Raw genomic sequence first — 57,671 nt, 5'->3', positions numbered from 1 at the left:
GTCATCACCCCAGCGCCCCAGAACAAATGCCGGATTGTTTTCCAGCAGTTTTCGCGCATTAAGATCTTCCACAGTCGCCCATTCGTTGTCGGCTTTCATCCGGGAACCTTTGGCCCCGAGTTTGGGTTTCTTTGATTTCGCAGATGATGCCGGCTTCATGCGGTTCAGGAGGATGACAACCAGCGGAATGAACATCGGGACGATGAAACAGACAGCCCCTAACAAAGCCAGTTCATAGTCACCATTAAACAGCCCAAGGGCGATAACCATACCGCCAAGCGCCCATAGCAGAACCATGACGACCCGAAATAAGCCAGTCCCCATCTAATACTCCCCGAGAATGCGCTTGTACTGTGAAATGACGTCGGCTGGTTTATACCGATCTTTGGTTTCACAGTTTTATGTGTATTTTGTCCCAGAACCCACACAACCCATAATCAAAGATTGCACGGAATAATCAATTATACGCTTATACAATTTCGCATCGATTAAAGCACTGCGTCTTTGGGGGAATGACCCAGTTTTCAAAACTGTTCAAAACGACAACACCCCCACAGGCGGTCCGCCTGCGGGGGTGTTTGTCATGCTGAAAGACCATTTCTGATCGGATCAGGCCGAAACCGGTTCGGACCCTTCGTCAGAAGTAGCACCTTCTTCGTCATCACGCCCGGCTGCACGGCTGCGACCACGACGTGCCGTCGGATGGCGACCGCGAGTGCGCGCAGAACCGCTTGCCGCGCGGCGCGTTTTCTTTTCGCCATCTTCGCCCTGATCGCCGCTATCGGCATTTGCCGACGCGTCATCGCCAGATGCGTCTGCCGTTGCAGCTTCATCCGGGGCGGCATCATCGGATTTCCGAGGACGCCCACGACCCGTTCCCCGTGCATCCGAACGACGGGCACGCGGAGCGCGTTTTGGCTTGCCACCATCATCTTCTGACGTTTCAGCAGCATTTTTGTCTGCTTCTACCGGGGTGTTGTCATCAGCATTGTTTGACGCATTTTCTGCGTTTTCGCTGGTGTCACCCTGCTGGTCGTCGTTCTGATTTGACTGGGCGTCGTTGCGGTCATCACGACCACGGTTGTTACGCTGGCGATTGTTATCGCCGCGTTCTTCCCGACGCTGATTTTCCCATTCCTGGGCGGCCTGAAGGATGCGCTGATAATGCTCTGCGTGCTGATAATAGTTTTCAGCCAGCACAGGATCATCGGTGCAGTCTTTTGCCAGAGAAACGTATTTCTCATAGACCTGCTGGGCATTGCCGCGTACGCGGCCGTCCGGCCCATTGCTGTCAAAATTCTGGAATTTTGGATTTACTGGACGTTTATTAGACTGTTGCCGTCCGCGCGGACGTTTATTGTTATTTCTCATATCAACATGACTTTGGTGTTGAAGGACAATCCGGCGGCATCATCGGCCCCGGAACCACTCCGTCTGAAAAACATATTTCCCGCTAAACAGCGCCCATCACGGCATTAATACAAACCTGCCGGGAACCTTGAAAGGAACGGAGATTGCTGACTGTTTACAGGGGAACACGGCGCTTTCATAAGCGCGTCGGGCACCCGGCCCGTTCAATTCAACCTATATGGCTTGGCGCCTTATTCCAACTGTTTTTTTCACTCCCGGATGCTTTTTTTACATCACAGGCACGGATTTATCAGATTATGCACCGCCCGACCGAACAACGGGTTTTCTTTGCTGCGACGCAACGGACAATTCCATTCAGATCTTCCCGGTATTCAACCCCGACAAAACCGGCCTCGATCAGCAACTGGCCAACATCGTTTTCCTGACCGCGACCGATCTCGTAAATGACAAACCCGCCGGGCTTTGCCAGATCAAATGCAATTTTTGACAAGGCGCGGTATGCGGCCAGTCCATCGCCTTCATCGGTTAAGGCAAGACGGGGATCAAATTTCTGCACCTCTGGCGATAGCGTATTCATCTCGTCTGCGGTGATGTAGGGCGGGTTGGACATGACAAGATCAAACCCCTCAGCCCGATCTGCATCACCAAGTGCGCTATCCCAATCAGAAACACGAAATTCGACTTGATCTTCAAGCTCAAGCAAACGTGCGTTTTCCCTTGCGCAGGCCACGGCCCCTTCGCTTAGATCAAGTCCTATTCCAGTCGACCCGGGCAAATCACCAATCGCGGACAACAACAGGCAACCCGTGCCGGTACCGAAATCAACAATCCTTGGGGCGTCAGCATCCTCAAGAAAATCAATCGCCCATTCGACCAGTGTTTCGCTGTCCGGGCGCGGCTCCAACGTTTCGGGCGACAGCTTGAAAGTATGGCGCCAAAAATCACGCTCGCCCAGAATACGACCGATTGGCTCATGCCCGATGCGGCGCGCGATCATATCGCGGAACATCTCTGCCTTGTCTGTGGCAACACCATCTTCGGGCCACGCACTGATCCGACCGCCATCAACACCCGCAGCACGTGCCAGCAGAATGCGCGCATCCATCCGCGCGTTTTCAATACCCGCGTCCGTCAAGGCCGAAACGGCCTCGGCCATCAGGGCGCCAAGGGTTGATGACGTGTCAGAAGACATAATCAGCTTTCAATCTCGGCAAGCTTTTGCGCCTGCTCCTCGGCGATCAGCGCATCGATCATTTCATCAACCGCAGGACCACCGGCGATGAAATCATCCAGGCGATAAAGTGTCAGGTTAATGCGATGATCCGACACTCGCCCTTGCGGGAAGTTATAAGTGCGAATGCGCTCGGAACGATCCCCCGACCCGACCTGTGATTTACGGTCCGCCGCGCGTTCGCTGTCCTTGCTTTCGCGTTCCTGATCATAAAGACGCGACATCAGCATTTTCATCGCTTTTTCTTTGTTCTTGTGCTGCGACTTCGCTTCCTGGCTGGCCGCGACCACACCGGTTGGAATATGGGTAATACGCACGGCACTGTCGGTGGTGTTGACGTGCTGACCACCCGCCCCCTGGGAGCGATAGGTATCAATACGCAGATCCTTGGGATCGATCTTGATATCGACATCTTCGGCTTCCGGCAGCACGGCCACGGTTGCGGCGGATGTATGAATACGACCACCACCCTCCGTCACCGGCACACGTTGAACGCGATGCACGCCACTTTCAAATTTCAGGCGGGCAAACACGTCCGTTCCAGAAACGTTGACAATCACTTCCTTGAAACCGCCAAGGTCGTTTTCGCTGGCATCCATCTGTTCAAACTTCCAGCCACGGCCTTCGGCATAGCGCTGATACATACGATAAAGATCGGCAGCAAACAGGGCGGCTTCTTCGCCACCGGTGCCGGCGCGAATTTCAAGGATGGCGTTTTTGGTATCTGCACTGTCTTTGGGGATCAGCATCAGTTTCATCTGACGCTCTGCCTCGGGCAGCTTTTCCTGAATGTCGTATTTTTCAGCTTCGGCCATTTCGCGCATATCGCGATCACCATCCGCGTCCGCCAGAATTTCCTCGGCTTCCTTCAGGTCGTTCAAAAGCTTCTTATAGGCTTCAATCGCCTCGACCACCGGGGCCAGTTCGGCATGTTCGCGCGACAGCTTGGAAAAGCCTTCGCCGTCAAGCTCCCCGCTTGAAAGAAGCGCGTTGAGTTCGTCGAACCGGCGTGTAACGCCTTCGAGTTTCCCAAGGTCCAAACTCACTCTTTATTCTCCTGTTCAGGGTCGCTGGGCGCGTTATCGGTCCCATGCGGCTTGTCTTCAAGTTCAAACAGACGCGCCAACAGTTTCTGGGCCTTAACCCATTCCACGGTGCCTGCACCGTCTGTTGTCGTCGCCAAATCTTTCAATGCCTGTGTTGGCGCATGCAAAAGGCGATTGATCAAAAGCCGGGTCGCCTTTTCGGCATCACCCTGACTTTCACTGAGCGCATCAGCCCGCACAGCTTCGAACCGTTTACGCAGATCGGCAATCGCCGGAACAGCGGCGCGCTGTGCGCGATCACGGACAAAGTTGTCAAGCTCTGCCTCGATCAGCGCCCAGGCCTGATCGGCTTTTTCTTCGCGACCACCGCGCCCTTCTGCTGCAATCTTTTCCAGATCTTCGATCCGGTAAAAGAACACCTCGTCAATCTCGTCGACTTGCGGGTCAATGTCACCGGGTACTGCGGTATCAATCATCAGGACCGGGCGGAACCGACGGCGTTTGACCGCCGCCAAGGCACGATCCTTGTCGATCATGTAACGCCGCGATCCGCCAGCCGTCAGAACCAAATCTGCCTCGGCCATAAGGCGGTCAAGATCATCGATCTCAGACCAGTGACAATCCAGTCGCCTTGCAACCAGACGGGCACGCGCGGTCAGCCTGTCTGTTACCAGAATGCGGCCAATGCCACGTTCCGCAAGCGATGCAGCGATCAATTCGCCCATGTCGCCTGCGCCTGCGACAAGCAGCGTACAGTCGCCAAGATCACCATGCAGATCACGCGCAACCGATTGCGCCGCGGCGGCAATAGATACGGCCCCCTGACCGATCCCGGTCTGATTGCGGACCTTTTTGGCAATGCCATAGGCGGTCTGATAGACCAGTTCCAACTCACGCCCGACAAGGTTATGCCGTCTGGCAATGCGATGGGCGTCCTTGACCTGGCCAAAGACCTCCGGCTCGCCAATCACCAGACTATCGAGCGACGCCGAGACGGCAAACATATGGCGCAACGCATCCCGGCCAGACCGGATGTAAAGTTCGCTCGCGAGCTGGTCACGATCCAGATCGGCCCAAAGCGACATCAGATCAATCAGGCGTTCGCGCCCACGTTCAGCCTCTGACGCCAGCAGATGAATTTCGGTGCGATTGCAGGTCGAAACAACAACCGCCTGCCCGAGACGGGCTTGCTCGATTACAGCAAGAAATTGCGGCAACCGGGCTTCGTCGATGAACAGACGGTCACGGGTATCCTCGCTGGAGCGCCTATGATTGGTGCCGATCACCATCAGGCGATCCAGCGGCCAATCCCCGGCATCCTCATGCGAAATCCCGTCTGTCACACCATTCTCACTTCTTGCCGATCACATCAGCCAGTTGGTCGAGTGCCACTTCCTGTTGCTCGCCACTATCAAGGTCACGCAACTGGGCAACACCATTGGCCAGTTCATCATCGCCAAGGATCACCGCCAGTTTGGCGTTTGCCTTGTCGGCACGCTTCAGGCGCTTTTTCATATTACCTGAATAACCAAGCTCAACCGAGACGCCTGCTTCGCGCAGGGTCTGCGCAAGGGCACGACATTTGGCTTCGGCAGCATCGCCCATCGGAACAAGCGCCACCGGGCGCGCACCAGCCGGTGCTGCGCCAACCATCAGGGCCAGGCGTTCAACACCAGCTGCCCAGCCCACGCCGGCCGTCTGCGGACCACCCATGGTCGAAATCAGCCCGTCATATCGACCACCGGCCATAACCGTGCCCTGGGCACCAAGGGTGTTGGTGGTGAACTCGAAACAGGTGTGGCAGTAATAATCCAGACCACGCACCAGACGCGGGTTCAGTTCATAGCTGATGCCGATATCACCAAGCCCCTCTGTCAGGCCCTTGAAGAATTCCTTGGAATGTTCGTTGAGGTATTCGGCAAATAGTGGTGCATTGGCCACCAGTTCGCGGTCACCTTCATCCTTGGAATCAAGGATCCGCAGCGGGTTCTTTTCAAGCCGAGCCCGGCTGTCTTCGGACAGTTTGTCAAAGTGGCCCTTGAAGTAATCGACCAGCACATCGCGATATGCCGCACGACTTTCAGGATCACCAAGGGTGTTGAGTTCCAGCGTGATGCTGTCCCAAAGACCAAGCGCCTTGAGGATATGCGCGCCATAACCGATCATCTCGATATCGCCAGCAACCTGTTCGACGCCCAGCAGTTCCGCACCGATCTGGTGGAACTGACGCTGACGGCCTTTTTGCGGGCGTTCATAGCGGAACATCGGGCCATAATAGCTGACCTTGACCGGGGACATCTGCTGCATGCCATTGGAAATATAGGCACGCGCGATACCGGCCGTTCCTTCGGGACGCAGCGTGATCTGTTCGCCACCGCGATCTTCAAAGGTGTACATCTCCTTAGTCACGACATCGGATGTGTCGCCAAGGGTGCGGGCGAAGACCTCGGTAAATTCGAAGATCGGCGTGGTCATCCGATGGTAGCCATACAACTCGCCGATTTCGCGTGCGGTATTCGCGATGTAATCCTGCAGACGGTTCTGTTCCGGCAGAAGGTCGTGCGTGCCACGGACGGGTTGAAGCGATGCCACTTTGGGTCTCCGATCTAACTTGAATTCCAGATATTTGCGCGAAACATCAATGGGCGCAAACACATGCGAACATGAAAATAGCTTTCCGCCGGTGTGGCGGAAAGCCAAAATTAGTCAATACTGCCTAGCTATTCCGCCGCGGTTTTCTTGGCGGCTTCTTCGGCTTCGATCTTGGCCGCACGTTCTTCGACCAACTCAACGATATGGTCGACCATTTTTTCCGTGCTGACATTGTGATCCGGACGCCCGGAAATATACATCTTGTGGTTCCCACCACCGCCACCGGTCAGGCCGATATCGGTTTCACGCGCTTCGCCCGGACCATTAACGATACAGCCAATAATCGACAGCGAAATCGGGGTTGAAATATGCGCCAGACGTTCTTCAAGGGCGGCAACGGTTTCAACCACGTTAAAGCCCTGACGTGCACAGGACGGGCAGGAAATGATCTGAACACCACGGGTGCGAAGTCCAAGTGACTTCAGAATATCAAACCCGACATGGATTTCCTCGACCGGATCAGCCGACAGTGACACACGCAGGGTATCCCCAATCCCGGCCCACAGCAGGTTGCCCATGCCGATGGATGATTTCACCGTACCACCACGCAGGCCACCGGCCTCGGTAATGCCAAGATGCAGCGGATAGTCACAGGCCTCGGCAAGGCCGTAATAGGCCGCAACAGCAAGGAAGACATCGGACGCCTTGACCGAAATCTTGAATTCACGGAAATCCTGATCTTCAAGAACCTTGGCATGGTTCAGCGCGCTTTCGACCATCGCTTCCGGGCAGGGTTCGCCGTAGCGTTCGAGAAGTTCCTTTTCAAGCGACCCGGCATTCACGCCAATTCGCATCGAACATCCATGATCCTTGGCCGCCTTGACCACTTCACGCACGCGGTCGGTCGACCCGATATTGCCCGGGTTGATGCGCAGGCACGCAGCCCCCGCCTCGGCAGCCTCGATCGCGCGTTTGTAATGGAAATGGATGTCGGCAACGATCGGAACATGCACCTGCTTGATGATGTCTTTAAGCGCTGCCGTTGATTCCTGATCCGGACAGGACACACGAACGATATCCGCACCCGCCTCTTCCAGCCGATGGATCTGCGCAACTGTCGCGTTCACATCGGTGGTCAGGGTGTTGGTCATCGACTGCACCGAGATCGGTGCATCCCCGCCGACTTCCACGTCACCGACACGGATTTTGCGGCTTTGGCGGCGTTCAATATCGCGATATGGGCGGACGCTCATTTCCGGTTCCAAAATGTTTTAGATGTCTTGGGGGAGTATATAGCTTATCAAACGCGGATTAGAAACCGTTCGCTAACAGATTTTCCGCCAGATTTCGCATAGCTGTCACGAAAAAAGGCGACCCGTCTGGATCGCCTTTTGCAATTTGTCTGTTTTGATCGCCGCCTAGCCTGCGCCAAACCTATTGAACGGTTGGTTCCCCGGTCTGGGCAAGATCGCCGACATCAAGCGAGAAATCCGAAATCACTGCGCCATACTCGCCGACCGGCTGGGCTTCTGCACCATCGATGCTGTAGGTCAGCGCACCGGCATTACCGACTTCTAGTTTCAAACCGTCACGATTCGGAACCTTGTAGGTATCACCGGCCGTCAACATCCGGGTCAGAAGGACATTACCGTCTTCTTCGCGGATGCGGACCCAGCTGGTTTCCACCGCAGAGATGGTTACACGGCTATCAACATTGACCGCGCCAAAGACACGAGCACCACCGGCGTCATCTACGTCCGGTGCAGCCGGAACCGATGCAACTTCCGCAGCGGGGGCAGTTGGTGTTTCGGCGACCTGCTCTTCAACAGGTGCTTCTGCCACTTCGGCGACAACCGGTGCTTCTTGTGCCGGCTGTTCGGTGGCAGTCACCACTTCTTCAGCAACCGGCGTAGCTTCCGGAGTTGCTTCTGCAACGTCCTCGGCAAGGGCAGGTGCTTCGACCGATTCTGCCGGTGCTTCCGCGACTTCCGTCGCCGCTTCAGGTACAGCCTCTTCAACCGGGGCTTCGGAAATCGTTGTTTCCTCAACCGCCGCCTCTGGCGTAACCGCGCCTACGCTTTCCGGTGCGCTGGCAACTGATGCGACGGGCTCGGAAATAACTGCTGCCGGTGTTTCCACCTCAGCCTCAGCAGCCTGTGCGTCAGCCGCGTTCTCAAGCGTGCGCGGTTCAGCTTCTTCGGTTGCCGTGGTCGAATAGCTTGCAAGCCGTTCTGGCAACGGATCGACCAGGTCAGCAATGGTTTTGCCCTGGCTCGACAGATAGTACCAACCGCCATAGGCGCCCAGTCCCAACATGACTGCAATCAGAAGAACCGCACCACCCGGCACCCGGCTTTCCTGAACCGGTTTCGGGAAGGACAATTCACTACGCACTGCAGGTGCGTTGCTTTCTTCACGGAAGCGGCGCGCAATTTCCGCACCATCCAATCCGAGATGTTCAGCATATGCTTTTACGAAGCCAAGCCCATAGGGACCGTTCGGCAGAACCGAATAGTCGCTGCTTTCGATGGCTTCGATGTAAATTTTGCGAATACGAAGCATGCGGCAAACGTCTTCGACTGTTTGCCCCAAACCATTACGGGTCGCCTTAAGCAAGCTCCCGACTTCGGTGTCGCCACCGATCTGGTTATTCTCTGCGTCCATCACAACATCATTTGACGCATGATCCCCGGACAAAGGCCTGAAACGAAGGCGTCCACGGGTTTCATCATCCAAATGATCTTCCTTTCGCTTTTTGATCGCCAACTCCGCACCCCCACGTTACGATCTAGCAATAAAACTAGCAGATATCCCCACCAAAAGCGATTGTTTTTAAAGTTTTACACCATGATCTATTGCGAAAGCCTTAAGACGTGACCGCAGTGATCTGGTTGGATTATCCATTATCGTCAGAATATATCGCTCGACTTCAGACTTGCACATACTTCTGACCATTTCCTTTACAGGGCCGACAGAAGCTGGCGCCATCGACAAACGCTTGATTCCCAAACCGATAAGGGCCATCGCTTCGAGCGGCCGCCCCGCCATTTCGCCACAAATGGTAAGGCGTACGTTCCGTCCGTCACACAATGTCACCAATTGACGCATAAATGCAAACACGCTTGGCGACAAGGTATCATACCGGCCTTCAATACGCGGGTTCCCGCGATCCGCAGCAAACATGAACTGCAAAAGGTCATTGGTACCGACCGACAGGAAATCAACCCGGTCAAGCAGCGCCGGAGCCTGCCAGATCAGGGCAGGCACTTCAAGCATCGCCCCAACTTCGACCTTGCGCGGGACAAACCCGCGCGCGGCTTCACGTTTCAGCTGTTCATCAAGAACCGCCTTGGCCATGTCGAACTCGGCAACTTCGGCAATCATCGGGAACATGATGTACAAATCACGATCATGTCCGGCCCGGATCAGCGCACGAAGCTGATGAACCAGCACCGCCGGACGATCCAGCGTGATCCTAATCGATCGCCAGCCCATTGCCGGGTTCTCTTCTGTCATATCCTCCCAATAAGGCAGCAGTTTGTCACCGCCGACATCAAGAGTTCTGAACACCACCGGCCTGCCTTCGGCCTGCTCGAAAATGCGGTCATAAAGCCGGGTCTGGTCGGTAATATCGGGCATGGCAGAGCGCACCATGAACGGAATTTCCGTCCGGTACAGGCCAATGCCGTCCGCACCGCTTTCAATTACATGCGGCACATCAATCAGAAGTCCGGCATTCACATTCAGCGAAATATCTGCCCCGTCCGTCGTGCGGGCGGGCATATCACGCATCTGTGCGTAAAGGGCTTTTCGCTCGGCACGGGCGCGCAATGCGCCATCAATGACCGACCGGACATCCTCACTCGGGCGGACGAAAAGCTGGCTGTTATCTGAATCCACAATCAGTGGATCACCGGCCTCGACCTTATCAAGGACACCTTTGACCCCGCCCAGCACAGGAATATCAAGCGCACGCGCGACGATTGCCACGTGTGAAGTGTGCGATCCCTCTTCAAGAGCGAGGCCGCGCAAACGGGTATGGTCGTAATCAAGAAGCTCTGCCGGACCGATATTGCGCGCGACCAGAATGATGTCGTCAGGCAAATCACCAAAGGCCGGTGACTGATACTGCCCGGAAAGGTGCTGCAGCAACCGGTTGGCGAGATCCTCAAGATCATGCAGGCGTTCACGCAGATAGGGATCGGTCACCTGCGCCATGCGCGCACGGGTATCATCATGGACCTTCTGAACCGCTGCCTCGGCCGTAAGGCCGGTATGGACGGCTTCGGTGATCCGGTTAAGCCATCCGGTATCCTGGGCAATCATCCGGTAGGCTTCCAGGATATCCCCCGGATCATCACCTTCATTCATGCCATCAATGCCCGAAACGGCTTCAAGCATTTTATCCAGATGGTTTTGCAGGCCATGCATGGCCTCGCGCAGGCGCGAAAGCTCTTCTTCCGGATCGTCAGACACCATACGGTCAATGACGATGCGCGGCTCATGCAAAACAGCAAGGCCCTTGCCAATACCCGGTGCCAGACGTGCACCGCCCAGACGCAGTGGCAACAGCGCAATACCATCCGCCGGGATCAGTTCTTCGCGGCTGACGAGTTCACCAGCAGCCACCATCTCAGCCAATACCATGGCGACGTTTTCAAGCGCTTCCTGCTCATCCTCGGAATACTGGCGCTCGGTCCGGTTCTGCACTGCGAGCACACCAATGATGCGGCCGCCGCGCAGGATCGGCACACCGATCATGGAATGATAGATTTCCTCACCCGTTTCCGGGCGATAGGCAAAGTTCGGATGGCTTTGCGCGTCCTTTAGGTTCAAGGGCCGCGCATGTGCTGCAACAAAACCCACAATCCCCTCGCCGACGCGAAGACGGGTCAGGTGAACCGCCTCTTTGGACAGACCGCAGGTCGCAAACAGTTCAAGCACCTCGCCCGCACGCATGACATAGACCGAGCACACCTCTGCCACCATATCGGCAGCAATGATGGTCACGATCTGGCCAAGTCGTTCTTCGGCAGTCCCCGGTCCAGCCATGACGTCGCGGACGCGCTTTAAAAGGCGTCGCGGACCAGAGACTGCGGCGGACGGAATGCTCATGTGACTTAGCTGTCTCTCTTAACGAGGGATTGAACGGCCTGTTCGACCAACTCTTCGAGAATTTCGGAAACCGGTTGTTCTTTCTTTACCATACCAACCGACTGCCCGGCCATAACCGATCCGCTTTCGACGTCCCCGTCGATCACGGCACGGCGCAGCGCACCGGCCCAGAAATGCTCGATTTCAAGCTGGGCTTCGCCCTGATCAAGTTCGCCTGCGCGGAACTTCTCAATCACGGCACGCTGGGTATCGCGGAACTCTTCGGTACCCTTGTTGGCAAGGGCACGCACCGGAATAACCGGGAAGCGATCATCAAGCTGCACAGTGGTGACGGCATCGCGTGCACTTGCACGGATAAACGCCTTTTTGAAATCCGGATGGGCAATGCATTCTTCGGCGCAAACAAGACGTGTACCAATCTGAACACCCGATGCACCCTGTTCCAACAGACCGGTAATCGCTTCGCCGCGGCCAATACCGCCAGCGCAGAAGACAGGGATATCGGAAACATTCGGCAGGATTTCCTGCGCCAGAACCGTCAGAGAAACCGGACCGATATGACCACCGGCTTCGCTGCCTTCGATCACCAGTGCATCGGCACCCGAACGCGCCAGTTTCTTGGCAAGAACCAGTGCCGGGGCAAAGCAGACGACCTTGGCAAATTCCTTGGCCTTTTTGATCGAGGCGGATGACGGCAGACCACCGGCCAGAACCACATGACCAACGCTCTGTTCGCGACAGACGTCAATCAGCTCATCAAGCTGCGGGTGCATGGTGATCAGGTTGACGCCAAACGGCTTGCTGGTCATTTCCTTGGTGGCGGCGATTTCTGCCGACAGCAGATCCGGGGTCATCGACCCGCAGGCAATTACACCAAAACCACCCGCATTCGAGACCGCCGAAACAAGGTGACGCTCAGAAACCCAGGACATGGCGCCAGCCATGATGGCGTAATCGGTGCCGAGGAATTCCTTGCCAGATGCCCACAAATTTTCGAGGCGCGCCCGTGCGGCGTCAATTTTCGGATCACTCATATTGTCTGTACCCCAAAGCAGAAACGCAGGGAACCTGTGGTTCCCTGCCATTTCATCACAAAGGCCGAAACACATTGTTCCAGCTAGTATGTAGTATTACAGGTAATTTAACAGCGACTTAATCGTATAGGACAAGCCACACTGTTGAGTTTATTCAGCATCCAAACCGTATGCCGTGTGCAGGGCACGAACGGCAAGTTCGGTATATTCTTCGGCGATCAGCACGCTGACCTTGATTTCCGAAGTCGAGATGACCTGAATGTTGATGCCCTTCTCTGCAAGGGTTTCGAACATCTTGCGGGCAACACCCACGTGGGATCGCATGCCCACACCAATGATCGAGACCTTGGTGACATCAGAAGTGCTGAGCAGTTCCTGATAGGCGATCTGCTCTTTGTTCTTTTCGATCACCTGAAGCGCACGCTGGAATTCACCCCGCGGAACGGTAAAGGTCATGTCCGTACTTTTGCCGTCTTCAGACACATTCTGCACGATCATGTCGACATTGATATTCGCATCAGCCAGCGGGCTGAAGATTGAAGCGGCGATGCCAGGCTTGTCCGCAACTTTTACCAAGGTAATCTTGGCTTCATCACGGCTATAGGCAATTCCGCTGACGACTTCCTGTTCCACGATCTCGTCCTCGTCTACAACAAGTGTTCCTTCTGCTTCGCTAAAGGTAGAGCGGACCTGCACCCGGACGCGATGGTTCATCGCCATCTCGACAGAACGGGTTTGCAGAACCTTCGCACCCAGCGAAGCGAGTTCCAGCATTTCTTCGTAGGTAATTTTTTCGATCTTCTGCGCCTTGGGCACGATGCGCGGATCGGTGGTGTAAACACCTTCAACATCAGTGTAGATGTCACAACGATCCGCATTGAGTGCCGCAGCAAGGGCCACCGCTGACGTGTCCGAGCCACCACGACCAAGCGTGGTGATACGGTTATCAGGGGCGATCCCCTGGAAACCGGCAACACAAACGACTTCGCCACCATTCATGCGCTTGTCGAGTTCTGTGGTATCGATTTCCTGAATACGGGCCTTGGCATGCGCGCCATCGGTCTTGATCGGGATTTGCCATCCCAGCCACGAACGTGCAGGCACATCCATGCTCTGCAGCGCCATGGACAGCAAACCGACAGTCACCTGTTCACCCGACGATACGATCACGTCATATTCACGTGCATCATACATCGGCGAAACTTCCTGCGCCCAGCCAACCAGCTCGTTGGTCTTGCCCGACATGGCAGACACGACAACAGCAACCTGATTGCCTGCATCAACCTCGGATTTCACCCGGCGCGCGACATTTTTGATTTTATCAACATCGGCGACCGACGTGCCGCCAAATTTCATGACAATACGGGCCATGAAGTATCCCCGCTATGCTCGCCGTCCATCGGCTGTCCGAACGTGACGGCATGTGATCCGGTCCCGTCTCAGGAAAGCATGCCATACATACAGCGCTTCCCCTGATCCAAGCGGCGTAATCAATACTGCCATAATCCCTGCGAAACAAGCGTCAAGGATGCCGATAAATTGCGTCAGAGCATTTTTTTTGACCTGAAAATGTCCCAAGCCCCCCAATCACAGCAAATTGCATCGCATATCCTGCGAAAACTACCAAATATCCCTGAGAATCTTCAGTGATCTTGCCAACGCGTGATAACCGCCAAATGAAACCCGAAAATATGGTGTTTGGTGTCATTTGGCAGCGGAGTATTGCCTTGGCGTTCGCGCGCGCGTAAACAGGGCATCACACTGCAACGTTGTTTTACGCCTTCGGAGCCACACCATGTCGGAAGCATCCGCACCAACCAGCCGCACCGCCAATGCTGATGAGATCGCACGTTTTTCTGCGATGTCAGAAAAGTGGTGGGACCCGAACGGTGTGATGAAGCCGCTGCACAAGTTCAATCCGGTGCGCCTGCAAATTCTGCGCGACAATATCTGTGCGCATCTTGGCCGCGACCCGCAAACCATCGAACCGCTAAAAGGCATCGAAATCATCGATATCGGCTGTGGCGCTGGTCTGTTGTCCGAGCCGCTTGCGCGCATGGGGGCAAAAATGACCTCGATCGATGCTTCCGAAAGCAATATCGAAGTCGCCAAAATCCATGCGGCCCAGTCGGGCCTAGAAATCGATTATCGCTGCGCGACGCCCGAAATGCTGGCCGATGAAGGCAAGCAGTTTGACATCGTTCTGAACATGGAAGTTATCGAGCATGTCGATGACCCGCAGTTCTTCATGCAGGCTTGCGCATCGGTTCTCAAACCCGGTGGCTTGATGTTTGTCGCAACCCTGAACCGCACCATCAAATCACTGGCACTGGCCAAGATTGGCGCTGAATACATCCTGCGTTGGCTGCCCGCAGGCACCCATGACTGGCGCAAGTTCGTCAAACCGTCGGAAATGTCGGGATATCTGCGCGGTGCAGGTCTTGAACTCTGCGACATCACCGGTGTCGCATATAACCCGATCAACGATACCTGGTCGCCCGCCCCGCGTGATCTTGATGTGAATTATATGGTGATCGCCCAGAAACCGGAATAATCGCCCAAAAGGAGGGAAACCGGCGCACTGCCCTGTTTCTTATCCCGCAACGATCCGGTTACGTCCATAATCCTTGGCCTTGTACATGGCTTGATCTGCTTCATTGATCAAATCATCAAGCAGTGCATGCTCTGTCCCTTGGCGGTGAAGCATGCCGATGCTGATGGTGGTACAGATATCAGCGGCATTCGGAACAGCAACACGAAGGGCTGCGACTTTGTCGCAGATGGTCTTTCCAAGACGCTCTGCGTCGGCACTTGATATATCAGATGCCAGAACCGCGAATTCTTCCCCACCCAAACGCGCCACCAGATCATCAGACCGCACATTATTCCGGATGACCTGGGCGACTTCGACCAGAAGACTGTCGCCAATCGCGTGACCGTGGGTGTCATTGATCTGCTTAAAGCGATCAAGGTCCATGACCAGAACAGCAAAAGTGCCCTTTCTCGCAGCGGCATTATCAATACGTCTCTGGCCCAGCTCCATGAACGCACCACGCATTAACACCCCTGTCAGGAAATCATGCTTGGCAGCATGTTCAAGCCGCCCAAGAAGATCTGATCGCACCTGATCAATGGATGCCACGGTCAAGGGACCAATCACCAGCATTGCAATGCCAATACGTGTCGACATGATGCTGAACATCGGGTCTGCCCCTTCTGGCAAGGACATCAAGAGATCATGCTCCAGATTCACCATCACCAGAACCGACATCACGATCATCAAAAATGAAATCTGATTAAAGCGATAAGAAAGCGCACACCACAAAAGGGCTGGAACCGGAAACACGATCGCGCCCGGGCCGCCAACCAGATCAGCCATAAGAATGCTGGCCAATAACGCCACCGCGGGCAGCAGGTGCCAAGATGCTTTCCAGTTATCCCTAAAGGCTGCAAACGCCTTTTGAAAACCGTCAACAATCACGGGCGCGCGGGCAACTGTCATGGTAAACGGCAAGATCACGACATAGCTGGCAAATTCCGTGACCACCCAATATATCGCAGTTCGCACCGGATCCGGATCGGCGAGAATTAGCCCATAGATCAGGGCAAAACACCCGGCACTCAGGGCCGCTGCCGCCGCTCCAAGGCCCAGATGCAGGCTGAACGGGCGCTGGGGGGTGTGATGCTTACGGGGAAAATGCCTTAGCACCAAAACAGCGGCTGCCACGCCAGCCATGTTGGTTAAAGCGAGCGATACTGCTGTCGCAAGGTCATTACCTGTCAAAAGGTCGGCTAAAACATACCCGCCAAGCGCCATCATCCAGCCGACGGGGTTGTTCACAACCGGCAAACGAAGAAGCAGCGCAACAAACACAGAATTGGCTGGCCACAGAACCGCCAGCATCCCTTCCGGGCGGGTCAGAATACCTAAAAGCGACATTGCAAAGACCAATGCGCCAACACAAAGAAACAAAAGCAAATGGCGCAAAGGGCTAATACCACCCGAAGTCAGTAAGCTAGACGGCACATTTTTATCCTTGCTGGCACAACCAAACAAACGGCTATTAGACGATGCCCCGCCCACTGCCAATCTTAAATCGAAGGCCGGAAAATACCGCAGTTTACCATGGCCATCGCAAAAAGTTTATCTGAACCATTTCGTCTATAACGGTCGTCGCAAGAAGAAATGGCTCCCAAAAAAAACCACACTCAGCCTCGATGAGCCCGCATTTCAGTTTGCAGAGATGGAAAATTCAGACAGCCGGACAGACTAGTTCTTTTTGGTCTCGTCATCCCAAGGCAGTGCCATGACATCGATGCCTTCATCAACCAGTTCTGCGGTTTCCTTGACCGAAGCCTGACCATAAATGCCGCGCTTTTCGGTTTCGCCGTAATGAATTTTGCGCGCTTCTTCGGCAAACTTGTTGCCGACATTCTCGCAATTGCTTTCAACCTGTTTGCGAATTTCGGCAATTGCGGCCTGAGTTGCTTCGGCAATTGCCTTTTGCTGCTGCTTTTCGGCGGCGACTTCTTTTTGGCGCGACGTGCGCAGACGCGGCGCCATCAGCGCCTTGCCAACATTTGAAGTACCACAAACCGGGCAGGACAAATCACCGCTCTCGGCCTGCGCCTCATAGGTTGCGCCGTCCTTGAACCAGCCTTCAAATTCGTGATCGTGTTCGCATTTAAGCTGAAATAGAATCATGATGATATGTCGAGATTCCGAATCAATCGCCTGACGAAAAGAAAATCAGATACAGATTATATGGCCTGTCCCGGCGCATATCGCCAGCCACAGGCGTCACACTCAATAACCAAGATTTACAAAAATGTCATCCCAATTGCCATCAAACTGGATCACGCAGCACAGTCCGATGCCCAAGCCCAACCGTAATCAGGCACTTGATCTAGCCTGCGGCAAAGGGCGGCACAGCTTTTGGCTTGCCGATCAGGGTTGGCAGGTAACGGCAATTGATCGTGATCTTTCGCGAACAGATACCGAAACCAACCACGCAGTTAACTGGAACGAAGCAGACCTTGAAACCGGCGACTGGCCATTTGGCAGTCAGCAGTTCGATCTGATCGTTGTCGTCAATTACCTTCACCGGCCCCTGTTTCCATATCTTCTTGATGCGGTGCGGCCGGGCGGCATCCTGATCTATGAAACGTTCATGATCGGGAACGAGGCGTTTGGTCGCCCGCGATCACCTGATTTCCTGCTCCGTCGTGATGAACTGGCAGATACATTTTCCGACTGGCACATCCTTGCCCACCGACAAGGCCCGATCCACTCAACAAATGGCGATGAAATTACCGCAGTAAAACAATCTCTTGTCGCACAGAAACCCTCATAAAGCTGACCGCACAGCTGGGTAAAAGCGATTGCAACAAATCCGTAACATATTGTTTTTGCAAAAAGAAACACAACTTTCACAATTAAAGCGTGTCGTTTCTGGCATTTTCCCAGTTGCCGTTTCAGGCAAAGGCACTTTGAGAGAGAAAAGCCATGAGCGATAAATACGAAATCATCGAAGATAGCGACGATATCCCGTCCAACCCGACCAACAATCCGCGCATCGACGATCTGATCAATGCGCGCCTTTCCCGCCGCGGCTTTTTCAAAGGCCTGATGGCGACCTCGGCTGTTGTGGGTGCCGGCATTGCGACCAGAGGCGTTGCCAAGGCAGAATCCGCCTCAACCCTGACCTTCAAGTCGATCCCGCAGAAAATCACCGAGACCCATGCTGTTGCCGACGGCTATGACGCCAGCGTGCTGATCCGTTGGGGCGACAAGGTTGTCGCCGACGCACCGGCATTTGTCCCCGGTCAGGTCGACGCCGCCGCTCAGAACAAACAGTTCGGCTATAACAACGACTTTGTGGCCTTTATGCCGCTGCCGGTCGGATCGAAAAATTCCGATCACGGCCTGCTTTGCGTCAGTCACGAATACACCAATGCCGAACTGATGTGGCCGGGCCTTGAAGACGGCATGGGTGCCAGCAAGGAACAGGCCCTGCACGAAATTGCAGCCCATGGTCATTCGGTCATTGAAATCAAAAAGTCCGGCAATGCTTGGAATGTTGCTGACGGCTCCAAGTATGCCCGTCGCATTTCCCCGATTGATACCGAAATGCAGATTACCGGCCCGGTGGCTGGTCATGACCGCCTTAAAACCAACACCGACCCGACCGGAACGCGCGTGATCGGTACACTCAATAACTGTGCCGGTGGCAAAACCCCGTGGGGCACGGTCCTGATCGCCGAAGAAAACTTCAATGGCTACTTTGGCGGCGACATTGCCAAAACCAGCGAAGAACGCAATTACAAGCGTTTGGGGATCAGCAAGGACAGCTGGTATTCTTGGGTGAAGTATTTCGACCGCTTCAACGTCGAAAAGGACCCGAACGAGCCGAACAAATTCGGCTGGATGGTCGAAATCGATCCTTACGATCCGACCTCAATGCCGAAAAAGCGCACCGCCCTTGGCCGCTTCAAGCATGAAGGTGCAACCGTCATCCTGAACAAGGACAACTCGGTTGTTGCCTATTCAGGTGATGATCAGCGCTTTGACTATCTCTACAAATTCATTGCCGCGAACAAATACAATCCGAACGACCGCGCAGCAAACATGGATCTTCTGGAAAACGGCACGCTGTATGTCGCCAAATTCCATGATGACGGCAGCCTGGAATGGATGCCGTTGATCTTTGGCGAAGGCCCGCTGACTGCTGAAAACGACTTCCATAGTCAGGCTGATGTTCTGATCGAGACCCGCCGTGCGGCCGACCTTCTGGGTGCAACCCAGATGGACCGTCCGGAAGACGTTGAACCGAACCCGGTCAATGGCAAGGTCTATGTCATGCTGACCAACAACTCCAAGCGTAAGGAAGGCAACGCACCGAACCCGCGCGCAGCCAACCCGCATGGTCACGTGCTTGAACTCACCCCGCCGGGTGGGCGCGGCAAGGATGCTGATCACACTGCAAGCCGCTTTAACTGGGACATCATGATTGCCGGTGGCAACCCGGCCGTTGCCGATGACAAGGCGGTTTACCACCCGGCAGCTGAAAGCTGGGTTTCCTGCCCGGACAATATGGCAATCGACCATCGTGGCCGGCTGTGGATTTCCACCGATGGCGCACCGAAGTCCGACATTCCTGATGGCATGCATGCCACCGATGTTGATGGTCCGGGTCGAGCTCTGACCAAGTTCTTCTTTGCTTGCCCGGTTGGCGCGGAAATGTGTGGTCCGGAATTCACCCCGGATGGAACAACACTGTTCCTTGCCGTTCAGCACCCGGCAGATGGTTCGACCTTTGATACGCCAAGCACACGCTGGCCGGACTTCCAGGCCGCATTGCCGCCACGTCCGTCAATCGTGGCTGTCACCAAAAATGATGGCGGTGAGATCGCGGGCTAATCCCCTGCCACCGTCCTGAAATGCAAAACGCACCGGTAAAGTTGCCGGTGCGTTTTTGTCTCATCTGGCCTTACGCCAGATCGATCACTTAATCGGAGCGGCCATATCATAGGTGCCATCATTATCGGAAATTGCCATCCAGCTCTTATCCGATGCCGATTTGCTTTCAAGGCCATTCCAGTTACCGTCGGCCTTGTTGATATTGCCTGAAATATCCTCATTCCAGAAACCGACCACAGCTGGTGTGATGTTCAGGTAAAGCTGCCCCTCGACAATCCGCCACAGGTTCGGGTTGGCAGGCACCTTGCCGCCCTTGGCAACGCCATAGGCACAATGGCCATCAAAGGCCGGCGCATATTTCGCCGGATCGGCCAGGAACATGTCGCGGTTTTCCTCGGATGCAAAAGCCCAGGTGGCACCATTATATTCCGCTGTGATGTCTGCGCGGCCCGGAACAGCGTGGGGCTGCATCATGCCGACATCCTTTTGCGGCAAATTGAAATAGGCCACAGCATCATAACCACTGATCGCAAAGCCGGTTTCATCGACATATTGCTCGCCCGCAAAGGCCGCACCCGACAGACCAAAAATTACTGCCGAACTGATCAAAAACTTTTTGAACATCATCGCTGTTTCTCCGGTTGAAAATCCCTGATGAACCGAGTTTGCCCGTAAGCATGTTCAAAGCGAAATGACGTTGCGACACTGTTTCGTGAGATCGCGTGAGAATATTCAAACGCGCTGCAGGATACCTATATCAATCAACGAGAATTGCCTCTTGACCTGAACCATAGTTGAGGAATTACCAAGGATGGAAATCAGAGGACAAACGCATCCAGAATAAGGAAAAGCCATGACTACTGCATTTCTCGAACATGTGAACTTTACGGTCGCCGACCCTGCGAAAACCGCCGAAAACCTGCATAACTGGTTTGGCTGGCACACGCGCTGGCACGGGGAAGCCATTCACGGCGGGCTGTCCTACCATGTCGGCAATGACACAAGTTATGTCGCGATCTATTCCCATGGCACGCCAAAGGATACAAAGGAAAACTCCTATGAGACCATCGGAGGCCTGAACCATCTCGGCATAGTTGTTGATGACCTTGACGCGACCGAGGCAAAGATCAAGGCAGACGGCATCGAGACCTTTAACCATGCTGATTACGAACCCGGTCGCCGGTTCTATTTCCGGGATGAAAACGGCATCGAATTCGAAGTTGTCAGTTACAGCTGACCACTTCGATCATAGCCATACTTCAAGCCACCCTTAACAGGGCTGATAGTCCCGGTCATTGCCAAGTGACGGCACCATTCGGCGGATTTCATCAACCCGTTCCAGATCAATCTCGGCGGTGATGAACCCCGGATCGGTGCCGCCATCAGCCAGAACCTGCCCCCATGGATCAATGATCAGGGAATGACCAAATGTCTGACGATCCCCGGGGTGATCCCCGCATTGGGCAGCGGCAATCACAAAGCAGCCGTTTTCAATCGCGCGTGCCTTTAACAGGGTATGCCAGTGCGCCTGCCCGGTTGTGCGGGTAAAGGCCGCCGGGATACTCAGGATTTTCGCACCCGCCTTGGCATAGTCACGAAACAGATGCGGGAACCGCACGTCATAGCAGATCGAAATCCCGACCTTGCCGAATTCGGTCTCCGTCACCCGGGCAGCATTGCCGGGACGGAATGTTTTGCTTTCGCGGTAACTTTCACCGTTGGCCAGATCGACATCAAACATGTGGATCTTGTCATAGGACTTGATGACTTTGCCATCCGGGCCAATCACGAAGCACCGGTTCGCCACACGATCCTCGCCCGGCACTTTGACATGCAGCGATCCGACAATCAGGGTCGACTTCAGTTCTTCGGCCAGATCACAAAAGAAAACCAGACCGGGATGCTCATCCTCGGGAAAGGCGGCGGCACGGACATTTTCACCACCAAAAGACATCATGGATACGTTTTCAGGAAAGGCGATCAACCTGGCCCCAGCCGCATGGGCATCACGGGCGTACGTTGCCGCACGCGCAAGGTTATCAGACATCACGTCACGTGAATTGACCTGCACGCAAGCCGCAATGAAACGGGTCATGACCAAGGCTCCTTTTTATCTTTATCGTTATCCGGTTTCATGATGCGGCGCAGACCCATTTCGGGCAATAGACAATTGGGATAGCGCGCCCTGTGACCCGGCTCAAACGTGCCGGTTTTCCTTTGGTTTTGACCGAAATGACACGCGGTCAGGATTCAGACTTTTCAAAGTTAAAATTAGTGTATACAGTATTCCGTACACCTAACGAGGATCGAAGATGGAACCTCTTTCCGGCCGAAAAAGTCTGACTGACGAAGTGCATGACCGCCTGGTTGATGCCTTGTGTTCCGGTGCACTCCCTCCCGGGACACCTTTGCGTCAGGAAGCTCTTGCCGAGGAACTCAATGTCTCGCGGCAACCAGTGTTGCAAGCTCTGGGGTTGCTGCGTCGTGACGGACTGGTCGAACCCATGGGGCGGCGTGGCTATCGCGTTGCGCCGGTCGACGGCAAGCTGGTCCGTCACGTTTATGACCTGCGAGAAGCATTTGACGGGCTTGCCGCCCGTCTTGCTGCAGAAACCAAGGCATCGGACCGGGAATCGGCTTTGCGGGCTGCTATTTTACAGGGACACCACGCTCTGGGCAGCGGCGACACCGCAGAACTTGTTGCAGCCGACGTCGCATTCCATCAAACGATCTACCGTTTGTCGGGCAATCCCCTGTTGCCCGAAGCATCAGCCGCAGTCTGGCTTCAGATCAGGCGCGTGATGCATGCCTACCTGCAGATCGGGTACCCCCGTAATCCGATCTGGACCGAACATCAGGCCATCGCCGATGCAATCTGTGTCGGCGATGGTCCTCTTGCGGAAAAACTGGCCCGCGATCACGGACGCAACGCCCGGGAACGTCTGGTTTCACGCATGGAACAGCCTAACTGAACACCCCTCGCTGCCACCAACAGCATCCCCCTCGCACCACCAATCCCAACCGACGCCCCATAAATCTGCCGCTGACCTGCCCCTGTCGGCAAAGGCAGAACCATATAAAAACGACACGTTTCCTGTCTGGGAGGAACGCCTATGAACCTTGATACAAAGCTGCGCAAACGCGCGGATGCTGGCAACCCTGTCCGGGTAGGCATCATTGGCGCTGGTAAGTTCGGATCGATGTTTTTAAGTCAGGCGGGGCACCATCCTGGCTATCACGTTCTGGGCATTGCCGATCTCAGCATTGATCGCGCCAAGGCCGCCTTGCGCCGTGTCGGCTGGTCGGATGATCAGTTCGCGGCCATGGACAGTGCATCGGCTTATCGTGACGGCACCACGTGGCTTACCGAGGATGCCGATGCCCTGATTGCCGCCGATGGACTTGAAGTCGTTATCGACGCCACCGGCAGTCCCGCGGCGGGAATTCGTTTTGCCCTTAAGGCCATCGAACATGGTCGTCACATCGTCATGGTCAATGTCGAGGCCGATGTCCTTGCTGGGCCACTGCTTGCCAAACGGGCAGAGGCCGCAGGCCTTGTCTATTCCATGGCCTATGGCGATCAGCCTGCCCTGATTTCGGAAATGGTGGATTGGGCGCGTGCGATTGGTTTGCCGGTAACCTGTGCAGGCAAGGGAACCAAATACCTTCCGATCTATCATCATGTTACCCCTGATGACGTCTGGCATCATTATGGTCTAACACCCGAACAAGCCCAGGCGGGCGGTATGAACCCGCAAATTTTCAATAGCTTCCTGGATGGCACCAAATCGGCCATCGAAATGGCGGCTGTGTCGAATGCCTGTGATCTTGTGCCGCAAGATTGCGGGCTTCAATTCCCGGCTTGCGGGGTGGATGATTTGCCGCGCCTGCTGTGTCCGCGCGAAAGTGGCGGTATCCTTGACCGCAAAGGCACGGTCGAGGTGGTTTCAAGCCTTGAACGCGACACCCGTCCGGTCTTTCGCGATCTGCGCTGGGGCGTTTATGTAACGTTCGAAGCCCCCAGCGATTATGTCGCCCGCTGCTTTAACGAATATGGCCTTCTGACCGATCCAAGCGGGCAATATTCCACCATGTACAAACCCTATCACCTGATCGGGTTGGAGCTTGGCATTTCGGTTGCCTCCGCCGCCCTTCGCGGTGAGGCGACAGGTACATCGCGCGCATGGTCTGGCGATGCGGTCGCCACCGCCAAGCGGGATCTTAAACCCGGCGAGATGCTGGATGGTGAAGGTGGCTACACGGTTTATGGCAAACTGATGCCTGCACAGGCGTCAAAATCCCGCAATGCCCTGCCAATCGGGCTTGCCCACCATCTGAAAGTCAAACGTTCCGTCGCGATGGATCAAACCCTGACCTGGGATGATGTTGAATTTGATATCAAGGATCCCGCAATTGCGTTCCGCAAGGAAATGGAAGCCGCTTTCGGCTGATACCTTAATCATCAGACCAAAGAAAAACCCCGGCCAGATTTGCCGGGGTTTTGTATGACTATTGCCATTAATCAGCCAAGGGACGATCAGGCAGAGAGCTTGCTTTCAAGCTTGTCAGCAGCTTCGAGCGCCATCAGCTCGTCGCAGCCACCAATATGTTCGTCATTGATGAAGATCTGCGGCACGGTGTGTTTACCGTTGGCGCGATCCATCATTTCCTTTTTGCGGCGCGGTTCCATCATCACGTCGATGAGCTGGTATTTCGCACCCTTTTCTTCAAGCAGCTTGCGGGCACGCTTGCAATACGGGCACCATTCGGTGGCATATACTTCAACTTTTGCCATGAGGCAGTCATCCTTTCTTTGGCAACCGATCATCGCTAATGCCCCGGACTATCGGGTCTCATGCGTCTGATACGGTGCGGAATTTCAGTCAGATGACGGCTATATAACAGAAATCTTGCAGCGCGTCATCGCACGACACGTGCAACCGTGATCACAGATACGTGCATGGCGCCTGATCGCTTCAACGCCCGGACACAGGCATTGGCCGTCGCCCCGGTGGTCAGAACATCATCAATCAGCACGACACGCGCCCCGGCAAGGCTGCATTTCTGTGCGCGAACATCGTCGACAACAAATGCCCCACCGACCTCACGTTTGCGCGAAGACGGACCAAGTCCGCCAAGACTTCGTGTATTGCGTGCACGCCTCAGAACCAAACCATCCCACGGCAACCCCGTCATGCCAAATAGCTTTGCCGCCAAAAGCCCCGACTGGTTATAGCGCCGCTTTAGCAACCTTTGGCGATGCAACGGCACCGGCACGATCAGATCGGCTTGATCCCAAACGGCCCTGCCCGCCTGATAGACCCAGCGCGCAAGAAGCGGCGTCAAATCGCCGCGGTCCGCATGCTTGAAGCGCAAAAGATATTCGCGACTGTGATCATCATAAACCAATGCGGCCCGTGCCAAATCAAAGGCAGGCTTCTTTTGCAGGCAGGTCGCGCACAGCATCTGCCCGGCATCACTGCCAATCGAAGTGTCGTCAGTCAGCTCAAACGGATAGCCGCAACAGGCACATTGCGGGGCAGTGATAAACCGCAAACCCGCCCAACAATCAGCACAGACCGCATGGGTAGTATCGGTGATCTCGCCACAGCCCCCACAGCGCGGCGGCAAAATGGCGTTGATGCCCAAGGTTGCAACAGTGCGAGCCCATTCGATCATCTGCGATGCTATCCCATCACTTCAACAAAGAGCCAGCATAGCACACGCGGGGATTGAATTAGCCAAAATCCAATAACGGATTTGAACGCAAGGTTTCCGCCGCCATATCGATAAAGGCGCGAACCTTCGCCGGGGCATTGCGGCCTTCGGGATGAACCAGGTGGATCGGCACCGGATCAGGAGCATAATCCGCCAGCACCGGCACCAAGCGACCATCTGCAATGAAGGGTGCTGCCTGATAGGACAGCATTCTTAAAATACCCCAACCATCAAGGGCCGCGTTACGCGCCGCCTCAATCGAATTGGTTTGCCACCGGGCATCTGGGGAAAGATTGATTTTGCGTCCGTTATCCGGTGATTTGAAACGCCAATCCAGCCGTGCGGACGAGCCGGTGGTGGCAATAATACGATGCGCACCAAGCTCGGCTGGTGTTTCTGGCATTCCAAACCTGGCGAAATAATCCGGCGATGCGCAAACGGTCTGACCAACCTGGCCGACTCGCACGGCACTGAGTGATGAATCAGCCAGATCACCAATACGCACGGCAAGGTCAATGCCCTCCTCGACGATATTGACGATGCGATCAAACAGCAAAAGGCGTGCGCGCATGTCGGGATATTCATTGAGATATTTGCCGACAATAGGCGCCACATGCATCTGCCCGAACTGAACCGGGGCCGTGATGGTCAGCATCCCGCTTGGCCTGGCATAGGCTCCGCCAGCCGCCGCCTCGACCTCTTTGAGGTCCGAGAGCAACCGTTTGCAATCTGCCAGATAACGAACCCCGGCATCGGTCAAGGTCACCGAGCGTGTTGTCCGCACCAACAGGCGCGCGCCGATGATCTCTTCAAGCTGGGCAATGGTGCGTGTCACCGCCGCCGGGCTGATATTAAGGTTTCGCGCAGCAGCCGCGAAACCCTGTTCCTCGGCAACACGCACAAAGATATTCATCGCATTGAAACGGTCCATTTGCGTGGCCCTGTTTTCGATTAATTATTACAATAATCGGAATAATAAATTGTGTATTTCGATTATTCCATAATTTTATCGAAACAGCCATCATCGTGTCAGTTCCCGCATACCAAGGAAAGCTGACATGAAACTTTATCACCATCCGATTTCCGGCCATGCCCACCGCGCCCGCCTTTTTCTGGGGCTTTTGGGTCTTGAACATGAACTGGTCGAAGTCGACCTGACCAAGGGCGCGCACAAATCGCCCGAGTTCCTGAAACTGAATGCCTTCGGACAGGTTCCTGTTTTGCAGGATGGCGATACTGTCATCACGGATTCCAACGCCATCATGGTCTATCTTGCCAAGAAGACCGGCGCGACCAAATGGCTTCCCGAAGATGCCGAAGGTGCTGCCCGTGTTCAGCGCTGGCTTTCGATTGCCGCCGGTCAAATCGCCTTTGGCCCGGCTGCGGCACGCCTGATCACGCTATTTGGTGCGCCGTTTGATGCAGATGAAGTCATTTCACGCGCCCATGCAGTCCTTGGCAATATCGAAGACCATCTGAAAACCAATAGCTGGCTGGCGGCAGACCATCCGACTATTGCCGATGTCGCGCTGTATAGCTATGTCGCCCGCGCGCCCGAGGGTAAAGTTGACTTGGCCGCATATGGCAAGGTGCGCGACTGGCTGAAACGTATCGAAGAGCTTCCGGGCTTTGTACCCTTCATGCACGCACCGGAAGAGATGCTGGCATCTGCCTGATCACCTTCCGACAATCACGCCATCAACCACCTTGCGCCCGAACACAAAGCTGATCCAAATGCCTGATCATTTTGATACGACAGATCCTCGCGCTACCTCCAAAATGCCAGAACGTGCCCCGTCGCCCTGGCATGCCGGGGAAGTGCGGCTTCAGGAAATCCTGGGGGTTGATGCCCGTATGGAAGAGGTCGGGCGCAAGGTGCTGCGCGATCACATCATCGAACAACATCGCCTGTTTTACCCGCAATTGCCTTTTGCCGTGCTGGGCACGGTCGATGGTGATGGCAATCCGTGGGCAACCCTTCGCGCCAGCGGTCCGGGCTTCCTGTTTGCGTCTGATCCCTATCACTTGGCAGTAACTCTACCGCGTGATGGAACCGATCCGGCGGATCAGGGGATGAAGGATGGCGATGCCATCGGCCTTTTGGGCATCGAGCTGCATACGCGACGCAGAAACCGTCTGAACGGGACAATTTCCCGCCAGAACGAGACATCCTTTGCCATCAAGGTCGGACACAGTTTTGGCAATTGCCCGAAATACATCCATCCCCGTGCCCTTGCATTCGCCACAGACACAGAACTTGGTAACGCCCTAGATGCAAAAGACGCCATGCAGTCAGGTGCGGCATTAACCGATGAAGTACGGGACTTCATTGCGCGCAGCGATACGTTCTTTATCGCGTCCTATGTTGATAACGCCGCCCCGGATCGTGGTCGTGAAGTCGACGTTTCCCATCGCGGCGGCCCGCCCGGCTTTGTTACAATTGACGATGATGATGCGTTGATTATTCCCGATTATGCTGGCAACCGTTTTTTCAACACGCTGGGTAATCTTCTGATCAATCCGCTGGCAGGTCTGGTGTTTGTTGATTTTGCCAATGGCGACATGTTGCAAATCACCGGCACAGCGGAGATTATTCTAGGCGGCGCCATGGTGTCGCAGTTCATCGGCGCCGAACGCCTGATCTCATTCGTACCGTCACGCTGGGTACTCCGTCGCGCGGCATTCCCGATGCGCATGACGGGAAAGGACGAAGGTTGATTGCGCCAACCGCCAAGAGGCTCTATCTAGGTCGTAATATCTGAAACGACTTTTGCCGGAGCTTCCCGCCCCATGGCCGATCCGATCACCGTCTTTGATCGAGACATCCTGAAACTGCGCCGCGACCGTGCGGCGATCAAGGCGCAGGACTTTAACTTTCTGTTTGCCGAAACGGCCGAACGCCTTGCCGATCGCCTTGACGACACCACACGCAAGTTCCCGCTGGCGGTTGATCTTGGCTGCCACAGTGGCGAGCTTGGCCAGATCATTGGCACACGTGGCGGTATTGAAACGCTGTATCAGAGCGACATTTCGCGCGGCTATGCCATGGCCGCGCGCGCCAATAACAGCAAGGGCACTCTGGTCGCAGACGAGGAATTCCTGCCCTTTGCCGAAGGATCGCTTGACCTGATCCTTTCCAACCTGTCGCTTCACTGGGTCAATGACCTGCCCGGCATGCTGCTTCAGGCGCGCCGCGCGCTCAAACCTGATGGACTTTTTTTGGCCTGCTTGCTGGGTGGTGAGACGCTGAAGGATTTGCGCGAAGCCCTTATGACAGCCGAGGCCGAAGAAGAAGGCGGCGTTTCACCCCGCGTTTCGCCGTTTGTCGATGTGAAGGATGCCGGGGCGCTTCTGCAACGCAGTGGCTTTGCCCTGCCGGTTGTCGATGCCGATGATATCTATATCGACTACTCCGACGCGCTTAAACTGATGCGTGATCTGTCGGGGATGGGCGAAAGCAACCTGATTGCCAAGCGGTCCAAAAAGTTCACCAAACGCAGCACCCTTGCCCGCGCAGCCGCGATCTATCACGAACGCCATGCCCGTTCTGATGGCCGCATCCATGCCAAGTTTCAGGTGATCTATCTGACCGCCTGGGCACCGGATGAAAGCCAGCCCAAACCGCTGCGCCGTGGATCAGGTCAGGTCAGTCTGGTTGATTTTTTGGGTGATGACGCGAAAAAGCAGTAGTGCCGGATCAAGCTGGTATCACTTCCCCGCTTCGACCATCTCACGGATCTTGGTCGCCTTTTCAAAATGATCAAGCTGGTGGGTTTTGATCCACCAGCTTGCGGCCTCCATCAATGTTTCCGGATCATCATTGCGATTGGCGAAAAACGCATAGAATGACAGGCCGACATCTGGCCCCTTCTGCGCGATTTTCTTGTCACACACAGCAATGATTTTCTCGCGCAGGCTTTGACGCATGATGGCTCCGTTTTAGGGTTTGGGCTTCCAGGGGTTGATGTATGGCCTGTTTGCCGCGAAATTGGCAGTCTGATAGCGCCCATCACATGACAGTTTCTGTCAGGACAGATTAGCGAAAGGCCCCAGATGCATCTTCCAAACCCGCTTATCCACGGTAAGCTGATCAAGCGTTACAAACGGTTTCTGGCCGATGTCGAGCTTGATAGTGGTGAAGTGATCACCGCCCATTGTGCCAATCCGGGCGGGATGATCGGGCTTAAGGAGCCGGGGATTGATGTCTGGTTGTCGCAATCGGATAATCCGAAACGCAAACTGAAATACAGCTGGGAACTTTGCCAGATCGGAGATGCATGGATCGGCATCAATACCGCCCACCCAAACGCGATTGTCGAAGAGGCGATCCTCGCTGGCAAGGTGCCCGAACTTGCGGGCTATGAAAACCTGAAACGCGAAGTCAAATACGGCAAGAATTCGCGGATCGACATTTTGCTGTCCGATCCGAATAAGGGCCTTTGTTATGTCGAGGTGAAAAACGTCCACCTCAAACGGGATGACGAGGTTCCGGGTTTGGCGGAGTTCCCTGATGCGGTCACCGCACGCGGCGCAAAGCATCTGGACGAAATGGCCGACATGGTTGCCGAAGGCCACCGGGCGGTGATGTTTTATCTGATCCAGCGCACCGATTGTGATCGTTTCACACTCGCCACCGACATCGATCCGCATTACGGCGAACGGTTCAAGGCCGCACGCACAAACGGGGTCGAAGCCATTGCCTATGACTGTTCGATTGATACCAGTGCGGTAACGGTGCGGTCATCCTTGCCGATTGTCGGGTTATAGGATGGCAGTCCCAAAGCCCGCGCATATCAGCCAATCCTTGCCAATTATGGCGTCTGGCTTTATGTCATTGGGCTAACAGATCGACATCAATACAGCCGAGTTTAAGGAGATTTTCGGGTGGCGAACGGAACAGTCAAAATTCACGGCCCCGAAGCATTTGAAGGCATGCGCGCCGCTGGCAAGCTGGCAGCAGAAGTGCTTGATATGATTACCCCGCATGTGGTTCCGGGTGTCACGACGGGCGAATTGGATCGCCTGTGTGATGAATATATCCGCGACCACAATGCGATTTCGGCCTGCCTTGGCTATCGCGGTTTTCCGAAATCCACCTGCACATCGATCAACCATGTGGTCTGCCACGGCATCCCCGGCGACAAGAAACTGGCCAATGGTGACATCATGAATATCGATGTCACCGTCATTCTTGATGGTTGGTACGGCGATACATCACGTATGTATGTTGCGGGCACGCCGAAAGTCATGGCGCAGCGTCTTGTTGATGTGACCTATGAGTCGCTCTGGCGCGGGATCAATGCCGTCAAACCGGGCGCGACCCTTGGCGATATCGGCCATGCCATCCAGTCCTATGCGGAAAGCGAGCGTTTTTCGGTGGTGCGTGATTTCTGTGGTCATGGTCTGGGGCAGGTGTTCCACGATGCCCCGAATGTCTTGCATTACGGCAAGCCGGGCGAAGGTCTTGTTCTGGAACCGGGCATGATCTTTACGATTGAGCCAATGATCAACCAGGGCACCTATGCGTGTAAAATTTTGCCCGATGGCTGGACAGCGGTGACACGAGACCGCAAACTGTCTGCACAGTTTGAACATTCGCTCGGCGTGACGGAAGACGGGTTTGAAGTGTTTACCCGATCCCCCGCCGGTCTGGAAAAGCCGCCCTACGATCTTGGCAAAGCCGCCGAGTAACGGGCACGCAACAAGGGGAAGCAGATTTGAGCGAAAAACAAGATCGCAAAGCTGCTTCCAATCCTGTCCAACAGGCATCATCGGAAATTGATGACGGCACGCGGGTTTTTTTTGATCAGGCCCGCACCGCGCATGTGTCAGACGCAAACACTGCGTCAATCAGTGACGCGCCCCAATCTCCAAAACCCAAATCCGCAAAGCCGCATTATCACGGCCATCGCCAACGGTTACGTGATCGCTTCATCAAGGGTGGCGCGACTGCCCTTGCCGATTACGAATTGCTTGAACTGATGCTGTGCATGGCGATGCCGCGCGGTGATGTGAAACCACTGGCGAAATCGTTGATCGCGCAATTTGGCAGTTTTGCCAATGTTCTGGCTGCCCGCCCCGAAGACCTTAAAACCGCCAAAGGCCTTGGCGAAGCCGGTATTGCCGCGATCAAAATTGCCGAGGCAAGTGCCCTGCATCTGTCACGGGAACGGGCCATGGAATTGCCCGTCATTGCCAGTTGGGAACAGCTGATAGATTATTGCCGGGCGCGGATCGGACATCTCAAAAACGAGGAACTGCACCTGCTGTTTCTGGACCGCAAGAACCGGCTGATTGCCGATGAATGCCATCAGCGCGGCACGGTCGACCACACGCCGGTCTATCCGCGCGAAGTCATCAAGCGTGCGCTGGAACTGCATGCCTCGGCACTCATTTTGGTCCATAATCATCCCAGCGGCGATGCCACCCCGTCAAAGGGTGACATCGACATGACCCGCAAGATCGTTGAGGCGGCCAAGGCGATGGAAATCATCGTTCATGATCACATCATCATCAGCCGCGCCGGATACAATTCATTCAAGACACTGGGCCTGATTTAACCCGTTGACCTCAGAAATTGTAAACCAGCACCAGACCGGCACTCAGCACATAATCATCCTCGATGATCGAACTGTCTGTATATTCATCGGGCAGGAAACGCACACCGCTGGTCCCGACCACGGCAAACTGTTCGGTCACCGGATAGGTCACGCTGAAATCAAGGTGCGGGATAAAGGCCGCATCCGGGGCATAGAACCCACGATCACTGCGTACTTCGCTTCGGCGCACGCCGACATTGTAATCAACCAGTTCTTCGCTTTGCCAGGTAACACCGCCGCCGAAATTAAAGCGGAATCTTTCATAATTGGTCGGCAGGTAATAAGCGACATCGACCTCATGCCCGCCATAGGCGTCGTTAAGATCGGTTAGATAGTTCGCGCGAAGTTCGCCGCGCCACAAACGCAACAATCCCCCAACACCAGCCTCAAACGCCATGTCGCGATCTTCAAGCCCGTTGAGATAACTTGAGTCATCAGGATCAAACGGTTCCATCCGGACGTTGCCAAGGATTGAGACGCTGGCAAACTCGTTCTTGAAGACTTTGGCATCAATCCCATCAAGGCCGATATGAAGGCGTTCAGCATCATAGGCCAACGCCGGAAGTGCACTGAGATCGGCACTGTCTGCGCCGCGATACGGGTTGCTGCTCACCCGACCAAGTGCACCGATCTGCCAGTTACCGCCCAACCAGGGTTTAAGCGCGTCTTCAGTTTGCGGATTGACCTGCTCGCGGATGATCTCCCTTTGTCCCGGATTTGCGGTCTGGGCATGTGCGTTGCCGCCAAGCATGATGATGATGGCCGCTGTACAAATGCCAAGTCCGCCCAGCACCATCACGTCGCCCAAACGGCGCGACCAAAAATGCGATACCATAATGTCTAAACATCCCTATTGAGTGGTTGATGTCGTGACATTGCCCGAACCCTCCAAAGAAAGCGTCCGGCTTTATAGGCTTGTACGTATAAACCACAGCAAACAGGTACGAATGCGCATTCGAACGTCTTATGCCTTTGATTCTGTATAATTATTCTTGCGATAAACGCTTGGCGTCTGACCGGTGATTTTCTTGAAGGCCTGATTGAAAGTCGATTTGGAATTGAAGCCGACCTCGGTCGCGATATCGAGGATCGTACGGTTTGGTTCTTCGATCAGCAGGCGAGAAGCCGCATCAATTCGGACCTCGTTGACAAAATCAAAGAAGCTTTTGCCCAGATGCTGGTTCAGGACAAAGGAAAGCTGATTGGGAGTTGCTCCGACGGCAGCGGCCAGTTTGGGCATGGTTAGCAGTGGATCAAGTATCACATCACGGTCTGAGACAATCCTTGTAAGGCGGGTGTGAATGCGGGCAATACCGGGATCATCAATGATTGCACGCGGTATCGGGTCCTGTTGCGCATCGCCCCCTTGGTGAGTTTCTTGACGCCCAGGCAATTCGTCCGGAACAACGTCTGCGGTTTCCTTTTGCACAAAGATCGCCGGGTTCTGCGCTATAACCTGACACATGCGGAAGAACACAAGAACAAACCCCGCCTTGACACCAAGAGCCATCCATTCCGCGTGAAAGACAAACAGATCCAGCAGATTGGTCAGGGTGAAGACGGTGGACAACACCGTCATCCCGACAAGAAGTTCAATAATCCAGCGGCGCATCCGTCCACTATCGGCCTGAAGTTGCCTATTGGCTTGTCGCAAATAACGCCGCGCAAGCCGCCATATGCCCGTCATGTAAACAACAAACAGCACGCAAAACAGGATGACAATCGCCAAGAGCAGCCAATCACCAAGTCCTTGCGATGAAAACGCAATCTGCAACCCGACATCACGCAGATGATCCTGATTGGCGACCATACGCGTGCTTTTCAGGTAAACCATAACCCCGATTGCTGCGGTTACCGGAATCAATACCAGAAAGTGCCGGTAGGGCCGGGACACCGGATTTCCGGAAACTTCCCGGAAATACAAATATATCGACGGGATAAAGGCAAAAAAGAAGGGCGCAAAAACCGGCACAAGATACAGGTTAACAATCGGACTGATGAAGGGGTCGAACGTATCGTCGATAAAACTCATACCGATCGAAAACCCGAACACCATTAGCCAGCGATTGGCGCGAAAAGAACGCTTTCCTTCGTCCAACAACAAGACAATCAGGAAAATCGCCTGCGATACGCCAAGAACCGAAACGATCAGAAAAAGAATGTCGAATGTTTCAATCATTCCTGCGCCTTCAGTGGCGGTTTCTGTTGGTGGGATATGCGTGGCCGGGCAGAACGCAGGGCCGGTAACAAACGAACTCTACGGAAATACGCGACTATCAGCCACGCTGCAACCGGGATTTACTGGAAGGGTCGCAACGCCATGTGTGCAAGCACTTCCATTACACCTGCAAGAATTGCGCGATATCGACGTCATCGCGCTGATCTTCGCGCAGATACTTCCGCCCATATTCCTGATAGGTGCCGCTCGTCAGGAAAAGTTCGAACAGGTCGCTGTCGATCTGTCCCTTGTCGCTCATATCGGCAAGGATCGAGATACATTCAGACAATGTCTTTGGCCGCTTATAGGGACGATCCACCGCCGACAGGGCCTCGAAGATATCGGAAATCACCATCACCTTTTCGAGGATGCCCATATCATCCCCCGTCAGGCCCCGCGGATAGCCTGAACCGTCCATCTTTTCATGATGGTTGCCCGCAATCGCCGGAATGCGTTGCAGCTCCTTGGGATACGGCAATTGGGCCAGCATATCCTGGGTAATGACGACATGGTCATTAATGACCTGACGTTCTTCAGACGTCAGGGTGCCGTTCGGGATGGAAAGGTTATAGACCTCACCACGGTTAAAGCCGCCATAAATATCGGCTTCGCGATCCATTAGAAGACTTTCAGTACCTGATGCGCGCAACTCGGCCAGTTCAGTATCGCTCAGCCGTTCATGCTCCGCCCAGGACAACCCGATTGTTCGGTCAAAGTAGCGCGTCCATTTCTGTTCCCCTATGTCGTGTAGGGCAAATATGGTGTCGGTATCAAGTTCCGTATCACCGATATTGGCATCAGCCACCATGGCAAACTGGGTTTCAAGTTCTGCCACCCGGCGCTCAAAGTCCGCTTCGCACTGATTGGCCTCTTCGCCATCAAGTTTGCGTTTGAGCATCTCAATCTCGGCATCGCGCCGCAGCACCTCAAAACGGGTGCGAACTTCGTGAATGCGGTTATGGATGGTTTCAAGCTTGGTGGCTTTTTCCATGACATGATCGGGCGTGACGATCTTGCCGCAATCATGAAGCCATGCCGACAGATCAAGCTCGTACCATTCCATATCCGTCAGATAGAAATTGGAAAACTTCCCTTCCCTGTCATCGACGGCCGCCTGGGCCAGCATGCGGGCAATGATTGGCACCCGTGAACAGTGGCCTGCCGTATGTGGTGATTTGGCATCAATCGCGTGACCAAGAACACGCACGAAGCTTTCCATCAGATCGCGTTGTGCAACGAGCAAGCGACTGTTTTCAATGGCAACCGCGGCCTGACTTGCGAGCGCATTGATGATCGGCTCAATCGCCGGATCGAAGGAAATGACATTGCCTGCGTCATCGCGCGCATTGATCAGCTGCAAGACACCAAGCACCACACCGCTGGTATTTTTAAGCGGCACGGTCAGGAAGGATTTGGATCGGTAACCCGTTTTGGCATCAAACGCCCGGGTACCGGTAAAGTCGAACCCTTCGGCAATGTAGGCGTCTTCGATATTGATCGCCTTGCCGGTCAGCGCGACATAGGTCGCGATATTGGCATAGTTGGGCCGGCCTTGTTCGTCATAAAGCGGCAAGGGTGGAAACGGCTTTTCGTTTTCCCGGCCCGAGACAAAGAACGTATCAAGGGTATCATTCACCATGATACGGAAATGAAGTTCGCTTTCCTCGCGATTGACGAGGTAAAGCGATCCCCCATCCGCATTGGTGAAGTTCCGCGCGGCCATCAGGATTTTCTGGTTAAGCTCTTCGCGGCCTTGCGACGCCGAAAGCGCAATGCCCAATTCCACCAGTTCCGCCAGATAGTTTGCGTCTGTCTTGCCGACCTGTGTCACATCTGTCTGGTGATTTTTTGCCCTGTCGCGTTCACGCGCCATAAAAATTCCGTCCACTTCGCATTCGGATCAACCGCGACGTCGCAGATACGCCCCGCCTGTTTACACGGTATATATCTAATAAGTTGCTATTTTTCTAACGGCGCACAAGCTTTGGCACAGTAAAATCGCTTCACAAGCCTGCCATACCCGTCTGCAGGGTTGCCAATTCGCCCGGAATGGACTATCCGACCCCGTGAAAGCGTGCCGGCGCCGTGATCGGGCAATTGATTGCGCAATCCGATCATCGAGATCCTTTTCCGGCACCCAACCATATTGCCCGGAGGCGACCGCATGATCCCCCGTTATTCCCGTCCGCAGATGACCTCTATCTGGGAACCGGCGAACAAGTTCCGTATCTGGTTCGAAATCGAAGCCCACGCTGCTGATAAACTGGCCGAACTGGGTGTTATCCCGGCAGAATCCGCCAAGCTTGTCTGGGAAAAAGGCGACAAGCCCTACACTCAGGACCGTATCGACCGGATTGATACCGTCGAAGCCGAAGTCAAACACGATGTGATCGCGTTTCTGACCGAACTGGCCGAACAGGTTGGTGAGGAAGCCCGCTTTGTTCATCAGGGCATGACGAGTTCGGACGTGCTTGATACTTGCTTTAACGTGCAGCTTGCCCAGGCAACCGACATCCTTCTGGAAGACATGGACAAGCTTCTGGCAGCCCTTAAAAAGCGCGCCTATGAAACCAAAGATGTCCCTTGCATGGGCCGTTCGCACGGCATCCACGCAGAGCCGGTGACCTTTGGTCTTAAGCTTGCGACTTTCTATGCGGAATTCAAACGTAACCGCGACCGCCTTGTTGCTGCGCGTGACGAAATCGCGACCTGCGCAATTTCTGGTGCGGTTGGCACCTTTGCCAACATCGATCCGAGCGTTGAGGAACATGTTGCCGAGAAGCTTGGCCTGAAGCCGGAACCGGTTTCGACCCAGGTGATCCCGCGTGACCGTCATGCCGCCTATTTCGCAGCCCTTGGCGTGATTGCATCCTCGATCGAGCATCTGGCGACCGAAATCCGCCACCTGCAGCGCACCGAAGTCCGCGAAGTAGAAGAATTCTTCTCCAAGGGGCAGAAAGGCTCCTCGGCGATGCCCCACAAACGCAACCCGGTTCTGACCGAAAACCTGACCGGTCTTGCCCGTCTGGTGCGTTCGATGGCAATCCCGGCAATGGAAAACGTTGCCCTTTGGCACGAGCGCGATATTTCGCACAGCTCGGTCGAACGTAACATTGGCCCGGATGCGACGGTAACGCTCGACTTCGCCCTGATGCGTTTGACCAATGTTGTTGAAAACCTGGTTGTCTATCCCGAACGCATGGACGAGATCCTCAATCAGATGGGTGGCCTGGTGTTCTCGCAGCGCGTGCTGCTGACCCTGACCCAGCATGGTGTTTCGCGCGAAGATTCTTACCGCATCGTTCAGCGCAACGCGATGAAGGTCTGGAATCGTGAAGGGGATCTGCTGTCGCTTCTGAAGACCGATGAAGACGTGACCGCGAAAATCCCGATGGACAAGCTCGAAGCACTGTTTGACCTTGGCTACCACACCAAGCATGTCGATACGATCTTTGCCCGTGTGTTTGCGGATTAAGCCAGACACCAAAGCCTGCCTTCAAAGCCCCGGTCAGTGACCGGGGCTTTTTCATTTTGGGGTACGGCATTCGCGTTCTTTGACATTGCATGCCATTGATGCTGAGCTATATCGATAAGCAACAACCCACCCAAAAGCGGCAATCACAGGAAAGGGATGAAACATGAAACTGAGCATCGAAGGATGGGATGACGGCGCACCGATCCCGACCAAGTTTGCATTCGGGAAAATCCCGGCAGAAGGCCGATTTGAAACCTCAGACAATATCAGCCCGGCCATAAGCTGGTCGGATGTGCCTGCCGACACCAAATCCTTTGCCCTGATCTGCCATGACCCGGATGTCCCGTCATCGGGCGAGGACGTCAATATTGAAGGCAAACAAGTCCCGGCCAGCCTGCCGCGTGTTGATTTCTATCACTGGGTGCTGGTCAACATTCCGGCCTCGACCACAAGCCTTGCCGAAGGGGTTGGCGCAAACGGCATTACCCCGAAAGGCAAGCCAGCGGGTGTGAAAGCACACGGTGAAACCGGCCTGAATTCCTATACGGACTGGTTTGCGGGTGATGCCGATATGGGCGGGAACTACGCCGATTATGACGGCCCCTGCCCGCCATGGAATGATTCGATCATTCACCACTATCATTTCACGGTCTATGCGCTTGATACCGAGAAGGTTGATCTCCCGGAAAACTTCACCGGTCCGGACGCCCTTGCCGCCATCGAAGGACATGTTCTTGATAAGGCGAGCTATATGGGCACCTACACGATGAACCGTGATCTGTAATCAGACCGTATCATCGCAATTGCCAACCCCGGTCGAAATCTCTCGGCCGGGGTTTGTTATTTAACACCAAGATCGCCAGCCTCGCTTAAAAGCCAGTCGCGGAATTCCTTGACCGGGGCGCGGAGTTCCCGGTTTTTGGGCCATATCAGATAATAACCTGAAGGTACTTTCACGACCTGATCGGGAAACAGGTGGATCAGCTTTCCTTCCGAAAGGTCTTCCTCAGCCAGAAGCGGATTGGCCAAAACGACGCCCTGTTCATGAATGGCAGCTTCAATCGCCATGGATGTCTGATCAATCTCAACCCGCTTGATCCCGTGAATTTCGTTGGTGGAAAGCCCGGAAAACGCCCCCAGCCATTTTTCCCACCAGGGGTGCAGGATGTCATTTAGTAACGTCGCACGGACAAGATCATCAGGCGTATTCAGACCCACCCTGTTGCGGTAGGCAGGGGCGCAAAAAGCTGCTGCCTGCCCCTGATAAAGCAACACGGTTTCAAGGCGTTCATCCTTGCCGTTGAAATACCGAACCGCCAGATCGACCGGATCGTGGTCGAAATCCATCTGGATTGATGAGGACCCAACATGTAGCGAAGTTTCAGGATGCGCGATCAGAAAGCGCGACATCCGTTTGGAAAACCACTTGGCGGCAAAGCTGGGGGGCATCACAAAGCGCACAGCATGATTTGACCGATCGCGCAATTGATGGCTTGCATCGCGAATCTGCTGCAGGGCCGGGGCAATACGGGCGGCATAAGCCAGACCATCAGCCGTTGGCGTGATCTGACGGACAGAGCGCGCAAACAGCTCAACACCAAGCCATTCTTCAAGCTTGCGAATTTGCTGTCCGACGGCACCCGGCGTGACATTCAATTCGTCGGCAGCCAATGCAAAGCTTTTCAGGCGCATCGAAGCCTCAAACGCGGGCAATGATTTCAGTGGTGGATACGATCCCATGATGCAGTTTTTCTATTTCATAGACTAGATAGTATGATTTGTGAAAAGTACTGGAAATTATGACAATAGGCCATGTTTTTTCCAATTTGGTACGCCACCATGAAAAACAAATCCTATATCGTATTCGGACTGCTTGCCCTTCTCTGGGGTTTGACTTTTCTGTTCAATAAGGGCGCAAGCACCCTGATCAGCCCGATGCAGATTGCAAGCGTTCGTGTCTTTATGGGGTTTCTACCGGTTTTTGCCGCAGCCCTGATCGGGCGAAAACTTAAATGGCAACATCTGCGCTATGCCCATCATTTCATCGCGATGTCGATCCTTGCCGGCAGCCTTTATTATTTCAGCTTTGCCAAGGGCATTCAGCTTTTGCCATCAAGCCTTGCCGGGATGCTGAGCGGGGCAATCCCGATGATTTCCTTTGTCACAGCAGCTGTCTTTTTGCGGAACGAGCCGATCAATCGTCGATCTGTGCTGGGATTGTGTGTCGGCTTTGCTGGTATTGCGATGATCGCCCGTCCCTGGGATGCGAGCATCTCGACAAATGATCTGGCCGGGTTCGGCTTTATCGGCCTCGGATCACTTTGTGTCGGGCTTTCCTTTGTTTACGCACGTCGGTTCATAAGCCCGCTTGGCATCTCCCCGCTTGCGCTTTGCACCTATCAACTGGGTATCGCCGCCGTAACGTTCCTGTTCATTGCCGACTTTGATGGTGCCTTGGCGATCTTTGACAACGGGTGGATTGCACTTGGCCTGTTCTTCGGGCTTGGCCTGTTTGGCACTGGCATTGCCTATTTGTGCTATTACCTCGTTGTTGAAAACCTCGGCGCTGTCAAAGCCGCGAGCGTGACATATATCCCGCCGATTATCGCTGTTCTGACCGGATCGCTTATTTTGGGTGAAAACGTTCAGTTGCAGGAGCTGATCGCGATGGCCGCAATCCTGACCGGGGTTATTGTGATGCAATCGGGGCGCACCCCAGCGATGCAAAACCAACTGACAGCCGCCCCTTCACGCCAAATCTGATAATTTATCCCCTGCACACCGCGTGTGCAGGGAGTTTCAAAAGCCTGTTGCACTGCTGGAGCGCTAACGAAGGGGCGCCCAATGTATGGTTTTCATCACGAAGTACTGCCGCTAGGGCGGAAACGCGGTTGCCACAAAAAACGGCCCGTGAAATCACGAGCCGGGATTTGAGCGCCAAACTGAGCTGCCTTTGACCAACGTCCTACAAAGTGCCGGACCGCGCCATATCTTCCAGCGCCATTTTCACGGCCTGTGCACGGTTCGAAACGTTCAGTTTGCGATAGATGTTTTTCAGATGGTATTTCACCGTGATCTCACGCAGATCAAGGTGACGGGCGATGTCCTTGTTCGGACGCCCTTCTGACAGAAGAGCAAGAACTTCACGTTCACGCGGTGTCAGACGGGCAAAGTCGCCCTCGTTGCCAAATCCACCAGCAAGGCGATTTTCACCATCACCGGACCCCGACATGCTGTCATTCATATCAGTCAGAATCGACGATGGCAGGTACTTGTCGCCTGCAAGCACAAGTTGCACTGCATTTGCCAAGGCCTGTCCACGCAGGGTTTTGGGAATAAACCCGTGTGCGCCAGCTTCGATAGCCTTGCGGACATCGTCGCTGCGATAGGCCCCGGATAGCAGAACCACGAAGGTCGAATCGGCCACTTGCTCCAAAGTGCGTTTCAGACCTTCGAGGCCATTCATGCCCGGCATGCGCAAGTCAAGCAGAACCAGATCGAATGTATTGTTCGCTGCTATCAGCTCAAGCGCGGGGTCTAATGCCCCTGCTTCGGCCACTTCACAGTCATCAAAATACTGTTGAAACAGTAGCGAGATTGCCTCACGAACCAAGTCGTGATCGTCCGCCAACAGGATACGCAATGCTTTCGCCTTTCATCTACCTATTCGGCTCCTTCAGCTACCTGCGAAGGATACCACACCAAAAGGTTGCACCTACTCAATTTTTCGGTCTGGGGAGGTCAGGATACGAAAGCCAGCACGCATTAGCAAACGAGAAGTTTTCCAAGCACATGCAACATCGTCAAATCACGACAAAACCTCTGCGCGCGCAACCGGACGTAGTTCGTCAAGTTTCGCATTAAGTGCAGACGCCGTGACATCAATATTCTTGCTGCCAAAGTCAGCAAGCAGCAGCGCAACAACACCATTTTCGCGCGGGTTGGCAACAACTTCACCAATAATCTTGCGCGTATAGTCCTCACATTCTTGTGGGGTCATGCCCATCTGTTCGCCGGCCCACTGGACCAGCATCTTGTATAAATGAGTCTCAACGCGGAAATCCTGTTCAAGATCAAAGCTGTATTTTGCCTCGAACCCGCGTTCACGCTCATTAAAGCTGCTCATTTCCATCCCTCCTGATATCTGATCCAAATGCAAGTGGTGCTGAGGCTTTCAACCTAGTGTCGATCATAACCTTTTATATGACAACAAACGATCCCGTTTTCACCCCTTTGCTCGACACTTTTGAATTTGACAAAAAGTGCTTTGGCACGCTTTGATCTGCCTCATGTGCACAGTTATTATTTTACGCCGTCCCGACCATGACTGGCCGGTGATCATTGGCGCCAACCGCGATGAAATGAATAACCGTCCCTGGAAAGCGCCAAAACGCCACTGGGAAGACCGCCCCGATGTCGTTGCAGGGCTAGATGAAACCGCTGGCGGAACCTGGCTTGGCGTCAACGAGGATGGCGTGGTTGCTGCCGTTTTGAACCGTTATGGCACCCTTGGGCCGCAGGACGGCAAACGATCCCGGGGCGAATTGCCCCTTGAAGCGCTTGATCATGCCGACGCGATTGACGCCGCACAGGCGCTTGCTGAACTGGATGGCAATGCCTATCGCGATTTTAACATGGTGATTGCCGATAACCGCGATGCCTATTGGCTGGCAAACCGCGGCACCGGCAAAATCGGTATCACTGAAATCCCGGAAGGTTTGTCGATTCTGACCGCCCATGACCTGAATGACACGCAAAACAGTGCGCGCACCAAACGCAATCTGCCGCGCTTTATTAGTGCCCCGGCACCGAATCCCGAAGCCGATGACTGGTTTGCCTGGCAGGCGCTGCTGGCAGATACCGGCACAGAGGCCCCCGACCCGGATCACCATGATATTCGTGCTGATGCCATGTTGGTACGCAGCAATATCGGATTTGAGACCGTCTGCTCCTCACTGATCGGGCTTCCGGCGATTCCCACAAGCGAACATGAACTGCCCAGACGCCCGGTGTGGCTTTTTGCCGATGGACAGCCCGACAAAACCCCGTTCCATCCCGTCGATGTTTAGGATTGCTGACGGCAAAACGACAGGTGAAATCAACAAGTTACCTGAAACGTCGGGGTTTCTTCTGACGCAGATCCCGACGGTTGCAAATTTCGATTATCAAGTTTGCATAAATAGAGCTTAAGCGACAATTGAGTTTCTCGCCAAGCACTGCTATACGGAGGGCGCGAATTTCAGGGTGCCCGCTGCGTCGGACGGTGGGCCTAGATGTGAAAGATCCCGCCAATGTCCAGAAAGCAGCCCATCTACGAGGGTAAAGCAAAGGTTCTTTACGAAGGTACGGAGCCCGGAACGATCATTCAGTATTTCAAGGACGACGCCACAGCGTTCAACGCCCAGAAGCGCGGCACCATTGCCGGCAAGGGTGTCCTGAATAACATGATCACCGAATTCGTCATGACCCGTCTGGCAGAAATCGGCATCCCGACCCACTTCATTCACCGCCTGAACATGCGCGAACAGCTTTGCAAGAAATGCGAAATTGTCCCGATTGAAGTCGTGGTCCGTAACATCGTTGCCGGTTCAATGGCCAAGCGTCTTGGTCTTGAAGAAGGCGAACGCCTGCCGCGTCCGATTGTCGAGTTCTATTATAAAGACGACGATCTTGGCGATCCGCTGGTGTCTGATGAACATATCCTCGCTCTGGGCTGGGCTGGTGCTGAAGAGCTTGAGGAAATTGTTGGCATGACCCTTCGCGTCAACGACTACCTCTGCGGTCTGATGCGTGGCATTGGCCTGAAGCTGGTGGACTTCAAGCTTGAATTCGGCCGCGTCTGGGAAGGTGACTTCCCGCAGCTGGTTCTGGCCGATGAATTCAGCCCGGACAACTGCCGTCTTTGGGATGCGATCACCAACGAAAAGATGGACAAGGATCGCTTCCGTCGCGATCTCGGCGGTGTCGAAGAGGCCTATCAGGAAGTCGCACGCCGTCTCGGTGTCCTCCCTGAGTCCGCCGAAATAGAGCAGCTTAAAAAAGACGAAACCAAATAACCCCAAGGCCGCGTTCGCGCGGCCTTTTCTTATGTCTGGTCGATACCCATTCCGTCGAACAGCATCTTGTTTGCAAACAGAACCCCGCGCGAGACCCGCGCATGCGAACTTAAAGGAGCTTCTCGTGAAAGCACGTGTTCATGTCACCCTGAAGAACGGTGTTCTTGACCCGCAGGGAAAGGCCGTTCACCACGCCCTTCAGGGCCTGGGCTTTGATGGTGTCAATGACGTCCGTCAGGGCAAGTTCATCGAACTCGAACTCGATGGCACCGATGCCGCCAAGGCCGAAGCCGAGGTCAAGGAAATGTGCGAGAAGCTTCTCGCCAATACCGTGATCGAAGATTACAGCATCGAGCTGGCCTGATCACCTGGACGGGGCTTTGCCAAGGCACGGCCTTTGTCTATCGGGATTAAGTAACGGACACTAATCAAGAGACGGTATTTCATGAAATCCGCTGTCATCCTGTTTCCCGGCATCAACCGGGAGAATGACGCCATCGCAGCCCTCAAGCAGGCCACAGGCATCGAGCCGACCCTGGTCTGGCATGGCGACACCGAACTCCCCAAGACCGATATCATCATGGTCCCGGGTGGCTTTTCCTATGGCGACTATCTTCGTTGTGGCGCCATGGCCGCCAAATCACCGATCATGCGTGCGGTTTCCGAACGTGCCAAACAGGGTGTGACCACCATTGGCGTGTGTAACGGTTTCCAGATCCTGACCGAGGCAGGCCTTTTGCCCGGCGCTCTGATGCGCAATGCCAGCCTGAAATTCATCTGCAAGAACACCCACCTGAAGGTGGAAAACGCGGATACCCGCTTTACCAATCTTTATGGCGCAGGCGACGTTGTCGAATATCCGGTTGCACACCACGACGGCAACTATTTTGCTGATAGCGACACGCTTGACCGCCTTGAAGGCGAAGGTCGCGTTGTCCTGCGCTATTGCGATGTGGATGGCAAAATTGATCCCGCGACCAACCTGAATGGGTCACAGCGCAACATTGCCGGCATCATCAACGAGGCGGGCAACGTCCTTGGCATGATGCCCCACCCCGAGAACGCAATCGACCCGATGCACGGTGGCACCGATGGCCGTAATCTGTTCAAAAGCATGGTGGAGGCAGCATCGTGAGCACCAACGATTTCAACAGCACCCCGATCACGCCGGAACTGGTCAAGGAACACGGCCTGAACGAGGAAGAATACAAACTCGTTCTCGAAATCATGGGCCGCGAACCCAACATCAACGAGCTTGGCATTTTTTCGGTCATGTGGTCAGAGCACTGCTCCTACAAATCATCGAAAAAATGGCTCAAAACCCTGCCGACCAAGGCCGACTGGGTCATTCAGGGTCCGGGCGAAAACGCCGGTGTCATTGATATTGGCGATGGTCAGGCCGCTGTCTTCAAGATGGAAAGCCACAACCACCCGTCCTTTATCGAACCCTATCAGGGGGCCGCAACCGGTGTTGGCGGCATCATGCGTGACGTCTTCACCATGGGTGCACGTCCGGTCGCCAACCTGAACGCGCTTCGTTTCGGCGAGCCGGATCATCCCAAAACACGCCATCTTCTCAGCGGTGTTGTCGAAGGCATCGGTGGGTATGGCAACTGCATGGGCGTTCCGACCATCGGCGGCGAAACCAACTTCCATGCGTCCTATAACGGCAACATCCTGGTCAATGCGATGACCGTGGGTCTGGCCGATACCGATAACATCTTCTACTCAGCCGCAGCTGGCATCGGGAACCCGGTTGTCTATGTTGGGTCGAAAACCGGCCGCGACGGCATCCATGGTGCCACCATGGCATCGGCCGAGTTTGACGATGACAGTGAAGAAAAGCGTCCTACCGTTCAGGTCGGTGACCCGTTCACCGAGAAGCTTCTGCTCGAAGCCTGTCTTGAGCTGATGGCAACTGACATGATCGTCGCCATTCAGGATATGGGCGCTGCTGGCCTGACCTCGTCCTCGTTTGAAATGGCGTCCAAGGGCGGCGTTGGTGTAGAGCTATGGCTGGATAAAGTCCCGATGCGCGAAGAAGGCATGACGCCCTATGAGCTGATGCTTTCAGAGTCGCAGGAACGCATGCTGATGGTTCTGAAACCCGGTTGCGAAGATGCCGCCAAGGCGATCTTTGACAAATGGGAACTCGACTTCGCCGTCATCGGTACACTGACCGACACCAAGCGCATGGTCCTTAAATGGCATGGCGAAGTTGCCGGTGATCTGCCGATTGATCCGCTGGCCGAAGCATCGCCGGAATATGATCGTCCGTGGGAACCGACCCCGAAACAGGATCGCATCGATGCCGAAAGCCTTTCGGGCAAGATGAGCCACGTCGACGCGCTGAAAACCCTGATCGCATCAGCGGACCTCGCATCGCGTCGCTGGATCTGGGAACAGTATGACCATCTGGTACGTGGCAACACGGTTGTTCGTCCGGGCGGTGATGCCGGTGTGGTCCGCGTCGAAGGCACGAACAAGGGCCTTGCCGCAACCACCGACTGCACCCCGCGCTATGTCATGGCCGATCCGGTCGAAGGCGGCAAACAGGCGGTTGCCGAAGCCTATCGCAACCTGGTTGCAACCGGCGCCAAACCCCTTGCGATCACCGACAACATGAACTTTGGCAACCCGGAACGCCCGCGCATCATGGGTCAGTTCGTTGGCGCCTGTCAGGGCATTGGCGAAGCCTGCATCGCACTGGATTTCCCGGTCGTGTCGGGTAACGTATCGCTTTACAACGAAACCAACGGCGTTGGCATCATGCCGACCCCGGCCATTGGTGGCGTTGGCCTGATTTCCGATCTGGGGCACCACGCAACCATCGGTATCAAACGCGATGACAGTGCGCTGATCATGATCGGTGCGGCGACCGGTGAACTAGGCCAGTCGCTGTATCTCAAGACCATCGAAGGTCGCGAAGAAGGCGCAGCGCCGCCGGTTGATCTGGGGGCTGAAAAACGTGCGGGCACCCTGATCCATGAACTGATTGAACTCGGTCTGGTCCGGACCTGCCACGACATCGCTGATGGCGGTCTTCTGGTGACGGTTGCCGAGATGTGCCTTGCAGGCAATATCGGTGCCGACGTTAGCCTGCCAGAAGCTGGCAGCGAAGCCGCATGGCTGTTTGGCGAAGATCAGGGCCGTTACGTGATCGCTACCCGCGATCCGGACAAGGTTCTCAACGCCGCAAGCAGCGCAAATGTTGCGGCCGTCATCGTCGGCCAGGCCGGTGGTGATGCGATCAGCATTGATGGCGGCGACCAAGTATCGCTTTCGGAACTTCGTGAACTGAACGAAGGCTGGATGCCGTCTTTCATGGCTGAAGCTGTTTAACAAGCGTCACTGATTTCAAGATCAAAACCCCGTCAGAGAAATCTGGCGGGGTTTTGTGCTTTGATTTTGAACCTTGTGCAGTTCCGTTGTCGGATCAGAACAATGATCCCATATGAGATAATGCAGGAGTGTCAATGAGGATAAGATGCAAGGACAACGCCGGAAAAACCTTTGGACTTTTATGTGGTCCGTCCTTCTGGGCGCACTGGCACTTTTGCCGGTCAATCCTGCGCAAGCCCTGACGATCTATGTAGATGAAGCCAACCCGCCCTTCATGTATCGCGATCATGATCGTGCTGCTGGAATCTATCCTGAAATCGTCCGTGCGATCTCTGCCCATGCGGGCATAACGGTCGAAATCGTTCCCGTTCCCTGGCGCCGCGCACTTCTTCATCTGGAAAATGGTGATGGTGCTGTCGCGGGAATATACAAAAACCTCGAACGTCAGAAGAAGTATGCTTTCAGCGACCCTGTCCATCGTGAAAGTTTGATGATCTATCGCCCCGCAGGCAAATTCTCCCCCGAAACCAGAATTGAAGACCTGTCGGGCATGAATGTCGGCGTCATTCGTGGGTGGAGCTATGGCAACGCATTCGACAGTGCTCGTGCATCTGGCATGTTTGATACTTCCGAAGCCGCCGGCGATGACCAGAATTTTGCGATGCTGGTCAGCAAGCGGATTGATGCTGTGATTGCTGTGCGCGAAGCAGGAGATATCTGGATCAGGAAGCTCGAACTAGAGGATAAGGTTGTTCGGGGCCAAAACGCAATTTACGAGAATCAGACCTTCATCGCCTTCAATAGAAAATCCCAAGACATTTCACAGCTTGCACGGATTAACCGTGCAATTGCGGAGCTGATCGCTAATGGCACAATGGAAGCCGTGATTGCAAACGCGGTAAATCAGGCAATCGGTTCGGGTTTCCACTGATCAAGCGGTGTTTTGCTTTGTAAGAATGATCATGCCGTTATCCCGTTGGCGACCGCCCTGGGGTAGGATTTCGCCAACCAATCAATAAAGACCCGCAGTCTTGGGGACACATAGCGGTTCTGTGGATAGACAACATGAAACGGATACGGACTGGGCCGCCATTCACTGAGTATTTCAACAAGTTTTCCGTCTCTCAATGCTTCGCAGGCAGCATATGAGAACGTCTGAACAATGCCAAGCCCGGCGATCGCGGCTGCCAGATGGGCATTGCTCTCGTTAACTCCAATCCGTTGTTCGACCTTGATTTCGATTTTCTTATCATTGAGCGCGAACCGAAACGGAAAAGGTCTGCCATCTTGCGGCGACAGATACGCAGTCAGCTTGTGGCCGTTTTTCAGCTCATCAGGATAGGCCGGGACGCCATATTTTTTCAAATATCTAGGTGATGCACAGGTAATCAGTTTGGCATTTCCGATATGTCGGGCAATCAAGGATGAACTATCCAATGGACCGCCGCGGATAACGCAATCGACATTATCACTGATCATATCAACAGCGCGGTCAGATACCCCCAGTTCGAACTGAATATCAGGGTAGCTTTCAAGGAACTCTGGCAATAGCGGGATCAGCACATCCCGTGCGGCGGATCCACCAATATCAATGCGCAGTTTACCGCCGGGATTGCGGCGCGAGACATCGAAAGACGAATCAATGGCCTCGAGATCGCGCAATATCCGCACAGCCTTATCGTAGTATTCCTGCCCCTCCGGCGTCACAGTCACCCGACGCGTTGTTCTTTGCAGCAACTTGATACCCAAATGGGCTTCAAGTTCTTGGACAAGTTTGCTCATTGTGGCGTTGGGAATGTTAATCGTTTCCGCCGCTCGCGTAAAATTCCCGGCTTCAACCACACGCGAAAAAGCCCGCATTGCCAGTAACTGATCCACACACACCTCCGCTGTCGTGTCCATGTTATTATACACACAAGTGAATAGTCATTTTCATTTTGACGTATTTATCAATAAAAAATCCCTGCCTATCATCCACCCATTCACACAACAAAGGACAGAAGAGAGGCCCCACTTTCCCTCACCCAGTGCCTCTGCTTCTTCCCGAACAATGACATGGAGAAGATGATGACTGTTCAACTGAATGGCAAAATTGCCCTCGTAACAGGTGGCAGCACCGGCATCGGTCTTGCGGCGGCGAAAGACCTCGCCTCCAAAGGTGCGCGCGTCTTTATTACTGGCCGCCGCCAGAAGGAACTGGATGAAGCAGTTCTTGCAATCGGCCCCGCCGCAACCGGCATTCGTGCTGATGTTTCCGTGAACTCGGATCTTGATCAGTTATATGCACAGATTTCCAAGGCGGCAGGTAAACTTGATATCCTGTTTGCGAATGCCGGTGGTGGCGACATGCTCCCGCTTGGTGCCATCACCGCAGAACACGTCGACCGCATTTTTGGAACCAACGTCCGTGGTCTTTTGTTCACGGTGCAAAAGGCCCTGCCCCTTTTGACCGAGGGTGCATCAATTATCCTGACGTCTTCAACCACTTCGATCAAAGGTACGCCAAACTTCAGCGTCTATAGCGCCAGCAAGGCCGCTGTTCGCAATTTCGCCCGGTCATGGGCGCTGGATCTCAAGGATCGCGGAATTCGGGTTAATGCCATCAGTCCCGGCCCAATTCGCACCCCCGGGCTGGGTGGTCTGGTGCCTGAGGATGCGCAGCAAGGTCTGTTTGACTATCTTGCGTCACAGGTCCCGCTTGGGCGTCTTGGTGAACCAAAGGAAGTCGGCGAGGTTGTTTCTTTCCTCGCATCTGACGCCGCAAGTTTCATCAACGGCACAGAGCTGTTCGTTGATGGCGGTCAGGCCCAAATCTAATCATATATCAAGAACAAAGGGCTCGGCAAAATGTCGAGCCCTTTGTTCTTTTAAAAATCTGCTTCTGCCAAAGTCCGCGCTTAGCGGAAATTGATCTTGGGGAACAGGCCCTTTTTCTTCGGTGCTTCTACCGGGCCAACCTGCTCTTCGACCGCCGCTGCAATCTTTTCTGCAATCGCACCATAGGCCTTGGCATGATCGCCATCGGGCTCGGTATCGACAATCGGCTTGCCTTCATCAGCACCCAGACGGATTTTAAGGTCGAGCGGGATTTCACCGAGGAACGGCACACCAAGTTCATCAGCCGCCTTGTGCGCCCCACCATGATCAAAGACATGATCGATGTGGCCGCATTCCGGGCATTTGTAATAGGACATGTTTTCGATCAGACCGAACACCGGCACATTGACCTTGCGGAACATGTTAAGCCCCTTGCGCGCATCCAGAAGCGCAATGTCCTGCGGGGTAGAGACGATCACCGCCCCCGTGACCGGCACGCGCTGCGCCATGGAAAGTTGAATGTCACCAGTGCCCGGCGGCATATCGACCACCAGCACATCAAGGTCACCCCAGTCGGTGTCACGCAAAAGCTGTTCAAGCGCGCCCATGGCCATCGGTCCACGCCAGATGACGGGCTGTTCTTCATCGATCATGAAGCCAATAGACATGATCCGCATGCCAAAGGCAGACGGCGGGATCATTTTGCCCTGATGTTCTTTTGACGGGGTCGGTTTGGCATCGCGAAGGCCCATCATGCGCGGCAGACTCGGCCCATAGATATCAGCATCAAGCAAACCGACCTTGAGCCCCTTGGCCACCAGTGAAAGCGCCAGGTTGACCGAAGTGGTCGATTTGCCTACCCCGCCCTTGCCGGATGCCACGGTTACGATGCTGCGCACGGTCGGAAGTTCAAGCGGCATCTGCCCGCCACCCTGCGGACGCTGACCGGGCTGTGCTGGCTGTGACGGGCGGCTTGGCTGTGCCTGTGGTGCAGCTTGCGGACCGGATGCCTTTGCGCGTTCGGCGGTAAGCGCCACACGGGCTGTTGTGACCCCGTTCACAGCTGCTACTGCCTTTTCTGCGCTTTGTCGTAAATCTTCGAGTGCAGGACCGCGTTCAGGGTCGACTGCGATCATAACATTGACGACTTCATCATGAATATCAATGCCTTGCACCATACCCTTGGCTGTGATTGATTGTCCGTCGACCGGGTCGATTACGCTATCAAGTGCGGCAGTAATCTGTTCACGGTTGAGCGATGTCATATTGCGGTCTCCAAATTTTGGCTTAAGTCCGTGGTCACACAGAACTTGCAGGCGCGTATCATTGTTTTGCAAGGCAAGCTGTCATATAAGGCCATAGTGCTCGGTAAGCAAAGATAAACACCGAACGGCAAGAAGAGGAAGAAACTCGATGCCTTGGAATAATCAAGGGGGCGGTGGCCCCTGGGGCGGCGGCGGAAATAACGGTGGCGGCCAGAACCCGTGGGGACAGCGTCCTTCGGGTGGCGGCGGCGGCGGAAGTACGCCCCCCGACTTTGATGAAATGATTCGTAAAGGCCAGGAACGCCTCAAGCGGCTGTTCCCCGGTGGCGGCGGATACAAGGGCTTTGTCCTGATCGGTATCGCTGTGATCGGGTTGTGGCTTTTGACCGGTTTCTACCGTGTCCAGCCGGGTGAGCAGGGTGTAACCCTTCTGTTTGGCAAATGGGTTGGCACCACGGGCCCGGGTCTGAACTACTTCCTGCCGGCGCCAATTGGCGAGGTCATCAAGCCGAACGTCGAGCGGACCAACCAGATCGAGGTTGGCTATCGCGGCGCAGGTACTGTCACATCGAACGGTTCACGTGATGTGCCTGAAGAAAGCCTGATGCTGACCGGCGATCAGAACATTATCGACATCGACTATGTCGTTCAGTGGCGTATCAGCGACGCTGGTGCCTATCTGTTCAATGTTCGCGATCCGGAAAACACCATCAAGCTGGCATCCGAAAGTGCGATCCGTGAAACGATTGGCAAAACCGATCTTGAAGAAGCACTGACCGTTGGTCGTGTCCGGGTCGAGGAACAGACCCGTACCCTTCTTCAGGAAATCATGGATGGTTATGATTCCGGCGTTTTCATTGCAGAAGTGAAAATGCAGAAGGTGGATCCCCCGCGTGACGTTATCGATGCGTTCAACGACGTGCAGCGTGCGCGTCAGGACCGTGACCGTTCCCAGAACGAAGCACTGGCCTACCGTAACGACATCATCCCGCGTGCAAAGGGTGAAGCAGAACGTCAGGTCCTGCAGGCCCGTGCTTACAAGGACCGTGTCACCAAGGAAGCAGAGGGTGAAGCAGAACGCTTTAATTCCATCTACAATTCCTTCCTGACGGCCAAGGATGTGACGACCCGTCGCCTGTATCTTGAAACCATGCAGGAAATCCTGAGCAAGTCCGACAAGGTGATCATGGAACAGAATGGTCAGGGTAATGGCGTTGTCCCGTATCTTCCGCTTCCGGAAGTTCAGAAACGTGCGAATGCAGGAGGCAACAACTAATGGCAAGTCCTAAACTTATTGCCGCTGGCGTCGTCCTTGTTATCGCTGCTGTTGTTGGCTCGATGTGCGTATTTACCGTGCGTCAGGACCAGCAGGCGCTTGTTCTTCAGTTCGGTAATCCGGTCCATGCGGTTTCCGAACCGGGTCTGCATTTCAAACTGCCGATCCAGAACGTTGAATATTACGAGCGTCGTATTCTCGAGCTTGATCCGCCTGTTCAGCAGGTTCTTCTGTCTGACCAGAAGCGTGTCAATGTTGACAGCTTTGCGCGTTGGAAAATCATTGATCCATTGATCTTCCGTCAGCGTGCAACCAACACTGCAAACTTCGTGCAGCTGTTTGGCCAGCGTCTGAATTCGGTCATCCGTGGTGAACTGGCACAGGCCCCGCTTGTGACGCTGCTTTCGGACAACCGCGCCGAGATCATGAACAAGATCCAGGCGACCCTGATCAAGCCGGCAGAAGAGTTCGGTGTTGAGCTGATTGATGTTCGTATCGGTCGTACCGACCTGCCGCAGGAAACTTCGCAAGCGGTGTATAACCGTATGCGTTCTTCACGTATTGCCGAGGCTGCACAGCTTCGCGCAGAAGGTGAAGAGCTTAAGGCGAAGATCCAGGCAGAAGCGGATCGCGAACGTATTGGCATCATTGCCGAAGCCAACCGTCAGGCAGAAGTGCTGCGTGGTGAAGGCGATGGTCAGCGAAACATTATTCTGGGCAAATCTTATGGCCAGGATGCAGAATTCTTTGAATTCTATCGTTCGCTCGAAGCCTACAAAATAGCGCTTGATAACGGCTCGACGATGGTGCTTTCACCAGATAGCGAGTTTTTCCAGTACTTTAATAAGTCTGGACCGGCGACAAGCCGCTAGACAAAACATAAGGGCGACCTGCATATTGTGCAGGTCGCCCTTTTTGTTTTTATAATTTCGTTCTGTCGGACTACGGTCTGAGAGATCACAAAGAAACGCCGGAACGTCCTTACCCATGAAGGAACTTGCAACAGCCATACTTCTGGCCATCGCGTTGGAAGGAATGCTTTACACGCTGTTTCCCGGCGGTCTGAAAAGGGTGATGGAGCTTGTTCAGGAAATTCCTGAATCGCAGTTGCGCGTTGGCGGATTGATCGCCGCTGTCGTCGCCATTGGCGGAATATGGGCAGTCCGGACCTGGCTTTAAGATTGCAATTCTCGTCAGGGATACTGCCGCACACAGGCCTTCGCGCCATGATATTGTGCCGACAATTCCTTGTTTTTTCCCAGTCCCGCCCAAATTCTGCCAAAGTCGGGGTTAAGTTGAGTACTTAAGCGACGGGTGAAATACAGTCCCGCCGCGCGCTGCACAAAGAGAATGACAAATACCGTGAACGCGGCAACGAACAGGATCAGACACATGCTAGATGCATTATACAACCCGGTGCGGACGAAAGTCACCGCAGCACTGGTGATTGTTCTCCTTGGCGTGACCAGTGTTTCGCAAATCGCGAATGCCCGCCCCGCTCCTGAGAGTTTCGCAGACTTGGCAGAAAAACTTCTGCCCAGTGTTGTAAACATTTCCACCAGCCAGATGGTCGCTGAACGTCAGGGACCAGACTTCCAGTTTCCTCCCGGCTCCCCGTTTGAGGATCTGTTCCGTGACTTTATGGAACGCAACGGTCAGGGTGGCCAGGGTGGCGATGCCCCGCAACGCCGCCGCGCGACAGCCCTTGGATCGGGCTTCATTATTTCCGCAGATGGCTACATCGTGACCAACAACCACGTGATTGACGGTGCGGACGAAATTACCGTTCGCCTGCATGATGGTGACACGCTTGAAGCCGAACTGATCGGACGCGACCCGAAAACAGACGTCGCCCTGCTTAAGGTCGAGCCGGAAGAAGACCTGCCATTTGTAAAATGGGGTGATTCGGACAGCGCGCGCATTGGTGACTGGGCGATGGCGATCGGTAACCCGTTCGGCCTTGGCGGTACGGTAACCGCCGGTATCGTCTCTGCACGTAACCGCGACATCAACCAGGGCCCGTATGATGACTTCATCCAGACCGATGCCTCGATCAACCGTGGTAACTCTGGCGGCCCGCTGTTTAACCTTGATGGTGATGTCATCGGCATCAACAGTGCGATCTATTCACCGTCCGGTGGCTCGGTCGGTATTGGCTTTGCCATTCCGTCGGGCATCGCACAAAGCGTTGTCGATCAGCTTAAAGAGTATGGTCGTACCCGCCGCGGCTGGCTTGGCGTTCACATCCAGACCGTCACCGAGGACATCGCAGACTCGGTTGGCCTTGATGATGCAACGGGTGCCATGGTTGCCGGTGTGTCAGAAGATGGTCCGGCACAGGCAGCTGGTATCAAGCAGGGTGACGTCATCCTGACCTTTGATGGCAAGGAAGTTGAATCCATGCGTCGCCTGCCGCGCATTGTTGCTGAAACCCGCATTGGCAAGGATGTCGATGTCGAGATCTGGCGCGATGGTGAAAAGCAGACCGTTCAGGTTGAGCTTGGCGAACTTGAGGAAGACGTCGTAGCCGCAAGTGCCACCAGCAGCGAGGAGCAGGAAGCCCCGGCTGTGGCCGAGGCCAGCATCGATGCACTGGGCATCAAGATTGCCAATGTCGATGAAAGCCTGCGTCAGCGCTTCAACCTTGCCGAAGGCACCGAAGGCGTAATTGTCACCGAAGTTTCCGGTGATAGCTATGCCGCTGAAAAAGGTGTTCGCCCGGGCGACATCATCATCGAGGCATCGCACAGCTCGGTTGATAACGTCGAAGACGTTGTTGATGCGGTCGACAATGCCATTGATGATGACAAACGCACCATCCTGATGTTGATCGAAACATCGGCCGGCCCGCGTTACTTCGGCCTGACCCTGTCAGGCGACGAATAAGCCACAGGCTTGGATAAACATCAAAAAAAGGGCGGCCTGAATATCAGGCCGCCCTTTTTACTTAACCTGTTCGGACCTTACGAGACGAAGTCCGACTTTGCATAACCTTGCAAATACAACAACGCTGTCAGATCCCCGTGATTGATGCAGATACGCGCCTGTTCCTGAACCGACGGCTTGGCATGGAAAGCCACCCCGGTCCCGGCAAGCGAGATCATCTGAAGATCGTTCGCACCATCACCCACTGCAATCGCATCACCAACCGTGACCCCCTGCTTGGCCGACAGACTTTCAAGCGCATCAACCTTGGCCTGACGATCAAGAACAGGCTTCTGAACCTTGCCGGTCAGCTTGCCGTCCTTTTCAATCAGGACATTGGCCTGATCATAATCAAAGCCAAGCTCGGCCCGAACCGCACCGGTAAAGAAATCAAACCCGCCAGACACAAGCGCGGCAAAACCGCCATTGGCCTTCATGGTATTGACAAGCTCCCGTGCACCGCCGGTGTACTCAACCGTTTTCCAAGCTTCTTTCAGCATTTCTGTCGACATGCCATCAAGCAGCCAGACGCGTTCATCAAGGGCCTCTTCGAAATCAAGCTCGCCATTCATTGCACGCGCGGTGATCGCGGCCACCCGGTCCTTGACCCCTGCGAATTCGGCCAGTTCATCAAGGGTTTCGCCTGTCACAATCGTGCTGTCCATATCGGCAATCAACAGCTTCTTGCGGCGCGTCTCGACCTTCTGGGTAACGGCATCGACCGGAAGTTCTGCCTCGGCAAGCGCTGTATCAGCAACATCAAGCGGAATGCCGTCAAACGTCAGATCGCAGGCCTCACCATAGGCAAGCCAGGTCACATCCCCGACCAGTGCCCCTGCCCCGGTCAGCGCGATCGCCGCGTTATCAATGACGGTCTTGGTCAGCGCATCTGAATTCGGGGCGGCAATCAGGGTGAGAACCAATTTCATGGTCGACAGGCTCCTTGGCGGAAAAGGCATAAAACATCGTTGGAGCCTTTATCCGAATTGCATCGGACTGTGGCAAGAGAACTTTCACATTGCCTGACACGATGCAGGTCGTTTCCAACAAAATTTTTGCCGCGTAAATTCCTAGGACTGTCGCCCCAAACCCAATAGACTGGCCGACCTTCATTTGACCACCAAATCCTGAAAGCAGTTTGATGTCGGCCACACAAGCCAACAGTTCGTTTGCCCCTGTCCTGATCGTTGCCGGACCCACCGCAAGTGGAAAGTCGGCATTGGCCCTTGATCTGGCAGAGGCCTTTGACGGGGTGGTGATCAATGCCGATAGCATGCAGGTCTATCAGGAGTTGCGTGTGCTATCTGCGCGCCCCGATGAAAGTGAAATGGCACGCGCACCGCATCGGCTTTATGGCGTGTTGTCCGGGCGCGAGGCCTGTTCGGCTGGCAAGTGGCGCGAAATGGCGATGGCCGAGATTGCCGACTGTCACGCCAACGGCAAAATTCCGATCATCACCGGCGGGACCGGCATGTATCTTAATGCCCTGACCGAGGGGATTGCGCCGATACCGGATGTTCCGGCACGGATTCGCGAAGACGTCACCCGCGAGCTTGAAGAACTCGGCCACGAAGCATTCTTTGCCAAACTTCAGGAGCAAGACCCGGAAACGGCAGCCAACCTTGATGGCAGCAATACCCAGCGGCTGATTCGCGCCGCCGAGGTTTTTGCCCATACCGGACGCGGACTGGCGAATTGGCACACCGAACCGGTAATCACCCCGCCGGAAAACATGAAATTCAAGAAACTTTGTTACATGCCACCGCGGGACATTCTGTATGACCGCTGTAACCGGCGTTTTGATCTGATGATCGAACAGGGGGCGATTGATGAAGTTAAAGGGCTGCTTGCCCTTGAATTGCCTGAAACAGCGCCTGTTATGAAGGCTGTGGGGGTGCGCGAGATTGCAGCTTACCTTGCAGGTGAGATTGATCTGGCCACGGCCAAAGAGAAATCGCAACGCGAAACCAGACGCTATGCAAAACGGCAATTAACCTGGTTTCGTCATCAAATGACGGCCAAGGAAATCATCGACGCGCAATATTCGGAAAGTTTGGCAGCAAAAATGCGTCATGATGTTAACCAATTTCTGTTGACCACGCCAAAGTGAGGCGATAGGTTGGCGCTTCACCCGCCGAAATGGCGGAAAACCGCCATTTTGGCGGATTTTT

55 protein-coding genes (1 of these 55 cut by a window edge) are annotated in these 57,671 nt (G+C 54.7%); 27 read left to right on the top strand and 28 right to left on the bottom strand.

Annotated elements, in window-relative coordinates; all coding sequences use genetic code 11:
* The 11 genes from HED22_RS17935 to HED22_RS17885 form a co-directional block, all read right to left on the bottom strand.
* Positions 1 to 324, bottom strand: the start of a protein-coding gene (locus HED22_RS17935) for a type IV secretory system conjugative DNA transfer family protein (RefSeq protein ID WP_167724816.1). The gene continues 1,272 nt to the left of window position 1, outside the view; only the first 324 of its 1,596 coding nucleotides appear in the window; it begins with the start codon at positions 322 to 324; the stop codon falls past the left edge of the window.
* A gap of 285 nt (positions 325 to 609) precedes the next feature.
* Positions 610 to 1,371, bottom strand: coding sequence for a DUF4167 domain-containing protein (locus HED22_RS17930; protein ID WP_167724815.1), 762 nt, complete (start codon positions 1,369 to 1,371; stop codon positions 610 to 612).
* Positions 1,372 to 1,660: 289 nt separating this feature from the next.
* Positions 1,661 to 2,563, bottom strand: a complete 903-nt coding sequence (prmC, locus tag HED22_RS17925; protein WP_167724813.1) for a peptide chain release factor N(5)-glutamine methyltransferase — start codon at positions 2,561 to 2,563, stop codon at positions 1,661 to 1,663.
* Between the two features lie 2 nt (positions 2,564 to 2,565).
* Entirely contained in the window at positions 2,566 to 3,648 is a 1,083-nt protein-coding gene (prfA, locus tag HED22_RS17920) for a peptide chain release factor 1 (RefSeq protein ID WP_167724811.1), read from the bottom strand.
* Positions 3,645 to 4,991, bottom strand: a complete 1,347-nt coding sequence (hemA, locus tag HED22_RS17915; protein ID WP_167724809.1) for a glutamyl-tRNA reductase — start codon at positions 4,989 to 4,991, stop codon at positions 3,645 to 3,647. Before hemA ends, prfA begins: the two co-directional genes overlap by 4 nt.
* A 7-nt stretch (positions 4,992 to 4,998) precedes the next feature.
* The gene (hisS, locus tag HED22_RS17910) at positions 4,999 to 6,240 is read right to left on the bottom strand and encodes a histidine--tRNA ligase (protein ID WP_167724807.1); all 1,242 of its coding nucleotides are present in this window, start codon (positions 6,238 to 6,240) and stop codon (positions 4,999 to 5,001) included.
* A 128-nt stretch (positions 6,241 to 6,368) separates the two neighbouring features.
* Entirely contained in the window at positions 6,369 to 7,493 is a 1,125-nt protein-coding gene (gene ispG, locus HED22_RS17905; protein ID WP_167724805.1) for a flavodoxin-dependent (E)-4-hydroxy-3-methylbut-2-enyl-diphosphate synthase, read from the bottom strand.
* Between the two features lie 181 nt (positions 7,494 to 7,674).
* Positions 7,675 to 8,904, bottom strand: coding sequence for a helix-turn-helix domain-containing protein (locus tag HED22_RS17900; RefSeq protein ID WP_254870266.1), 1,230 nt, complete (start codon positions 8,902 to 8,904; stop codon positions 7,675 to 7,677).
* Between the two features lie 168 nt (positions 8,905 to 9,072).
* Complete coding sequence (gene ptsP / locus HED22_RS17895; protein WP_167724801.1) at positions 9,073 to 11,355, bottom strand: phosphoenolpyruvate--protein phosphotransferase; 2,283 nt, start codon at positions 11,353 to 11,355, stop codon at positions 9,073 to 9,075.
* Positions 11,356 to 11,360: 5 nt separating this feature from the next.
* A complete protein-coding gene (locus HED22_RS17890) occupies positions 11,361 to 12,389 on the bottom strand; it encodes a nitronate monooxygenase family protein (RefSeq protein WP_167724799.1) in 1,029 nt (342 codons plus the stop codon).
* A 150-nt stretch (positions 12,390 to 12,539) separates the two neighbouring features.
* Positions 12,540 to 13,760: an aspartate kinase gene (locus HED22_RS17885; RefSeq protein ID WP_167724797.1), complete on the bottom strand. Its 1,221-nt coding sequence runs from the start codon at positions 13,758 to 13,760 to the stop codon at positions 12,540 to 12,542.
* A gap of 424 nt (positions 13,761 to 14,184) precedes the next feature.
* On the opposite strand from HED22_RS17885, the gene ubiG reads away from it, so the two are divergent.
* The gene (gene ubiG / locus HED22_RS17880) at positions 14,185 to 14,943 is read left to right on the top strand and encodes a bifunctional 2-polyprenyl-6-hydroxyphenol methylase/3-demethylubiquinol 3-O-methyltransferase UbiG (protein ID WP_167724794.1); all 759 of its coding nucleotides are present in this window, start codon (positions 14,185 to 14,187) and stop codon (positions 14,941 to 14,943) included.
* 39 nt (positions 14,944 to 14,982) lie between these two features.
* On the opposite strand, the gene HED22_RS17875 is transcribed toward ubiG, so the two are convergent.
* Complete coding sequence (locus HED22_RS17875) at positions 14,983 to 16,329, bottom strand: GGDEF domain-containing protein (RefSeq protein WP_167724792.1); 1,347 nt, start codon at positions 16,327 to 16,329, stop codon at positions 14,983 to 14,985.
* Between the two features lie 330 nt (positions 16,330 to 16,659).
* Complete coding sequence (locus tag HED22_RS17870; RefSeq protein ID WP_167724790.1) at positions 16,660 to 17,094, bottom strand: DUF1178 family protein; 435 nt, start codon at positions 17,092 to 17,094, stop codon at positions 16,660 to 16,662.
* A gap of 124 nt (positions 17,095 to 17,218) precedes the next feature.
* Between HED22_RS17870 and HED22_RS17865 the strand changes: the two genes are divergently transcribed.
* On the top strand, positions 17,219 to 17,743 hold the full coding sequence (locus HED22_RS17865) for a bifunctional 2-polyprenyl-6-hydroxyphenol methylase/3-demethylubiquinol 3-O-methyltransferase UbiG (RefSeq protein WP_167724789.1): 525 nt from the start codon (positions 17,219 to 17,221) through the stop codon (positions 17,741 to 17,743).
* Between the two features lie 152 nt (positions 17,744 to 17,895).
* Positions 17,896 to 19,809, top strand: a complete 1,914-nt coding sequence (locus HED22_RS17860) for a PhoX family phosphatase (protein ID WP_167724787.1) — start codon at positions 17,896 to 17,898, stop codon at positions 19,807 to 19,809.
* 84 nt (positions 19,810 to 19,893) lie between these two features.
* On the opposite strand, the gene HED22_RS17855 is transcribed toward HED22_RS17860, so the two are convergent.
* On the bottom strand, positions 19,894 to 20,436 hold the full coding sequence (locus HED22_RS17855; RefSeq protein ID WP_167724785.1) for a YHS domain-containing (seleno)protein: 543 nt from the start codon (positions 20,434 to 20,436) through the stop codon (positions 19,894 to 19,896).
* A gap of 226 nt (positions 20,437 to 20,662) precedes the next feature.
* Between HED22_RS17855 and HED22_RS17850 the strand changes: the two genes are divergently transcribed.
* Entirely contained in the window at positions 20,663 to 21,046 is a 384-nt protein-coding gene (locus HED22_RS17850) for a VOC family protein (protein WP_167724784.1), read from the top strand.
* A 33-nt stretch (positions 21,047 to 21,079) separates the two neighbouring features.
* Here the strand turns inward: HED22_RS17850 and HED22_RS17845 are convergent, their stop codons facing one another.
* The gene (locus HED22_RS17845; protein ID WP_167724782.1) at positions 21,080 to 21,904 is read right to left on the bottom strand and encodes a carbon-nitrogen hydrolase family protein; all 825 of its coding nucleotides are present in this window, start codon (positions 21,902 to 21,904) and stop codon (positions 21,080 to 21,082) included.
* A 217-nt stretch (positions 21,905 to 22,121) separates the two neighbouring features.
* Between HED22_RS17845 and HED22_RS17840 the strand changes: the two genes are divergently transcribed.
* Positions 22,122 to 22,781 carry a GntR family transcriptional regulator gene (locus HED22_RS17840; protein WP_167724780.1) on the top strand — a complete coding sequence of 220 codons (660 nt, stop codon included), beginning with the start codon at positions 22,122 to 22,124 and terminating at the stop codon, positions 22,779 to 22,781.
* Between the two features lie 141 nt (positions 22,782 to 22,922).
* A complete protein-coding gene (locus HED22_RS17835; protein WP_167724778.1) occupies positions 22,923 to 24,260 on the top strand; it encodes an NAD(P)H-dependent oxidoreductase in 1,338 nt (445 codons plus the stop codon).
* An 86-nt stretch (positions 24,261 to 24,346) separates the two neighbouring features.
* Here the strand turns inward: HED22_RS17835 and grxC are convergent, their stop codons facing one another.
* The 3 genes from grxC to HED22_RS17820 all read right to left on the bottom strand — a co-directional run bounded on the left by grxC (position 24,347) and on the right by HED22_RS17820 (position 26,458).
* Complete coding sequence (grxC, locus tag HED22_RS17830) at positions 24,347 to 24,604, bottom strand: glutaredoxin 3 (RefSeq protein WP_167724776.1); 258 nt, start codon at positions 24,602 to 24,604, stop codon at positions 24,347 to 24,349.
* 125 nt (positions 24,605 to 24,729) lie between these two features.
* The gene (locus tag HED22_RS17825) at positions 24,730 to 25,488 is read right to left on the bottom strand and encodes a ComF family protein (protein ID WP_167724774.1); all 759 of its coding nucleotides are present in this window, start codon (positions 25,486 to 25,488) and stop codon (positions 24,730 to 24,732) included.
* Between the two features lie 58 nt (positions 25,489 to 25,546).
* Positions 25,547 to 26,458, bottom strand: a complete 912-nt coding sequence (locus HED22_RS17820; RefSeq protein WP_167724773.1) for a LysR family transcriptional regulator — start codon at positions 26,456 to 26,458, stop codon at positions 25,547 to 25,549.
* A 127-nt stretch (positions 26,459 to 26,585) separates the two neighbouring features.
* On the opposite strand from HED22_RS17820, the gene HED22_RS17815 reads away from it, so the two are divergent.
* From HED22_RS17815 to HED22_RS17805, 3 genes are all read left to right on the top strand, one after another.
* Positions 26,586 to 27,203, top strand: coding sequence for a glutathione S-transferase family protein (locus HED22_RS17815; protein WP_167724771.1), 618 nt, complete (start codon positions 26,586 to 26,588; stop codon positions 27,201 to 27,203).
* Positions 27,204 to 27,306: 103 nt separating this feature from the next.
* Positions 27,307 to 28,245 (top strand): pyridoxamine 5'-phosphate oxidase family protein, encoded by a 939-nt coding sequence (locus tag HED22_RS17810; RefSeq protein ID WP_167724769.1) that lies wholly within the window; start codon positions 27,307 to 27,309, stop codon positions 28,243 to 28,245.
* 72 nt (positions 28,246 to 28,317) lie between these two features.
* On the top strand, positions 28,318 to 29,217 hold the full coding sequence (locus HED22_RS17805) for a methyltransferase domain-containing protein (RefSeq protein ID WP_167724767.1): 900 nt from the start codon (positions 28,318 to 28,320) through the stop codon (positions 29,215 to 29,217).
* An 18-nt stretch (positions 29,218 to 29,235) separates the two neighbouring features.
* On the opposite strand, the gene HED22_RS17800 is transcribed toward HED22_RS17805, so the two are convergent.
* Complete coding sequence (locus HED22_RS17800; protein WP_167724764.1) at positions 29,236 to 29,454, bottom strand: DUF6500 family protein; 219 nt, start codon at positions 29,452 to 29,454, stop codon at positions 29,236 to 29,238.
* A 126-nt stretch (positions 29,455 to 29,580) separates the two neighbouring features.
* Between HED22_RS17800 and sfsA the strand changes: the two genes are divergently transcribed.
* From sfsA to radC, 3 genes are all read left to right on the top strand, one after another.
* Positions 29,581 to 30,294, top strand: coding sequence for a DNA/RNA nuclease SfsA (gene sfsA / locus HED22_RS17795; protein WP_167724763.1), 714 nt, complete (start codon positions 29,581 to 29,583; stop codon positions 30,292 to 30,294).
* 117 nt (positions 30,295 to 30,411) lie between these two features.
* Positions 30,412 to 31,218, top strand: a complete 807-nt coding sequence (map, locus tag HED22_RS17790) for a type I methionyl aminopeptidase (protein WP_167724761.1) — start codon at positions 30,412 to 30,414, stop codon at positions 31,216 to 31,218.
* Positions 31,219 to 31,244: 26 nt separating this feature from the next.
* Positions 31,245 to 32,087 carry a DNA repair protein RadC gene (radC, locus tag HED22_RS17785; protein WP_175581301.1) on the top strand — a complete coding sequence of 281 codons (843 nt, stop codon included), beginning with the start codon at positions 31,245 to 31,247 and terminating at the stop codon, positions 32,085 to 32,087.
* Between the two features lie 10 nt (positions 32,088 to 32,097).
* On the opposite strand, the gene HED22_RS17780 is transcribed toward radC, so the two are convergent.
* The 3 genes from HED22_RS17780 to HED22_RS17770 form a co-directional block, all read right to left on the bottom strand.
* Positions 32,098 to 32,961 carry a MipA/OmpV family protein gene (locus HED22_RS17780; RefSeq protein WP_254870265.1) on the bottom strand — a complete coding sequence of 288 codons (864 nt, stop codon included), beginning with the start codon at positions 32,959 to 32,961 and terminating at the stop codon, positions 32,098 to 32,100.
* Positions 32,962 to 33,090: 129 nt separating this feature from the next.
* A complete protein-coding gene (locus tag HED22_RS17775; protein WP_167724759.1) occupies positions 33,091 to 34,305 on the bottom strand; it encodes a helix-turn-helix domain-containing protein in 1,215 nt (404 codons plus the stop codon).
* Between the two features lie 160 nt (positions 34,306 to 34,465).
* A complete protein-coding gene (locus HED22_RS17770) occupies positions 34,466 to 36,217 on the bottom strand; it encodes an HD family phosphohydrolase (protein ID WP_167724757.1) in 1,752 nt (583 codons plus the stop codon).
* A gap of 291 nt (positions 36,218 to 36,508) precedes the next feature.
* Between HED22_RS17770 and purB the strand changes: the two genes are divergently transcribed.
* Together purB and HED22_RS17760 are read left to right on the top strand one after the other, a co-directional pair.
* The gene (purB, locus tag HED22_RS17765) at positions 36,509 to 37,819 is read left to right on the top strand and encodes an adenylosuccinate lyase (protein ID WP_167724755.1); all 1,311 of its coding nucleotides are present in this window, start codon (positions 36,509 to 36,511) and stop codon (positions 37,817 to 37,819) included.
* A 163-nt stretch (positions 37,820 to 37,982) separates the two neighbouring features.
* Positions 37,983 to 38,603 (top strand): YbhB/YbcL family Raf kinase inhibitor-like protein, encoded by a 621-nt coding sequence (locus tag HED22_RS17760; protein ID WP_167724753.1) that lies wholly within the window; start codon positions 37,983 to 37,985, stop codon positions 38,601 to 38,603.
* A gap of 56 nt (positions 38,604 to 38,659) precedes the next feature.
* Here HED22_RS17760 and HED22_RS17755 read toward each other — a convergent pair whose 3' ends face one another.
* Complete coding sequence (locus HED22_RS17755; protein ID WP_167724751.1) at positions 38,660 to 39,559, bottom strand: LysR substrate-binding domain-containing protein; 900 nt, start codon at positions 39,557 to 39,559, stop codon at positions 38,660 to 38,662.
* 99 nt (positions 39,560 to 39,658) lie between these two features.
* Here HED22_RS17755 and HED22_RS17750 point away from each other — a divergent pair, with 99 nt between their 5' ends.
* Entirely contained in the window at positions 39,659 to 40,582 is a 924-nt protein-coding gene (locus HED22_RS17750; RefSeq protein WP_254870264.1) for a DMT family transporter, read from the top strand.
* A 202-nt stretch (positions 40,583 to 40,784) separates the two neighbouring features.
* Here the strand turns inward: HED22_RS17750 and HED22_RS17745 are convergent, their stop codons facing one another.
* On the bottom strand, positions 40,785 to 41,462 hold the full coding sequence (locus HED22_RS17745; RefSeq protein WP_167724747.1) for a response regulator transcription factor: 678 nt from the start codon (positions 41,460 to 41,462) through the stop codon (positions 40,785 to 40,787).
* A gap of 165 nt (positions 41,463 to 41,627) precedes the next feature.
* Positions 41,628 to 41,945, bottom strand: a complete 318-nt coding sequence (locus HED22_RS17740; RefSeq protein ID WP_167724745.1) for a DUF1476 domain-containing protein — start codon at positions 41,943 to 41,945, stop codon at positions 41,628 to 41,630.
* Between the two features lie 163 nt (positions 41,946 to 42,108).
* Here HED22_RS17740 and HED22_RS17735 point away from each other — a divergent pair, with 163 nt between their 5' ends.
* The 6 genes from HED22_RS17735 (at position 42,109) to HED22_RS17710 (ending at position 48,148) form a co-directional block, all read left to right on the top strand.
* Positions 42,109 to 42,888, top strand: a complete 780-nt coding sequence (locus HED22_RS17735) for an NRDE family protein (protein ID WP_167724743.1) — start codon at positions 42,109 to 42,111, stop codon at positions 42,886 to 42,888.
* 222 nt (positions 42,889 to 43,110) lie between these two features.
* Positions 43,111 to 43,875, top strand: a complete 765-nt coding sequence (purC, locus tag HED22_RS17730) for a phosphoribosylaminoimidazolesuccinocarboxamide synthase (protein WP_167724741.1) — start codon at positions 43,111 to 43,113, stop codon at positions 43,873 to 43,875.
* Between the two features lie 124 nt (positions 43,876 to 43,999).
* Positions 44,000 to 44,239 (top strand): phosphoribosylformylglycinamidine synthase subunit PurS, encoded by a 240-nt coding sequence (gene purS, locus HED22_RS17725; RefSeq protein WP_008891731.1) that lies wholly within the window; start codon positions 44,000 to 44,002, stop codon positions 44,237 to 44,239.
* Positions 44,240 to 44,320: 81 nt separating this feature from the next.
* Positions 44,321 to 45,010 carry a phosphoribosylformylglycinamidine synthase subunit PurQ gene (gene purQ / locus HED22_RS17720; RefSeq protein ID WP_167724739.1) on the top strand — a complete coding sequence of 230 codons (690 nt, stop codon included), beginning with the start codon at positions 44,321 to 44,323 and terminating at the stop codon, positions 45,008 to 45,010.
* Positions 45,007 to 47,217 (top strand): phosphoribosylformylglycinamidine synthase subunit PurL, encoded by a 2,211-nt coding sequence (purL, locus tag HED22_RS17715; RefSeq protein ID WP_167724737.1) that lies wholly within the window; start codon positions 45,007 to 45,009, stop codon positions 47,215 to 47,217. Before purQ ends, purL begins: the two co-directional genes overlap by 4 nt.
* A gap of 181 nt (positions 47,218 to 47,398) precedes the next feature.
* A complete protein-coding gene (locus tag HED22_RS17710; RefSeq protein WP_167724735.1) occupies positions 47,399 to 48,148 on the top strand; it encodes an ABC transporter substrate-binding protein in 750 nt (249 codons plus the stop codon).
* Positions 48,149 to 48,177: 29 nt separating this feature from the next.
* On the opposite strand, the gene HED22_RS17705 is transcribed toward HED22_RS17710, so the two are convergent.
* On the bottom strand, positions 48,178 to 49,095 hold the full coding sequence (locus HED22_RS17705; RefSeq protein WP_167724733.1) for a LysR family transcriptional regulator: 918 nt from the start codon (positions 49,093 to 49,095) through the stop codon (positions 48,178 to 48,180).
* A 189-nt stretch (positions 49,096 to 49,284) separates the two neighbouring features.
* On the opposite strand from HED22_RS17705, the gene HED22_RS17700 reads away from it, so the two are divergent.
* Positions 49,285 to 50,034: an SDR family NAD(P)-dependent oxidoreductase gene (locus tag HED22_RS17700; protein ID WP_167724731.1), complete on the top strand. Its 750-nt coding sequence runs from the start codon at positions 49,285 to 49,287 to the stop codon at positions 50,032 to 50,034.
* Positions 50,035 to 50,114: 80 nt separating this feature from the next.
* On the opposite strand, the gene HED22_RS17695 is transcribed toward HED22_RS17700, so the two are convergent.
* The gene (locus HED22_RS17695; RefSeq protein WP_167724729.1) at positions 50,115 to 51,299 is read right to left on the bottom strand and encodes an Mrp/NBP35 family ATP-binding protein; all 1,185 of its coding nucleotides are present in this window, start codon (positions 51,297 to 51,299) and stop codon (positions 50,115 to 50,117) included.
* A 148-nt stretch (positions 51,300 to 51,447) separates the two neighbouring features.
* Between HED22_RS17695 and hflK the strand changes: the two genes are divergently transcribed.
* The 4 genes from hflK to HED22_RS17675 all read left to right on the top strand — a co-directional run bounded on the left by hflK (position 51,448) and on the right by HED22_RS17675 (position 55,461).
* A complete protein-coding gene (hflK, locus tag HED22_RS17690) occupies positions 51,448 to 52,575 on the top strand; it encodes an FtsH protease activity modulator HflK (RefSeq protein ID WP_167724727.1) in 1,128 nt (375 codons plus the stop codon).
* Positions 52,575 to 53,447, top strand: coding sequence for a protease modulator HflC (hflC, locus tag HED22_RS17685; protein ID WP_167724725.1), 873 nt, complete (start codon positions 52,575 to 52,577; stop codon positions 53,445 to 53,447). The genes hflK and hflC overlap by 1 nt, the downstream gene beginning before the upstream one ends.
* A gap of 115 nt (positions 53,448 to 53,562) precedes the next feature.
* Complete coding sequence (locus HED22_RS17680) at positions 53,563 to 53,754, top strand: DUF2065 domain-containing protein (RefSeq protein WP_167724723.1); 192 nt, start codon at positions 53,563 to 53,565, stop codon at positions 53,752 to 53,754.
* Between the two features lie 213 nt (positions 53,755 to 53,967).
* A complete protein-coding gene (locus HED22_RS17675; protein WP_167724721.1) occupies positions 53,968 to 55,461 on the top strand; it encodes a DegQ family serine endoprotease in 1,494 nt (497 codons plus the stop codon).
* 77 nt (positions 55,462 to 55,538) lie between these two features.
* On the opposite strand, the gene serB is transcribed toward HED22_RS17675, so the two are convergent.
* Positions 55,539 to 56,429: a phosphoserine phosphatase SerB gene (serB, locus tag HED22_RS17670; protein ID WP_167724719.1), complete on the bottom strand. Its 891-nt coding sequence runs from the start codon at positions 56,427 to 56,429 to the stop codon at positions 55,539 to 55,541.
* 212 nt (positions 56,430 to 56,641) lie between these two features.
* Here serB and miaA point away from each other — a divergent pair, with 212 nt between their 5' ends.
* The gene (gene miaA, locus HED22_RS17665) at positions 56,642 to 57,610 is read left to right on the top strand and encodes a tRNA (adenosine(37)-N6)-dimethylallyltransferase MiaA (RefSeq protein ID WP_167724717.1); all 969 of its coding nucleotides are present in this window, start codon (positions 56,642 to 56,644) and stop codon (positions 57,608 to 57,610) included.
* Positions 57,611 to 57,671 lie beyond the last annotated feature (61 nt).

This window comes from Thalassospira sp. HF15, from assembly GCF_011806525.1.
In the GTDB taxonomy this organism is placed as follows: domain Bacteria; phylum Pseudomonadota; class Alphaproteobacteria; order Rhodospirillales; family Thalassospiraceae; genus Thalassospira.
The sequence above is the reverse complement of the archived record's forward strand: the minus strand, read 5'-3'. Positions and strand labels throughout refer to the sequence as shown.

What these genes read in the sequence shown, in the direction of transcription:
- sfsA (WP_167724763.1), top strand. Translation starts at nt 29,581, where the DNA reads ATGCATCTTCCAAACCCGCTTATCCACGGTAAGCTGATCAAGCGTTAC.
- HED22_RS17930 (WP_167724815.1), bottom strand. Translation starts at nt 1,371, where the DNA reads ATGAGAAATAACAATAAACGTCCGCGCGGACGGCAACAGTCTAATAAA.
- HED22_RS17875 (WP_167724792.1), bottom strand. Translation starts at nt 16,329, where the DNA reads ATGTCGCTTTTAGGTATTCTGACCCGCCCGGAAGGGATGCTGGCGGTT.
- HED22_RS17800 (WP_167724764.1), bottom strand. Translation starts at nt 29,454, where the DNA reads ATGCGTCAAAGCCTGCGCGAGAAAATCATTGCTGTGTGTGACAAGAAA.
- HED22_RS17770 (WP_167724757.1), bottom strand. Translation starts at nt 36,217, where the DNA reads ATGGCGCGTGAACGCGACAGGGCAAAAAATCACCAGACAGATGTGACA.
- purQ (WP_167724739.1), top strand. Translation starts at nt 44,321, where the DNA reads ATGAAATCCGCTGTCATCCTGTTTCCCGGCATCAACCGGGAGAATGAC.
- HED22_RS17855 (WP_167724785.1), bottom strand. Translation starts at nt 20,436, where the DNA reads ATGATGTTCAAAAAGTTTTTGATCAGTTCGGCAGTAATTTTTGGTCTG.
- HED22_RS17680 (WP_167724723.1), top strand. Translation starts at nt 53,563, where the DNA reads ATGAAGGAACTTGCAACAGCCATACTTCTGGCCATCGCGTTGGAAGGA.
- HED22_RS17900 (WP_254870266.1), bottom strand. Translation starts at nt 8,904, where the DNA reads ATGGACGCAGAGAATAACCAGATCGGTGGCGACACCGAAGTCGGGAGC.
- HED22_RS17780 (WP_254870265.1), bottom strand. Translation starts at nt 32,961, where the DNA reads ATGGTATCGCATTTTTGGTCGCGCCGTTTGGGCGACGTGATGGTGCTG.
- HED22_RS17695 (WP_167724729.1), bottom strand. Translation starts at nt 51,299, where the DNA reads ATGACATCGCTCAACCGTGAACAGATTACTGCCGCACTTGATAGCGTA.
- ptsP (WP_167724801.1), bottom strand. Translation starts at nt 11,355, where the DNA reads ATGAGCATTCCGTCCGCCGCAGTCTCTGGTCCGCGACGCCTTTTAAAG.
- HED22_RS17865 (WP_167724789.1), top strand. Translation starts at nt 17,219, where the DNA reads ATGTCATCCCAATTGCCATCAAACTGGATCACGCAGCACAGTCCGATG.
- ispG (WP_167724805.1), bottom strand. Translation starts at nt 7,493, where the DNA reads ATGAGCGTCCGCCCATATCGCGATATTGAACGCCGCCAAAGCCGCAAA.
- HED22_RS17845 (WP_167724782.1), bottom strand. Translation starts at nt 21,904, where the DNA reads ATGACCCGTTTCATTGCGGCTTGCGTGCAGGTCAATTCACGTGACGTG.
- HED22_RS17825 (WP_167724774.1), bottom strand. Translation starts at nt 25,488, where the DNA reads ATGATCGAATGGGCTCGCACTGTTGCAACCTTGGGCATCAACGCCATT.
- HED22_RS17835 (WP_167724778.1), top strand. Translation starts at nt 22,923, where the DNA reads ATGAACCTTGATACAAAGCTGCGCAAACGCGCGGATGCTGGCAACCCT.
- HED22_RS17815 (WP_167724771.1), top strand. Translation starts at nt 26,586, where the DNA reads ATGAAACTTTATCACCATCCGATTTCCGGCCATGCCCACCGCGCCCGC.
- HED22_RS17810 (WP_167724769.1), top strand. Translation starts at nt 27,307, where the DNA reads ATGCCAGAACGTGCCCCGTCGCCCTGGCATGCCGGGGAAGTGCGGCTT.
- HED22_RS17870 (WP_167724790.1), bottom strand. Translation starts at nt 17,094, where the DNA reads ATGATTCTATTTCAGCTTAAATGCGAACACGATCACGAATTTGAAGGC.
- HED22_RS17735 (WP_167724743.1), top strand. Translation starts at nt 42,109, where the DNA reads ATGTGCACAGTTATTATTTTACGCCGTCCCGACCATGACTGGCCGGTG.
- HED22_RS17890 (WP_167724799.1), bottom strand. Translation starts at nt 12,389, where the DNA reads ATGAGTGATCCGAAAATTGACGCCGCACGGGCGCGCCTCGAAAATTTG.
- HED22_RS17820 (WP_167724773.1), bottom strand. Translation starts at nt 26,458, where the DNA reads ATGGACCGTTTCAATGCGATGAATATCTTTGTGCGTGTTGCCGAGGAA.
- HED22_RS17775 (WP_167724759.1), bottom strand. Translation starts at nt 34,305, where the DNA reads ATGATTGAAACATTCGACATTCTTTTTCTGATCGTTTCGGTTCTTGGC.
- miaA (WP_167724717.1), top strand. Translation starts at nt 56,642, where the DNA reads ATGTCGGCCACACAAGCCAACAGTTCGTTTGCCCCTGTCCTGATCGTT.
- grxC (WP_167724776.1), bottom strand. Translation starts at nt 24,604, where the DNA reads ATGGCAAAAGTTGAAGTATATGCCACCGAATGGTGCCCGTATTGCAAG.
- prmC (WP_167724813.1), bottom strand. Translation starts at nt 2,563, where the DNA reads ATGTCTTCTGACACGTCATCAACCCTTGGCGCCCTGATGGCCGAGGCC.
- ubiG (WP_167724794.1), top strand. Translation starts at nt 14,185, where the DNA reads ATGTCGGAAGCATCCGCACCAACCAGCCGCACCGCCAATGCTGATGAG.
- HED22_RS17805 (WP_167724767.1), top strand. Translation starts at nt 28,318, where the DNA reads ATGGCCGATCCGATCACCGTCTTTGATCGAGACATCCTGAAACTGCGC.
- purC (WP_167724741.1), top strand. Translation starts at nt 43,111, where the DNA reads ATGTCCAGAAAGCAGCCCATCTACGAGGGTAAAGCAAAGGTTCTTTAC.
- HED22_RS17755 (WP_167724751.1), bottom strand. Translation starts at nt 39,559, where the DNA reads ATGGGATCGTATCCACCACTGAAATCATTGCCCGCGTTTGAGGCTTCG.
- HED22_RS17750 (WP_254870264.1), top strand. Translation starts at nt 39,659, where the DNA reads ATGAAAAACAAATCCTATATCGTATTCGGACTGCTTGCCCTTCTCTGG.
- HED22_RS17860 (WP_167724787.1), top strand. Translation starts at nt 17,896, where the DNA reads ATGAGCGATAAATACGAAATCATCGAAGATAGCGACGATATCCCGTCC.
- hflK (WP_167724727.1), top strand. Translation starts at nt 51,448, where the DNA reads ATGCCTTGGAATAATCAAGGGGGCGGTGGCCCCTGGGGCGGCGGCGGA.
- HED22_RS17700 (WP_167724731.1), top strand. Translation starts at nt 49,285, where the DNA reads ATGACTGTTCAACTGAATGGCAAAATTGCCCTCGTAACAGGTGGCAGC.
- hflC (WP_167724725.1), top strand. Translation starts at nt 52,575, where the DNA reads ATGGCAAGTCCTAAACTTATTGCCGCTGGCGTCGTCCTTGTTATCGCT.
- HED22_RS17760 (WP_167724753.1), top strand. Translation starts at nt 37,983, where the DNA reads ATGAAACTGAGCATCGAAGGATGGGATGACGGCGCACCGATCCCGACC.
- HED22_RS17740 (WP_167724745.1), bottom strand. Translation starts at nt 41,945, where the DNA reads ATGAGCAGCTTTAATGAGCGTGAACGCGGGTTCGAGGCAAAATACAGC.
- HED22_RS17675 (WP_167724721.1), top strand. Translation starts at nt 53,968, where the DNA reads ATGCTAGATGCATTATACAACCCGGTGCGGACGAAAGTCACCGCAGCA.
- HED22_RS17710 (WP_167724735.1), top strand. Translation starts at nt 47,399, where the DNA reads ATGTGGTCCGTCCTTCTGGGCGCACTGGCACTTTTGCCGGTCAATCCT.
- HED22_RS17850 (WP_167724784.1), top strand. Translation starts at nt 20,663, where the DNA reads ATGACTACTGCATTTCTCGAACATGTGAACTTTACGGTCGCCGACCCT.
- serB (WP_167724719.1), bottom strand. Translation starts at nt 56,429, where the DNA reads ATGAAATTGGTTCTCACCCTGATTGCCGCCCCGAATTCAGATGCGCTG.
- HED22_RS17840 (WP_167724780.1), top strand. Translation starts at nt 22,122, where the DNA reads ATGGAACCTCTTTCCGGCCGAAAAAGTCTGACTGACGAAGTGCATGAC.
- purB (WP_167724755.1), top strand. Translation starts at nt 36,509, where the DNA reads ATGATCCCCCGTTATTCCCGTCCGCAGATGACCTCTATCTGGGAACCG.
- HED22_RS17885 (WP_167724797.1), bottom strand. Translation starts at nt 13,760, where the DNA reads ATGGCCCGTATTGTCATGAAATTTGGCGGCACGTCGGTCGCCGATGTT.